Origin of the sequence: Gordonia hirsuta DSM 44140 = NBRC 16056 (genome assembly GCF_000333015.1) — a bacterium.
Taxonomy (GTDB): domain Bacteria; phylum Actinomycetota; class Actinomycetes; order Mycobacteriales; family Mycobacteriaceae; genus Gordonia; species Gordonia hirsuta.
Genome location: NZ_BANT01000016.1, coordinates 113,063 through 165,103, shown reverse-complemented (window position 1 = coordinate 165,103; position 52,041 = coordinate 113,063). Strand labels below are relative to the sequence as shown.

51 protein-coding genes and 1 pseudogene (1 of these 52 running past the window's edge) are annotated in these 52,041 nt (G+C 68.8%); 27 read left to right on the top strand and 25 right to left on the bottom strand.

Going from position 1 to position 52,041, the window contains the following annotated elements:
• Nucleotides 1–8: 8 nt before the first annotated feature.
• The 3 genes from GOHSU_RS06875 to GOHSU_RS06865 form a co-directional block, all read right to left on the bottom strand.
• Nucleotides 9–398, bottom strand: coding sequence for a DUF4189 domain-containing protein (locus GOHSU_RS06875; protein ID WP_005938852.1), 390 nt, complete (start codon nt 396–398; stop codon nt 9–11).
• Nucleotides 399–480: 82 nt separating this feature from the next.
• Complete coding sequence (locus GOHSU_RS06870; RefSeq protein WP_005938850.1) at nt 481–900, bottom strand: type II toxin-antitoxin system PemK/MazF family toxin; 420 nt, start codon at nt 898–900, stop codon at nt 481–483.
• The gene (locus tag GOHSU_RS06865) at nt 897–1,595 is read right to left on the bottom strand and encodes an alpha/beta hydrolase family protein (RefSeq protein WP_005938848.1); all 699 of its coding nucleotides are present in this window, start codon (nt 1,593–1,595) and stop codon (nt 897–899) included. The genes GOHSU_RS06870 and GOHSU_RS06865 overlap by 4 nt, the downstream gene beginning before the upstream one ends.
• Nucleotides 1,596–1,678: 83 nt before the next feature.
• On the opposite strand from GOHSU_RS06865, the gene lepA reads away from it, so the two are divergent.
• The 7 genes from lepA to GOHSU_RS06830 all read left to right on the top strand — a co-directional run bounded on the left by lepA (nt 1,679) and on the right by GOHSU_RS06830 (nt 9,940).
• Entirely contained in the window at nt 1,679–3,574 is a 1,896-nt protein-coding gene (gene lepA / locus GOHSU_RS06860) for a translation elongation factor 4 (RefSeq protein WP_005938845.1), read from the top strand.
• A 5-nt stretch (nt 3,575–3,579) separates the two neighbouring features.
• The gene (locus GOHSU_RS06855; RefSeq protein ID WP_005938842.1) at nt 3,580–5,697 is read left to right on the top strand and encodes a M3 family metallopeptidase; all 2,118 of its coding nucleotides are present in this window, start codon (nt 3,580–3,582) and stop codon (nt 5,695–5,697) included.
• Nucleotides 5,698–5,748: 51 nt separating this feature from the next.
• Entirely contained in the window at nt 5,749–5,949 is a 201-nt protein-coding gene (locus GOHSU_RS06850) for a hypothetical protein (protein WP_005938838.1), read from the top strand.
• A 168-nt stretch (nt 5,950–6,117) separates the two neighbouring features.
• The gene (locus GOHSU_RS06845; protein WP_005938835.1) at nt 6,118–7,185 is read left to right on the top strand and encodes a sulfate ABC transporter substrate-binding protein; all 1,068 of its coding nucleotides are present in this window, start codon (nt 6,118–6,120) and stop codon (nt 7,183–7,185) included.
• A complete protein-coding gene (cysT, locus tag GOHSU_RS06840) occupies nt 7,182–8,051 on the top strand; it encodes a sulfate ABC transporter permease subunit CysT (protein ID WP_005938832.1) in 870 nt (289 codons plus the stop codon). The genes GOHSU_RS06845 and cysT overlap by 4 nt, the downstream gene beginning before the upstream one ends.
• Nucleotides 8,048–8,944: a sulfate ABC transporter permease subunit CysW gene (cysW, locus tag GOHSU_RS06835; protein ID WP_005938829.1), complete on the top strand. Its 897-nt coding sequence runs from the start codon at nt 8,048–8,050 to the stop codon at nt 8,942–8,944. Before cysT ends, cysW begins: the two co-directional genes overlap by 4 nt.
• Nucleotides 8,945–9,940 carry a sulfate/molybdate ABC transporter ATP-binding protein gene (locus GOHSU_RS06830; protein ID WP_005938827.1) on the top strand — a complete coding sequence of 332 codons (996 nt, stop codon included), beginning with the start codon at nt 8,945–8,947 and terminating at the stop codon, nt 9,938–9,940.
• Between the two features lie 4 nt (nt 9,941–9,944).
• Here GOHSU_RS06830 and GOHSU_RS16250 read toward each other — a convergent pair whose 3' ends face one another.
• On the bottom strand, nt 9,945–11,402 hold the full coding sequence (locus tag GOHSU_RS16250) for a protein kinase domain-containing protein (RefSeq protein ID WP_005938825.1): 1,458 nt from the start codon (nt 11,400–11,402) through the stop codon (nt 9,945–9,947).
• A 199-nt stretch (nt 11,403–11,601) separates the two neighbouring features.
• On the opposite strand from GOHSU_RS16250, the gene GOHSU_RS06820 reads away from it, so the two are divergent.
• Entirely contained in the window at nt 11,602–13,236 is a 1,635-nt protein-coding gene (locus GOHSU_RS06820; RefSeq protein WP_005938822.1) for an AMP-binding protein, read from the top strand.
• A gap of 58 nt (nt 13,237–13,294) precedes the next feature.
• On the opposite strand, the gene GOHSU_RS06815 is transcribed toward GOHSU_RS06820, so the two are convergent.
• The 3 genes from GOHSU_RS06815 to GOHSU_RS06805 form a co-directional block, all read right to left on the bottom strand.
• A complete protein-coding gene (locus GOHSU_RS06815) occupies nt 13,295–13,918 on the bottom strand; it encodes a type 1 glutamine amidotransferase domain-containing protein (protein ID WP_005938819.1) in 624 nt (207 codons plus the stop codon).
• On the bottom strand, nt 13,905–14,474 hold the full coding sequence (locus GOHSU_RS06810) for a Dps family protein (RefSeq protein WP_005938816.1): 570 nt from the start codon (nt 14,472–14,474) through the stop codon (nt 13,905–13,907). The genes GOHSU_RS06815 and GOHSU_RS06810 overlap by 14 nt, the downstream gene beginning before the upstream one ends.
• Nucleotides 14,475–14,570: 96 nt before the next feature.
• The gene (locus GOHSU_RS06805; RefSeq protein ID WP_005938813.1) at nt 14,571–14,807 is read right to left on the bottom strand and encodes a hypothetical protein; all 237 of its coding nucleotides are present in this window, start codon (nt 14,805–14,807) and stop codon (nt 14,571–14,573) included.
• 297 nt (nt 14,808–15,104) lie between these two features.
• On the opposite strand from GOHSU_RS06805, the gene GOHSU_RS06800 reads away from it, so the two are divergent.
• Nucleotides 15,105–15,383 carry a hypothetical protein gene (locus GOHSU_RS06800; protein ID WP_155820999.1) on the top strand — a complete coding sequence of 93 codons (279 nt, stop codon included), beginning with the start codon at nt 15,105–15,107 and terminating at the stop codon, nt 15,381–15,383.
• Nucleotides 15,384–15,393: 10 nt separating this feature from the next.
• On the opposite strand, the gene GOHSU_RS06795 is transcribed toward GOHSU_RS06800, so the two are convergent.
• From GOHSU_RS06795 to GOHSU_RS06775, 5 genes are read right to left on the bottom strand one after another with little or no spacing between them, the layout of a single operon-like run.
• Nucleotides 15,394–16,206 (bottom strand): sirohydrochlorin chelatase, encoded by an 813-nt coding sequence (locus GOHSU_RS06795; protein WP_051139546.1) that lies wholly within the window; start codon nt 16,204–16,206, stop codon nt 15,394–15,396.
• Nucleotides 16,206–17,540, bottom strand: coding sequence for a sulfate adenylyltransferase subunit 1 (locus GOHSU_RS06790; protein WP_005938804.1), 1,335 nt, complete (start codon nt 17,538–17,540; stop codon nt 16,206–16,208). The genes GOHSU_RS06795 and GOHSU_RS06790 overlap by 1 nt, the downstream gene beginning before the upstream one ends.
• Complete coding sequence (cysD, locus tag GOHSU_RS06785) at nt 17,540–18,496, bottom strand: sulfate adenylyltransferase subunit CysD (protein WP_005938801.1); 957 nt, start codon at nt 18,494–18,496, stop codon at nt 17,540–17,542. The genes GOHSU_RS06790 and cysD overlap by 1 nt, the downstream gene beginning before the upstream one ends.
• Complete coding sequence (locus GOHSU_RS06780) at nt 18,493–19,221, bottom strand: phosphoadenylyl-sulfate reductase (protein ID WP_005938799.1); 729 nt, start codon at nt 19,219–19,221, stop codon at nt 18,493–18,495. Before GOHSU_RS06780 ends, cysD begins: the two co-directional genes overlap by 4 nt.
• A gap of 12 nt (nt 19,222–19,233) precedes the next feature.
• Complete coding sequence (locus tag GOHSU_RS06775) at nt 19,234–20,991, bottom strand: nitrite/sulfite reductase (RefSeq protein ID WP_005938797.1); 1,758 nt, start codon at nt 20,989–20,991, stop codon at nt 19,234–19,236.
• Between the two features lie 334 nt (nt 20,992–21,325).
• On the opposite strand from GOHSU_RS06775, the gene hemW reads away from it, so the two are divergent.
• Nucleotides 21,326–22,525 (top strand): radical SAM family heme chaperone HemW, encoded by a 1,200-nt coding sequence (gene hemW / locus GOHSU_RS06770; RefSeq protein ID WP_005938795.1) that lies wholly within the window; start codon nt 21,326–21,328, stop codon nt 22,523–22,525.
• Nucleotides 22,526–22,776: 251 nt separating this feature from the next.
• Here the strand turns inward: hemW and GOHSU_RS06765 are convergent, their stop codons facing one another.
• Nucleotides 22,777–23,232 (bottom strand): type II toxin-antitoxin system VapB family antitoxin, encoded by a 456-nt coding sequence (locus tag GOHSU_RS06765; protein WP_005938793.1) that lies wholly within the window; start codon nt 23,230–23,232, stop codon nt 22,777–22,779.
• Nucleotides 23,233–23,314: 82 nt separating this feature from the next.
• Between GOHSU_RS06765 and hrcA the strand changes: the two genes are divergently transcribed.
• The 10 genes from hrcA to recO all read left to right on the top strand — a co-directional run bounded on the left by hrcA (nt 23,315) and on the right by recO (nt 32,507).
• Nucleotides 23,315–24,352 carry a heat-inducible transcriptional repressor HrcA gene (gene hrcA, locus GOHSU_RS06760; protein ID WP_005938789.1) on the top strand — a complete coding sequence of 346 codons (1,038 nt, stop codon included), beginning with the start codon at nt 23,315–23,317 and terminating at the stop codon, nt 24,350–24,352.
• 26 nt (nt 24,353–24,378) lie between these two features.
• Nucleotides 24,379–25,527: a molecular chaperone DnaJ gene (gene dnaJ, locus GOHSU_RS06755; protein WP_005938785.1), complete on the top strand. Its 1,149-nt coding sequence runs from the start codon at nt 24,379–24,381 to the stop codon at nt 25,525–25,527.
• Nucleotides 25,524–26,276, top strand: a complete 753-nt coding sequence (locus GOHSU_RS06750; protein ID WP_005938782.1) for a 16S rRNA (uracil(1498)-N(3))-methyltransferase — start codon at nt 25,524–25,526, stop codon at nt 26,274–26,276. The genes dnaJ and GOHSU_RS06750 overlap by 4 nt, the downstream gene beginning before the upstream one ends.
• A gap of 5 nt (nt 26,277–26,281) precedes the next feature.
• On the top strand, nt 26,282–27,091 hold the full coding sequence (locus GOHSU_RS06745) for an alpha/beta hydrolase (RefSeq protein ID WP_005938779.1): 810 nt from the start codon (nt 26,282–26,284) through the stop codon (nt 27,089–27,091).
• A 116-nt stretch (nt 27,092–27,207) separates the two neighbouring features.
• Nucleotides 27,208–28,212 carry a PhoH family protein gene (locus GOHSU_RS06740; protein WP_081597737.1) on the top strand — a complete coding sequence of 335 codons (1,005 nt, stop codon included), beginning with the start codon at nt 27,208–27,210 and terminating at the stop codon, nt 28,210–28,212.
• Complete coding sequence (gene ybeY / locus GOHSU_RS06735; RefSeq protein WP_005938773.1) at nt 28,209–28,754, top strand: rRNA maturation RNase YbeY; 546 nt, start codon at nt 28,209–28,211, stop codon at nt 28,752–28,754. Before GOHSU_RS06740 ends, ybeY begins: the two co-directional genes overlap by 4 nt.
• A 4-nt stretch (nt 28,755–28,758) precedes the next feature.
• Nucleotides 28,759–30,204, top strand: coding sequence for a hemolysin family protein (locus tag GOHSU_RS06730; protein ID WP_005938771.1), 1,446 nt, complete (start codon nt 28,759–28,761; stop codon nt 30,202–30,204).
• Complete coding sequence (gene era / locus GOHSU_RS06725) at nt 30,197–31,150, top strand: GTPase Era (protein ID WP_005938767.1); 954 nt, start codon at nt 30,197–30,199, stop codon at nt 31,148–31,150. The genes GOHSU_RS06730 and era overlap by 8 nt, the downstream gene beginning before the upstream one ends.
• Nucleotides 31,151–31,255: 105 nt before the next feature.
• Nucleotides 31,256–31,702 carry a phage holin family protein gene (locus GOHSU_RS06720; protein WP_005938764.1) on the top strand — a complete coding sequence of 149 codons (447 nt, stop codon included), beginning with the start codon at nt 31,256–31,258 and terminating at the stop codon, nt 31,700–31,702.
• A gap of 58 nt (nt 31,703–31,760) precedes the next feature.
• Nucleotides 31,761–32,507 carry a DNA repair protein RecO gene (recO, locus tag GOHSU_RS06715; protein ID WP_005938762.1) on the top strand — a complete coding sequence of 249 codons (747 nt, stop codon included), beginning with the start codon at nt 31,761–31,763 and terminating at the stop codon, nt 32,505–32,507.
• Between the two features lie 100 nt (nt 32,508–32,607).
• Here recO and GOHSU_RS06710 read toward each other — a convergent pair whose 3' ends face one another.
• Entirely contained in the window at nt 32,608–33,384 is a 777-nt protein-coding gene (locus GOHSU_RS06710; RefSeq protein ID WP_005938759.1) for an enoyl-CoA hydratase, read from the bottom strand.
• A gap of 69 nt (nt 33,385–33,453) precedes the next feature.
• Complete coding sequence (locus GOHSU_RS06705; RefSeq protein WP_005938756.1) at nt 33,454–34,539, bottom strand: enoyl-CoA hydratase/isomerase family protein; 1,086 nt, start codon at nt 34,537–34,539, stop codon at nt 33,454–33,456.
• 232 nt (nt 34,540–34,771) lie between these two features.
• Between GOHSU_RS06705 and GOHSU_RS06700 the strand changes: the two genes are divergently transcribed.
• Nucleotides 34,772–35,575: an isoprenyl transferase gene (locus GOHSU_RS06700; protein ID WP_005938753.1), complete on the top strand. Its 804-nt coding sequence runs from the start codon at nt 34,772–34,774 to the stop codon at nt 35,573–35,575.
• Between the two features lie 58 nt (nt 35,576–35,633).
• Complete coding sequence (locus tag GOHSU_RS06695) at nt 35,634–36,032, top strand: hypothetical protein (RefSeq protein ID WP_005938750.1); 399 nt, start codon at nt 35,634–35,636, stop codon at nt 36,030–36,032.
• Nucleotides 36,033–37,275: 1,243 nt separating this feature from the next.
• Here GOHSU_RS06695 and yidC read toward each other — a convergent pair.
• From yidC to GOHSU_RS06680, 3 genes and pseudogenes are all read right to left on the bottom strand, one after another.
• Nucleotides 37,276–38,193, bottom strand: a pseudogene (gene yidC / locus GOHSU_RS17200) (membrane protein insertase YidC); the annotation flags it as partial.
• Between the two features lie 108 nt (nt 38,194–38,301).
• Complete coding sequence (locus tag GOHSU_RS06685) at nt 38,302–38,706, bottom strand: Fur family transcriptional regulator (RefSeq protein WP_005938742.1); 405 nt, start codon at nt 38,704–38,706, stop codon at nt 38,302–38,304.
• Nucleotides 38,703–39,035, bottom strand: coding sequence for an ArsR/SmtB family transcription factor (locus GOHSU_RS06680; RefSeq protein WP_005938739.1), 333 nt, complete (start codon nt 39,033–39,035; stop codon nt 38,703–38,705). The genes GOHSU_RS06685 and GOHSU_RS06680 overlap by 4 nt, the downstream gene beginning before the upstream one ends.
• Nucleotides 39,036–39,243: 208 nt before the next feature.
• On the opposite strand from GOHSU_RS06680, the gene GOHSU_RS06675 reads away from it, so the two are divergent.
• Both GOHSU_RS06675 and GOHSU_RS17015 read left to right on the top strand, forming a co-directional pair.
• Nucleotides 39,244–40,635, top strand: coding sequence for a glycine--tRNA ligase (locus GOHSU_RS06675; RefSeq protein WP_005938736.1), 1,392 nt, complete (start codon nt 39,244–39,246; stop codon nt 40,633–40,635).
• Between the two features lie 85 nt (nt 40,636–40,720).
• Nucleotides 40,721–40,876 carry a hypothetical protein gene (locus tag GOHSU_RS17015; protein WP_005938734.1) on the top strand — a complete coding sequence of 52 codons (156 nt, stop codon included), beginning with the start codon at nt 40,721–40,723 and terminating at the stop codon, nt 40,874–40,876.
• A gap of 286 nt (nt 40,877–41,162) precedes the next feature.
• Here the strand turns inward: GOHSU_RS17015 and GOHSU_RS06670 are convergent, their stop codons facing one another.
• The 7 genes from GOHSU_RS06670 to GOHSU_RS16240 form a co-directional block, all read right to left on the bottom strand.
• Complete coding sequence (locus tag GOHSU_RS06670; RefSeq protein ID WP_005938731.1) at nt 41,163–42,566, bottom strand: HNH endonuclease signature motif containing protein; 1,404 nt, start codon at nt 42,564–42,566, stop codon at nt 41,163–41,165.
• Nucleotides 42,567–42,730: 164 nt separating this feature from the next.
• Nucleotides 42,731–43,276, bottom strand: a complete 546-nt coding sequence (locus GOHSU_RS06665; protein ID WP_005938727.1) for an OsmC family protein — start codon at nt 43,274–43,276, stop codon at nt 42,731–42,733.
• Between the two features lie 87 nt (nt 43,277–43,363).
• Nucleotides 43,364–45,112, bottom strand: a complete 1,749-nt coding sequence (poxB, locus tag GOHSU_RS06660; protein WP_005938725.1) for a ubiquinone-dependent pyruvate dehydrogenase — start codon at nt 45,110–45,112, stop codon at nt 43,364–43,366.
• Between the two features lie 75 nt (nt 45,113–45,187).
• The gene (locus GOHSU_RS06655) at nt 45,188–45,805 is read right to left on the bottom strand and encodes a Fic/DOC family protein (RefSeq protein WP_005938721.1); all 618 of its coding nucleotides are present in this window, start codon (nt 45,803–45,805) and stop codon (nt 45,188–45,190) included.
• Between the two features lie 80 nt (nt 45,806–45,885).
• Nucleotides 45,886–46,119 (bottom strand): antitoxin VbhA family protein, encoded by a 234-nt coding sequence (locus GOHSU_RS16880; protein WP_005938718.1) that lies wholly within the window; start codon nt 46,117–46,119, stop codon nt 45,886–45,888.
• Between the two features lie 156 nt (nt 46,120–46,275).
• Entirely contained in the window at nt 46,276–46,893 is a 618-nt protein-coding gene (locus GOHSU_RS06645) for a pyridoxamine 5'-phosphate oxidase family protein (protein ID WP_005938714.1), read from the bottom strand.
• A gap of 262 nt (nt 46,894–47,155) precedes the next feature.
• Entirely contained in the window at nt 47,156–48,790 is a 1,635-nt protein-coding gene (locus GOHSU_RS16240) for a vWA domain-containing protein (RefSeq protein WP_005938711.1), read from the bottom strand.
• A 101-nt stretch (nt 48,791–48,891) separates the two neighbouring features.
• Here GOHSU_RS16240 and GOHSU_RS06635 point away from each other — a divergent pair, with 101 nt between their 5' ends.
• The 3 genes from GOHSU_RS06635 to GOHSU_RS06625 all read left to right on the top strand — a co-directional run.
• On the top strand, nt 48,892–50,232 hold the full coding sequence (locus tag GOHSU_RS06635) for an MGMT family protein (RefSeq protein WP_005938709.1): 1,341 nt from the start codon (nt 48,892–48,894) through the stop codon (nt 50,230–50,232).
• Nucleotides 50,233–50,359: 127 nt separating this feature from the next.
• Nucleotides 50,360–50,902, top strand: a complete 543-nt coding sequence (locus GOHSU_RS06630; RefSeq protein ID WP_024332848.1) for a cold-shock protein — start codon at nt 50,360–50,362, stop codon at nt 50,900–50,902.
• Nucleotides 50,903–51,001: 99 nt separating this feature from the next.
• Nucleotides 51,002–52,041, top strand: the 5' portion of a protein-coding gene (locus GOHSU_RS06625) for a deoxyguanosinetriphosphate triphosphohydrolase (protein WP_005938705.1). It continues 250 nt past the right edge of the window; only the first 1,040 of its 1,290 coding nucleotides appear in the window; the start codon lies at nt 51,002–51,004; its stop codon lies off the right edge, out of view.

Here is a 52,041-nt window from a genome sequence, read left to right as displayed (position 1 = left end):
CCGGCGGGTCAGCGCGTGGTGCAGGCCCAGGCGCGTACCCGCGAGCCGGGTCCGGCCTTCTTGCGGGCCGCCGACTTAGCGGCCGCCGCAGTGGCGTAGCCGCGGGCGGTGCCCACGCGGGTGCGGCTGCTGGTGAACTTGTAGGCCACCGCACCGCACGAGTTGTAGAAGGTGAAGTAGCCGCAGTTCGCACCGCACAGCCGCTTGGCCTTGTTGCGGGCGGCGGCCTGGCTCGGATAGTCCACGGCGTAGGCGGTGCGGCCCTGGTAGTTCCAGGCGATGGCGCCCCAGTTGTAACCGGCGGCCTCGGCCGGCGCGGTGGCGGCCGGGAGCAGGGTGCCCGTGGTCGCCAGGGAGGCGGCGATGCCCAGGCCGGTGAGGAATCGACGTGCTTTCATGGACGAATCTTAACGGAACCTAAGAGTCGCGGACCTCTTGTCGTTCGAACAGCGGACAGCGGCCAGTCGAACAGGCGGCAGATCAGGACCAGCCGTACTGCGCGCGCAGCTGGTCGGCGATCCGGTCGAAGCTGCGCCGATTCAGGATCGACCCCTCCCGCCGGATCCCGTGCTCGGCCACCACGATGACCCGGTCGAGCCGCACATAGCTGACCCGCCCGTTGTAGTCCCAGGCGCCGGTGCCTAGACGCAGCCAGTTCTCCTCGTCGCGGTGGTACTCCTTCGACGAGAGCATCAGGCCCAGCAGCGTCGCTCGATCGCGTCCGACCACCAGGACCGGACGGTCCTTGCCCTGTGCGGGATCGTCCTCGAACGGCACCCACATCCAGACCACCTCGCCGGGGTCGGCGGCCCCGTCCAGCTCGGGGGAGTAGGCCAGCTGCCGGGCGAGGCTGCGGCTGGGCTGGGTGGCGAAACGAGGCCGGCGGTAGTCCTGACTCATCGCGTGCCGCCCAGAAAGAACTCGTCGACGGCGGCGGCGGTGAGCGCGCCGACCCCGCTGCGTTCGGGCCGCAGACCGTGATCGGCCCGGTCGATGTGGATCACCTCGACCGGGCCGGCGAACAGGGTGGCGGCCTCGGCGATCTCGTCGACGGTGGCGAAGGCATCGCTGCGGCCGTGGATGATCAGGGTGGGCGTGACGACCTGTCCCAGATGCGCCACCCGCAGCTTCTCGGGTTTCCCCGGCGGATGCAGCGGATACGACGTGAGCAGCAGACCGTCGGCCAGGCCGGGATCCTGTGCCAGGAGCATCGAGGCCTGTCGGCCGCCGTAGGACTGGCCGCCGACGATCAGCGGGCCGCCCGGCGCCAGGGGTGCCAGCACGGCGATCGCCGCGGCGATGCCCGCGCGGTCGGCGTCCGCCTTCGACGGTGACGGCGGCCCCGTGGGCCGCTGCTGCCGGTAGGGCAGATCGATGCGGGCCACGGTCAGTCCGCGGGCGGTCATCCCGGCCGACAGGGTGCGCAGCAGCACCGAGTTCCGGTCGCTGCCGGCGCCGTGGGCCAGAAGCACCAGTGCGCGCGAGGCGCCGACGGCGGGACGGTCCAACTGCGCGACGACTCCGTCGGCGCGGATCGATTCGGTATGGACCGGTGCGGGGGCGTCGTCGTTCGTCGCGGGGACATCGTCGTTCATGATGGGTGAAGCCTAATCGGGCTTGTGTGGCCGCCGCTGAATCGTGCTTGTACCCCGGTTCGTGAGAAAGTAGAGACTGACCTGTGGCCGGGACCGCCGCCACCGTGCAAGGAGCAGTAGAGATTTCCACCTTCGCTGACAAGACGTTCACCGATCCCTCCCGGATCCGGAACTTCTGCATCATCGCCCACATCGACCACGGCAAGTCGACGCTGGCCGACCGGATGCTGCAGCTCACCGGCGTGGTCGAGGATCGCGATATGCGCGCCCAGTACCTGGACCGCATGGACATCGAACGCGAGCGCGGCATCACCATCAAGGCCCAGAACGTGCGGTTGCCGTGGAGGGCGCCCGACGAGAACGGTGTGGAACAGGACTATGTGATCCACCTGATCGACACCCCCGGGCACGTCGACTTCACCTACGAGGTCTCCCGCGCGTTGGAGGCCTGCGAGGGGGCGATCCTGCTGGTCGACGCCGCCCAGGGCATCGAGGCGCAGACGCTGGCGAACCTGTACCTGGCCATGGACAACGATCTGACCATCATTCCGGTGCTCAACAAGATCGACCTGCCGGCCGCCGATCCTGAGCGCTACGCCGCCGAGATCGCCCACATCATCGGCTGCGAACCCGAGGACGTGCTGCGGGTATCGGGCAAAACCGGCGAGGGCGTCCCGGAGCTGCTGAACGAGGCGATCGCGCAGATCCCGGCGCCGGTCGGGGATTCCGACGCCCCGCCGCGGGCGATGATCTTCGACTCGGTGTACGACACCTACCGCGGCGTGGTGACCTACGTGCGCGTGGTCGACGGCCGGATCACCCCGCGCGAGAAGATCGTGATGATGTCGACCGGAGCGACCCACGAGCTGCTCGAGGTCGGCATCGTCTCACCCGAATCCAAACCCTCCGCGGGACTGGGCGTCGGCGAGGTCGGCTACCTGATCACCGGCGTCAAGGACGTGCGCCAGTCGAAGGTCGGTGACACCGTCACCACCGCGAAGAACGGTGCCCCCGAACCGCTCACCGGTTACCGCGAACCGCAGCCGATGGTCTACTCGGGCCTGTACCCGGTCGACGGCTCGGACTATCCGGTGCTGCGCGAGGCGCTGGAGAAACTCCAGCTCAACGACGCCGCCCTGACCTACGAGCCGGAGACCTCGGTTGCCCTGGGCTTCGGTTTCCGGTGCGGCTTCCTGGGTCTGCTGCACATGGAGATCACCCGCGAACGCCTCGAGCGCGAATTCGATCTGGACCTGATCTCCACCGCACCCAACGTCGTCTACCGGGTGGTGATGGACGACGACACCGAGCACATCGTCACCAACCCGTCGGACTGGCCCGAGGGCAAGACCGCGCACATCTACGAGCCGGTGGTCAAGACGACGATCATCGCCCCCAGCGAGTTCATCGGCGCGATCATGGAACTGTGCCAGAGCCGGCGCGGGGAACTGGGCGGCATGGACTATCTGTCGGAGACCCGCGTGGAGATGCGGTACACCCTGCCGATGGCCGAGATCATCTTCGACTTCTTCGACGCCCTCAAATCGCGCACCCGCGGATACGCCTCCCTGGACTACGAGGAGGCCGGCGAGCAGGAAGCCGAACTGGTCAAGGTCGACATCCTGCTGCAGGGCGAGGCCGTCGACGCCTTCAGCGCGATCGTGCACAAGGACGCGGCCTACGCCTACGGCAACCGGATGGCCCTCAAACTCAAGGACCTGATTCCGCGTCAGCAGTTCGAGGTGCCCATCCAGGCCGCCATCGGCTCGCGCATCATCGCCCGCGAGAACATCCGCGCCATCCGCAAGGACGTGCTGGCCAAATGCTACGGCGGCGACATCAGCCGTAAGCGCAAGCTGCTGGAGAAGCAGAAGGAAGGCAAGAAGCGGATGAAGACGATCGGCCGCGTCGACGTCCCGCAGGAGGCCTTCGTGGCCGCCCTGAGTACCGAGGCCGGCGACAAGCCGAAGGGCAAGTGAGTCCCGTGGCCGACAATCCCGTGGCCGACAATCCGGTGCTCGCCGATTCCGGTCTCCCGTACGACCTGCCGGACTTCGCCGCGATCGGCGACGACGACTTCCTGCCCGCCTACGAGCTCGCGCTGACCGCGCACCTGGCCGAGGTCGAGGCGATCGCCACCGACCCGGCCGAGCCCACCTTCGCCAACACCGTGGCGGCACTGGAGGCCTCCGGCCGGCTGCTGGCCCGGGCCAACGGCATCTTCTTCAACCTGGAGGGTGCCGACACCAACCCGCAGCGGGCCGCCATCGCCCAGGAGCTGGCGGTGCGGCTGACCGAACACCGCAACACCATCGCGCTGGATCCGCGGCTGTTCGCCCGGATCGAAAGCGTCTACGAGCGCCGCGACGACCTGGCACTGGCGCCGCCGCAGCGCCGGCTCACCGAACGCCGCTACCGCGATGCGGTGCGCGCCGGAGCCGGACTGGACGCCGACGGACAGGAACAGATGCGGCAGATCTCGGCGCGGCTGGCCACGCTGACCACCGAGTTCTCCCAGAAGCTGCTCGAGGACACCAACGCCTCGGCGGTGCAGGTACTCGACGCCGCCGACCTCGACGGGCTCTCGGCCGGGGAGATCGCCGCCGCGGCGCGCGCCGCCCAGGACCGGGGACTGCCGGGCTACCTGATCACCCTGGAACTGCCGACCAGCCAGGCGTCGGTGGCCGCACTGACCGAGCCGGCCGTGCGGCAGCGGGTCTTCCAGGCGTCGGTGCAGCGCTGTGCGCGCGGCGGCGCGAACGACACCCGGGCGATGATCCTGGAGATCGTGACGCTGCGGGCCCGCCGGGCCCGGCTGCTGGGATACCGCGACCACGCCGACTACGTGATCGCCGAGGAGACCGCCCCGGATCCGGAGGCGGTCGCCGAGCTGCTGCGCGAACTGGGGCAGGCCGCGATGGCCGCCGTCGACCGGGACCTGGCCGCCGCGGAAGCGGCCTACGGCACGCCACTGAACCCGTCCGATGTCACCTATGCCCTGGCCCTGGCGCAGGCCGGTGCCGACGACGAGGCGTCCGGCCAGGCAGATCCGCCGGGCCAGAAAGAACGCTCGCCGCGGTCACCGGTCGAGGAGTTCACGGCGTACTGCGAACTGGACAATGTGCTCAACGACGGTGTCTTCGCCGCCGCCGGCGCACTGTACGGGCTCACCTTCACCCCGCGACCAGACCTGCGCGGCTACCACCCCGACGTGCGGATCTGGGAGGTCAAGACCGAGGCCGGTGAGGGGATCGGACTGTTCCTCGGAGACTTCTACGCCCGCCCCTCCAAACGCGGCGGCGCCTGGATGAACAGCATCGTCGACCAGTCCCGTCAGCTCGGGTCCCGCCCGGTGATCGTCAATGTGCTGAACCTGACCGAGCCCGAACCGGGGCAGCCCTGCCTGCTGACCCAGGACCAGCTGGTCACCGTGTTCCACGAGTTCGGCCACGCCGTCCACGGGCTGCTCTCGGCGGTGGACTACGTCTCCCAGTCCGGGACCAGCGTGCCGCGCGACTTCGTCGAGTTCCCGTCCCAGGTCAACGAGATGTGGGCGCTGCACCCGCAGGTGGTCTCGGGCTACGCCCGGCACTGGCGCACCGGAGAGCCGGCCCCGGCCGAACTGATCGAGGCCGTCCGGGCCGCCGGCGACGTCGAACCGGCCCACGCCACGGTCGAATACCTGGCCGCAGCCGCCCTGGATCTGGCCTGGCATCGGCTCGGGCCCGATGAGATCCCCGACGATGTGCTCGAGTTCGAGGCCCAGGCGCTGGCCGCGGCCGGGCTGGCGCATCCGCTGATCCCGCCGCGCTACCGCAGCACCTACTTCAACCACGTCTTCGGGGGTGGCTACTCATCGGCCTACTACAGCTACATCTGGTCGGAGATCCTCGACGCCGAAACGCAGCAGTGGTTCCTGGCCGGGGGAGGCCTGCAGCGCGCGCTGGGCGCGGCCTTCGCCGAGGCGGTGCTCTCGGTCGGCGACAGTGTCGATCCGGTCGCCGCGCACGCCGGAATGCTCGGCCGGACGGCCCGGATCGAGCCGCTGCTGCGCCGCCGGGGCCTGGTCACCGCCGGGCAGCAGCGCCCGGCAGCCGAGTAGCCTGGTTTAAGTCAGCGTGGGATTAACAGTGCGGCGCAAAGGAGGCCGGCGGTGAACGCGTTCCTATCGTGGTGGGACGGGATCGAAGAATGGCTCACCGGCCTTCCGTTTGTGCCGCAGCTGCTGGTGACCATCGTGGTGCTGATCCCGCTGGCCACCGGAATCGCCTGGTTGGTGAATTTCCTGGTGGTGTGGGTTTTTTCGCTGTTCGATCGCCGTGATGTCTCCGACGAACACGGAGTAGGGGTGTAGAGGAATGTTCCGTTCGAAGGTCACCTGGGCGCTGGCCGCGCTGCTGATTCTGGTGCTCGTTGTCTGGCTCATCAGCGGCTAGCACACGCTGGCGGCGATTCCCGACCGAGCGCCGACGCGCGGGCCGGGTGCGTTGAGCCGCTGGCCGCGGTGTAGTTAGCTTTCTGCGTGCTGACCAACCGCTCCCTGCCGCGACTGCGCCGGACACTGACGGCGATCCTCGTCGCCGGTGTGACCGCCACCGTCGCGGCATGCGGCGCCGGATCCACCGACACCCCCGGCGGCATCGACATCTCCAGCGGCGACCGGCACCTGAATCTGGTGGCCTACGCGGTACCCAAGACCGGTTTCGATCTGGTGATCCCGGCATTCCGGGCGACCCCGGCCGGCCACGGCATCGGTTTCTCGCAGTCGTTCGGGGCGTCGGGGGATCAGGCCCGCAAGGTGGCCCGCGGGCTGCCGGCCGATGTGGTCAACTTCTCCCTGGCCCCGGATGTGACGCGCCTGGTCGACGCCGGTGTGGTGGACCGTCACTGGCGGTCCCAGGCGCCCAACGGTTCGGTCGCCTTCGGCTCGGTGGTCGCACTGGTGGTGCGCGCGGGCAACCCGAAGAACATCCGCGACTGGAACGATCTGCTGCGCCCCGGTGTCAGCGTCGTCACCCCGAATCCGGGCAGTTCCGGTTCGGCGAAGTGGAATCTGCTGGCCCCGTACGCCGCAGCCAGCCGCGGCGGCGCCGACCCGCGCGCCGGGCAGGAGTATGTGCGGGCACTGGTGCGCGATCATGTGCAGGTGCTGCCCAAATCGAGCCGGGAGGCCACCACGGCCTTCGAACAGGGCCAGGGCGATGTGCTGATCAGCTACGAGAACGAGGCGATCATGCTGTCCCGGCACAACGCCGCCGCCCGGCCCGAACAGCGGGTGGACTATGTGATCCCGCCGCAGACGATCAAGATCGCCAATCCGGTCGCGGTGGTGCGCACCGGCGGCGACCAGGCCGCCGCCCGCGCCTTCGTCGACTACCTGTTCACCCCGCCGGCGCAGCGGCTGTGGGCCCGCGCCGGGTTCCGCCCGGTCGACCCGGCGGTGCTGGCGGAGACCGCCGCCGACTTCCCGGGCCGCATCGACGCGCTGTGGACCGTGGAGGACCTGGGCGGCTGGGAACGCATCGACACCGAACTGTTCGGCCCCGACGGGACGATCACCGCGATCTACGATGCCGAGGCGGGCCGATGACGCGGACGCAAGAACCGGCCGTCGTGCGCGGCGCCGGTGCCGCCGAGAAGCTGCCGGCCGCCATCAGCCGCCGTTGGCGCACCGACAATCCACTGACCCTGGGGGTGGCGGCGCTGTGGCTGACGGTGATCGTGCTGCTGCCGCTGGCGGCCATCACCACCGGCGCCTTCGAACAGGGCTGGTCCGGTTTCTGGAACGGAGTCACCGCCCCGGCCGCCCTCGACACCCTGCGGATCACCGCGCTGATGTCGGTGGGAGTGGCGCTGATCAACGTCGCCTTCGGCACCGTCATCGCCTGGGTGCTGGTGCGCGACCAGTTCTGGGGCAAGGGCTTCGTCAACGCGATCATCGATCTGCCGTTCGCGCTGCCCACGATCGTGGCCTCGCTGGTGCTGCTGTCGCTGTACGGGCCCAACAGCCCGATCGACATCCACCTGGCGGCCACCGAGCCGGGAGTGATGCTGGCGCTGACCTTCGTGACCCTGCCGTTCGTGGTGCGGCAGGTGCAGCCGGTGCTGATGGAACTGGACCGCGATGTGGAGGAGGCCGCCGCGGTGCTGGGCGCCGGCAACGCCGTGATCTTCCGGCGCATCGTGCTGCCGGCGCTGGTTCCGTCGATCCTGACCGGGATGGGGCTGGCGTTCACCCGGGCGATCGGCGAATTCGGTTCGGTGGTGCTGATCGGCGGCAATATCCCGGGTAAGACGCAGGTGGCCTCGCAGTACATTCAGCAGCAGATCGAAGTGGACCAGCCGGTCAACGCCTCGGCGGTCTCGGTGGTGCTGCTGCTGATCGCCTTCGCCGTGCTGTTGCTGCTGCGGGTGGCCGGCCGGTTCCAGCAGCGCCGGGAGGAGGCCGCCGAATGATCCTGTCACGCTGGACCCGCTACGGCCTGCGCGCCGTGGCGCTGGTGTACCTGACGATCCTGCTGATCATTCCGGTCGGCCTGATCTTCTGGCGAGCCCTGGAGCCGGGGCTGGGCCAATTCTGGGAGTGGATCACCACCCCGGCGGCCATCGCCGCACTGCAGCTGTCGCTGCTGATCGTGGTGATCGTCGTGCCCCTCAACGTGGTCTTCGGCGTGCTCACCGCCCTGGCACTGGCCCGCGGGCGATTCCGCGGCAAAGGCATCATGCAGGCGGTGGTGGATCTGCCGTTCGCGGTGTCGCCGGTGGTCGCCGGTGTGGCGCTGATCGCCCTGTGGGGCAGCCACGGCTGGTTCGGCGGGATCGAATCGCTGGGCTTCAAAGTGATCTTCGGGGTGCCCGGCATGGTGCTGGCCACCATCTTCGTGACGCTGCCGTTCGTGGTGCGCGAGGTGGAGCCGGTGCTGCACGAGATCGGCACCGAACAGGAAGAGGCCGCGGCCACGCTGGGCGCCAACGCCTGGCAGATCTTCTGGCGGATCACCCTGCCGGCGATCCGGTGGGGCCTGACCTACGGCATCGTGCTGACCGTCGCCCGCGCGCTGGGCGAGTACGGCGCGGTGACGATGGTGTCGTCGAACATGCCGGGCGTCTCCCAGACGCTGACGCTGCTGGTGCATTCGCGCTACACCGACGACCACAACGAATACGGGGCCTATGCCGCCGCGACGCTACTGATGCTGGTGGCGATCAGTGTGCTGGCGGTGATGACCGTGATCGAACGACGATCCCGCGGCCAGGTCGACGATGCGGCGGCACTGACACCGCTGAGCGCTCGGCCCGACAGTGCACCTGAAGGCCCCGACCACGCCCGCGCAGACCAGGAGAAGTAGATGTCCATCTCGGTGATCGGTGCCAACAAGCACTACGGCGACTTCGCGGCCCTCGACGATGTCTCCATCGACATTCCCGCCGGTTCGCTCACCTCCCTGCTGGGCCCGTCCGGCAGCGGCAAGTCGACGCTGCTGCGCGCCATCGCCGGCCTGGACAGCCTTGATTCGGGGGTGATCGAGATCAACGGCCGCGATGTCTCGCAGGCCTCGCCGCAGCAGCGCGATATCGGCTTCGTCTTCCAGCACTACGCCGCGTTCAAACAGATGACGGTGCGCGAGAACATCGGCTTCGGCCTCAAGATCCGCAAGCGGCCCAAGGCCGAGGTCCGCAAGAAGGTCGACGAGCTGCTGGAGGTGGTGGGCTTGGAGTTCGTACAGAAGCGCTATCCCTCCCAGCTCTCGGGCGGGCAGCGGCAGCGGATGGCGCTGGCCCGCGCGCTGGCGGTGGACCCGCAGGTGCTGCTGCTCGACGAGCCCTTCGGGGCCCTGGATGCCAAGGTGCGCGACGATCTGCGGCGCTGGCTGCGGCAGCTGCACGAGGAGGTCCACGTGACCACCGTGCTGGTCACCCACGACCAGCAGGAGGCCCTGGACGTCTCCGACCGGATCGCGATCCTGAACAAGGGCCGCATCGAGCAGGTCGGCACCCCCGACGACCTGTACGACCGCCCCGACAACGTCTTCGTGGCCTCGTTCCTGGGGTCGGTCTCCCGGCTCAACGGGCAGCTGGTGCGTCCGCACGACATCCGGATCGGCCGCACCCCGGAGATGACCTATCCGCCCGAGGACCCGTCCCTGGACACCGGCGTGGTCCGGGCGACCGTCAACCGGGTGGTGAACCTGGGCTTCGAGACCCGGGTGGAGCTGACCGCCGCGGCCACCGGCGAGGAGTTCATCGCCCAGATCACCCGCGGCGACCAGAACGCGCTGGAACTGGCGGCCGGGCAGACCGTCTACGCCCGCGCCACCGTCGTTCCCAAACTCGCCTCGGGTTAGCCGATCAGTCGTCGGTCACCATGATCACCGCGAGCCCGTCTGGGCATCGGGTGAAGGCGGCCGGCTTCGGCTCGGTCACCGCGCCGCCGGGGACCAGACCGGCGAGTCGACCGGCGGCCTGTTCGTCGCCGATTTCGTAGAAGACGACGTTCTCGGTGATGGAGCCGGTCACCAGGTTGCCGGAGCCGACGACGGTGTAGCCGGCGGCGCTGAGTTGCTCGGCGGTGGTCGTGCCCAGACCGGAGACCGGGCCGGCGTTGAATACGCACACCGACGGCACAGCAGATTCGGACGGGATAGACGGGGCGGACGGGCCAGCCGAGGAGGCGGCGGGAGGTGCGGAGGCGCCGGGGGCCGGTGAGACGGACGAAACCCGGGAGACGTCCTGGGCGGCGGCCGCCGAGGACGCCGCGGACGTGCTGCCGGGATCGTCGCTTCCCGGCAGGAGCGCGTAGATGAGGACCGCGGCGGCCCCGACCGCGACGACGACGCCTGCGGCCACGACGGCGATCGGTGTGCGCTGATTCGTGGTGCGGGCAACGTTGTGCGTTCGGGCCTCCACCGCCCCGGCCGGCGGATAGACGCCGGCATGGTGCGCCTGAGCGGCCGGGAGCGTCTGCTGCGCGGCGGCATCCGGCCGCGGCGCGGCCAGTGCGCGGCCGATCGCGTCGGCGAAAGTCGTGCAGTCCGGATACCGCTGAGCGGGGTGTTTGGCCAGAGCGCGCGCGAAGACCGCATCCAGCGCGCCCAGTTCGGGCCGGTGCCCGCTCACGGCGGGCACGTCGGCCGCGGCGTGGGCGCCCATGACCGATACCGGGGAGCCGGTGTAGGGAGGTTGCCCGGTGAACAACTGATACAGCGTGCAGGCCAGCGAGTACTGATCGGCGGCGGGCGTGGGCTCCCGGCCGTCGATCGTCTCGGGAGCGCTGTAGGAGAGGGTCCCGATGAACGAGCCGGTGCCGGTCAGGCCCTGACCATCGGCCAGGCGGGCGATGCCGAAATCGAGCACGGTGACGGTATCGAGCCGGCCGGTGCGTTCGTCGCGGGTGACCATGAGATTGGCGGGTTTGATATCGCGGTGAATCACGCCGGACCGGTGTGCGGTGTCCAGTGCGGACGCGACGCGGCGGCCGACCTCGGCGATCTCGGGGTCCGGTAATGCCGCGCCGCTCAGATCGTGCCCGTCGAGGTAGGCCATGGTGAACCACGGCACGCCGTTCTCGACACCGTACTGATGGACGGTGATGATCGACGGATGCCGCAGATTCGCCGCGGTGCGTGCCTCGCGGGCGAAGCGTTCGGCGAACTCCGGGGTTCCGTTGCCGGCTTGGGAGACCACCTTGAGCGCTTCCCGGCGCGAGAGATTCGTATTCTCCACCAGGTACACCTGGCCCATACCGCCCTGGCCGAGCCGAGCGAGAACGCGGTAGCCGGCGAAGATCGATCCGGGGGACAGGTCCACGCTGCGTCCTCCTTCCCATTCGTCACCGGTGTCACGGTCGTCGACCGATCCGGCTGATCATATGCCGACCGGTGACCGCCGGTCGCAGGACGGCAGCCGTTCGTCGCACAGTCACCGGAAGCGACATGGCACGCAGTGCCATGCGGGGTAGAGTGAGGTGGACCACTGAATCCGTATGGCTGCAAGGAAGATCACTGCGATGACCATGTCCGATGGACTCGACACCCCGCTCTCCCCGCTGCACTTTCTGTACCGATCGGCGCAGGTGCACCCGACCAAGCTCGCGGTGATCGACGGCGGCCGCCGCCTCAGCTATGCCGAACTGGCCGCCGATGTGCAGCTGCTGGCCGATGCGCTGGCCGCCTCGGGGGTGCAGCCCGGCGACAAGGTGGCGTATCTGGCCACCAACTCCCTGGAACTGCTGGCCGCGCACTTCGCGGTGCCGCTGGCCGGCGGGGTGCTGGTGGCCATCAATACCCGGCTGGCACCCGATGAGGTCCGCTACATCTGCGATCACTCGGGCGCGGTGCTGCTGATCGGCGACGGTCCGCTGCTGGCCGGTCTGGGCGAGGTCGAGTTCGCGACCGTGCGCGAGATCGTCGAGACGCCCAGTCAGGAGGGGGAGTACCTGGGTGCCCAGGGCCGTGAAGGCGTCGTTCGGTACGACGCGCTGATGGCACGGGGCGACGGCGGCGCCCAGCGCGCCTGGGAGGTCGCCGACGAGAACACGGTGATCTCGCTGAACTACACCTCCGGCACCACCGGCCGTCCCAAGGGCGTCATGTACACCCATCGCGGCGCCTACCTGGCCTCGCTGGGCAACGTGGTCACCCAGGGCTTCTCCATCGACACCAACTACCTGTGGACGCTGCCGATGTTCCACTGCAACGGCTGGTGCGGTCCGTGGGCGCTGACGGCGGTCGCCGGAACCCACGTCTGCCTGCGGGCGGTGCGCGGGGACGATATGTGGCGGCTGATCGACGGGGAGAACATCAACCAGATGTCGGGAGCCCCCACCGTGCTGACCACTCTGGCCACCGCGCCGGAAGCCCATCCGATGCGCACGCCGATGGCCATCGCCACCGCCGGGGCTCCGCCGAGCCCGACGATCATCAAGGCCATCCATCACCTCGGCATCGAGATCGTGCACGTCTACGGTCTGACCGAGACGTACGGTCCGTATGCGGTCTGCGAACCCGATCCGAGCTGGTCGGAGCTCTCGGCCGATGAGCTGTCGGTGCGGATGGCCCGCCAGGGCGTGGGCATGCTCACCGCCGACCGGCTGCGCGTGGTGCTGCCGGATCTGGTCGACGGCCAGCTGGTCGACGTGGCCGCCGACGGCGCCCAGATGGGCGAGATCGTGATGCGCGGCAACGTGGTGATGAAGGGGTACTACGAGGACCCCGAACGCACCGCCGAGGCCTTCGCCGGCGGCTGGTTCCACTCCGGCGATCTGGGGGTGATGCACCCGGACGGCTATGTGCAGCTGCTCGACCGCGCCAAAGACGTGGTGATCTCCGGCGGCGAGAACATCTCCACGATCGAGGTGGAACAGGCCGTCGTGAGCCACCCCGAGGTAGCCGATGTGGCAGTCATCGGCGTGCCCGACGACAAGTGGGGCGAGCGGCCCAAAGCCTATGTGGTGCTCACCGAGGGCTCGACGCTGAGCCAGGACGAGGTGATCGCGCACGTCAAGAGCAAGATCGCCTCCTACAAGGCGCCGCGCGAGATCGAGTTCGTCGCCGAACTGCCCAAGACCTCCACCGGGAAGATCCGCAAAAACGAGCTGCGCGACGCCGCCTGGGGTGACACCCGCACCCGCATCCAGGGCTGATGCGGGTGCGGGGCCGGACCTGACGGCCTCGGGATGAGGCGGCCTCAGGAACGCGAGCTCACGCGGGTACCGGGTGTTCGCGCCGCAGGACGTCGACCAGGTTCGCGCAGAACGCCGGCAGGTCGTCGGGGTTGCGGCTGGAGACCAGGGTGTTGGGTCCCTTGCGGCACACCACGACCTCCTGGTCGACCCAGTCGGCGCCGGCGTTCTTCAGGTCCGTCGCCAGGCTCGGCCACGAGGTGATGTCGCGGCCGCGGACCACTCCGGCGTCGATCAGGGTCCACGGGCCGTGGCAGATCACCGCCACCGGCAGACCCCGGTTGAAGAAGTCCTGCACCAGCGCGACCGCTCCCGGAACGGTTCGCAGGTAATCGGGGTTGGCGACGCCGCCGGGCAGGACCAGGGCATCGAACTCGGTGGTATCGAGTTGATCGACGGTCTGGTCCACCGGGAAGCTGTCGCCGCGGTCGAGGTGGTTGAACGCCTGGATCTTGCCGGACACCGTCGACACCAGGACCGGCTCGGCCCCGGCATCGCTCACGGCCCGCCACGGCTGGACCAGCTCGACCTGCTCGACACCCTCGGGAGCGACCAGGAAGGCGACCTTGCGCGCGCCGGTCAGTGGCGCGTCCGGGTCGGGAGTCGCGGTGATGTCTTCTCGGCGGCCGTCATCGCTGAGCATGGGTGGCTCCCTGCTGCTCGGTGTGGGCAGCGGCGGTGTTCAGCTCACCGCCCGGTGTCTCCAGGTGGGCGCGGACCATCCAGTGGATCTGCTCCAGGTCGCGGGTGTGGCCGACGAGCAGGTCCTGGGTCACCTCGTCCAAGTCGCCGGTCGCATCCAGTGCCCGGCGGTAGCTGTCTAAGATCCCGTCGTAGACCACGTCGAGTGCGCCCAGGTGAGCGATCGCATCGGCGCGGCCCAGTTCGTAGTCGTCCCAGGAACGCTCGGCGACCAGCGCGCCGGGGGTGCCCACCGGTGATCCGCCCAGGGCGGCGATGCGTTCAGCGGTCTGGTCGACCATGGCGCGCACCGTCTCGACCTGTGGGTCGAGCATGGTGTGCACCGCGATGAAGTGCGGACCGACCACGTTCCAGTGCACGTGCTTGAGCGTCAGTGCCAGATCATTGAGCGCGTTGAGCCGGTCCTGCAGGACGGTGATCACCGCAGTGGCATCGCGCCGGGCTACACCGGGAAGAGTGAAATCGATCGAATCGGTATGGGTGGTACTTAAAGTCATTGTGCTGCTCCTTAGATCGTGGTGGCCGCCGCCACGACGGCCGGCCGGAAGGGGCCGGCCGCCGCAGGGGGGTCTACCTACCGCGGATCGGCCGGGTCAGCGTTCCTCGCGCAGATCGGCTTCGGTGTGCTTCGCATCGGCCTGCGCCTGGTGCTTGTCGGCTTCGGCGGCATGCCTGGCGCTGTCACGCTTGGCAGCCGCGGCCTTCTGCTCTTCGAGGCCCTGGCCGGTGACCTCTTCGTCGCCCATGACCTTGCCGGTCATCTCCTTGGCTTTACCCTTGACGCCCTCGACGACGCCGGCCAGACCTGTCTTTGCCTCGTCCTTATCCATGGCGAGTCTCCTTTCTGCTCCCGGAAAACGGGATGTGTCGGTCTTGCTCGGGTTTTCCGATCGTGCTCGTTCATTCAGCAAGAGGCACTGAGGACCTCTCGTGCACAGGGCTACCCGTCGCCGGTGGTCGCTAAACGCGGTGTCGTCGATGGTGTGCGGTGAGCCGTCGACGGTGTGCGGGCGACGGCCCCCGGACGGAAGGGCCCGGCCGGGAGGGCATGAAAAAGAGTCGTTCGGGGTATCCGGTGGACGTACCAGGCACGTTCACCACCACCGGCCGAGAGGCAGGAAGGAACGATGAGGATGCTGACCACGATGCGAAACCGGCCCGGAATGCTGCGCGGGGGCCTCGTGCTGCTGCCGGGGGCGACCGGCGCAGGACCCGATCGTCCGGCTCCGCCGCCGCCCGACCCAGAACCGGGCGCGCCGATGCCCGAACCCGAGCCGGTACCTGATCCGATGCCGCCCATCGCGCCGCCGGGTGCGCCGATCCCGCCGACCGAGCCGCCGGGCAAGCCCGGTGCTCCGCCCGCAGGCCCGGAGATCGATCCGCAGCCGCGCCCGGACCTGGTGTAAGCCGCCGGCGTCAGCCGAGTCCGGCCGGGGCCGGTGCTCCGACCTGCATTGCGCGCGGCACCGCGTCCCGGTAGAGCCGGGCGATCGCGGCGATCAGTGAGGGGTGCTCGCCGATGGGGCCGGCCACCGTGGCGCCGGGCCATACCGCATCCAGTTCCCGTTCGACCCGCTCGGTGAGCAGCCCCGCCGACAGGAACAGCGGGGAGGCGACGAGCTGGCGGGCCCCGCAGGCGCGCAGGTAGTCCGTGGCCGCGGCCATCACCGCGCCGTCGCGGCCCAGGCGGGTGGCGAAGACGGTGTGCACCGGCACCCCCAGCACCGCCGCCAGTTCCCGGCCGCGCTCGTGGATCGAGGCGTCGCTGGCCGGATCGGAGGAGCCGACCGCGTACAGCAGGACACCGTCGCCGGTGTGCGCCGACGGTGTCCGGCCCAGCGCCTGCTCGAGGCGCTCGATCAGCGCCGGCACCGGGGAATACCGCCCGACGATAGGGGTCTGGACCGGACGCAGCCGCGGGTTGCGCAGCCTGGCGGCCTCGAGCATCGCCGGCAGGTCGGTCTTGGAGTGGAAGCCGTCGCCGAACAGCAACGGAACCACCACCACCTCGCCGTCGAGGGCATCGAGCACATCGTCCAGGAGCGGGACGTTCAGGTCCAGGTAGGCCAGTTCCACCCGTACCCCGGGCAGGGCGCGCCGCACCGCATCGGTCACCCGCTCGGAGGTGGCCGCGAAGCGGACGTCACGGCTGCCGTGGGCCGCGAGCACCAGCACCGGGGAGTCCGTCGTCGGCAGACCAGGGCGCGTCGGCAGACCGGGGCGTGCCATCAGAGCAGGGCGGGCTCGAGCGGAGCCAGGTCCAGTGGGCCGAGGGCATCGCCGATCAGTCCGGCGCCCAGGGTGTTGCCGCCCTGCGGATCGATCAGCAGGAAGCTGCCGGTCTCCCGGTTCACCTGGTAGTCGTCGGCCGGGATGGGCTCGGCGGTCATCAGCGCGATACGGCCGATCTGGTTGAGCTCCACGGTCTCGGGGGCCTCGATCAGCGCCAGGTTCTGTTCGTCGAACAGCGCCTGCAGCTCGCCGATGATCACCTGGGTGGTCTTGGTGCCGTGCTTGAGCAGCAGCCGGGCACCCGTGCGCAGCGGCTTATCGCCCAGCCAGCAGACGGTGGCGGTGAACTGCTGAGCCGCCTCGGGAGCGTCGGCGGCCGCCGCGATCAGATCCCCGCGCGAGATGTCGATGTCGTCGCTCAGCAGCAGGGTGACGCTGCGGCCGGCGTGCGCGCTGGCCAGTTCACCGTCGGGAGTGTCGATCTTGGCGATCCGGGACCGCTGCCCGGAGGATGCCACCACGATCTCGTCGCCCACGCTGACGGTGCCGGCAGCCACCTGACCGGCGTACCCGCGGTAATCGGGGTAGTCGGCGGTGCGCGGCCGGATCACGTACTGCACCGGGAACCGCAGCCCCATGTCCCCGCGGCGGGCGGCGGCGCCCTGCTCGTTGGGCACCGACTCCAGATGCTCGATCAGCGTCGGCCCGGTGTAGAACGGGGTGCGCGCCGAGCGGTGGGCGATGTTGTCCCCGTGCAGCGCCGAGACCGGGATCTCCAGCACCTGCTCGTCGGCGTAGCCCAGCGACCGCGTGATGGCGGCGAACTCGGTCGAGATCTCGGCGAACACCGCGGCCGGATCGTCGACCAGATCGATCTTGTTGACCGCCAGCACCAGCTGCGGAACCCCCAGCAGGGCCATCACCGCGGCATGGCGGCGGGTCTGCGCGACGACGCCGTTGCGCGCATCGACCAGCAGGATCACCAGCTGGGCGGTGGAGGCACCGGAGACGGTGTTGCGGGTGTACTGCACGTGCCCGGGGGTGTCGGCGAGTACGAAGCTGCGCGCCGGGGTGGCGAAGTAGCGGTAGGCCACATCGATGGTGATGCCCTGTTCGCGTTCGGCGCGTAGGCCGTCGACCAGCAGCGACAGATCCGGGGTGTCCATCCCGCGGTCGACCGAGGCCTTGGTGACCGCGTCGATCTGGTCGGCCAGCACCGACTTGGTGTCGTACAGCAGGCGGCCGACCAGGGTCGATTTGCCGTCGTCGACGCTGCCGGCGGTCGCGATGCGCAGCAGGTCGCCGCCATCTGTCAGGGTGGGAGCGGTCATCAGAAGTATCCTTCGCGTTTGCGGTCTTCCATGGCGGCCTCGGAGACGCGGTCGTCGCCGCGGGTGGCGCCGCGTTCGGTCAGTCGGGAGGCGGCGACCTCGGCCAGGACGGCCTCGTTGTCGGCGGCCTCCGAGAGCACCGCACCGGTGGTGGAGCCGTCGCCGACGGTGCGGTAGCGCACCGTGCGGGTCTGCACCGCCTCGTCCTCGCGGGGGCCGCCCCACGGGCCGGCGGTCATCCACATGCCGTCGCGCTGGTACACCTGGCGTTCGTGGGCGTAGTACAGCGGCGCCAGCAGCACCTGTTCGCGGGCGATGTAGCGCCACACGTCCAGTTCGGTCCAGTTGCTCAGCGGGAACACCCGCACATGCTCGCCCGGGGCGTGCCGGCCGTTGTACAGGTTCCACAGCTCCGGGCGCTGCCGCTTGGGATCCCACTGCCCGAAGGCGTTGCGCAGGGAGAAGATCCGCTCCTTGGCGCGGGCGCGCTCCTCATCGCGGCGGGCCCCGCCGAAGACCGCGTCGAACCGGTTCTCGCCGATCGCATCCAGCAGCGGGATGGTCTGCAGCGGATTGCGGATGCCGTCGGGCCGCTCGGACAGCCGGCCGTCGCCCAGGTACTCCTCGACACTGGCCACATGCAGCCGCAGATTGTGGCGCTCGACGATCTCGTCGCGAAAGCGCAGGATCTCCGGCAGGTTGTGCCCGGTGTCCACGTGCAGCAGCGAGAACGGCAGCGGCGCCGGCCAGAAGGCTTTGAGCGCCAGATGCAACAGCAGAGTGGAGTCCTTGCCGCCGGAGAACAGGATCACCGGCCGCTCGAATTCGCCGGCCACCTCGCGGAAGATGTGGATGGCCTCGGACTCCAGGGCGTCGAGGGTGGTGAAGCCGCCGGCCGGGTGCGCGGCGGCGTCGTTCCCGATGGTCAGGTCCAGGGATTCGGTGGTGATACTCATGAGGCGTGCAACCCGCATTCTGTCTTGGTGCGCCCGGCCCAACGGCCACTGCGCGGATCGGCTCCGGGAGCTGGTTTGGCGGTGCAGGGGGCGCACCCGATCGACGGATAGCCGTCATCGACCAGCGGATTGACCAGGACACCGTGGGTGTCGATGTAGTGCTGGAACTGCTCATCGGTCCAGGCGGCCAGGGGATTGATCTTGACCAGACCGAACCCCTCGTCGAAGGAGATGAGCGGGGCGTCGGCGCGGGTGGGCGATTCGGCCCGGCGGATCCCGGTCACCCACGCGCGGTAGGGGGCCAGGGCGGCCTGCAGCGGCACCACTTTGCGCAGCCGGCAGCATTCGGCGGGGTCGCGGGCGAACAGATCCTTGCCCAGCAGCCGGTCCTGCTCGGCGACGGTGTGCTCGGGTGTGACGTTGATCAGGTCCAGGTCGTAGACGTCGACGACGGCGTCGCGGGTGCCCAGCGTCTCGGCGAAGTGGTAGCCGGTGTCCAGGAACAGCACCTTGAGGCGTTCGTGGTGGACGGTGGCCGGGTCGATGGCCTTGCTGGCGACGTCGATCAGCACGGCGTCCTGCATATTGGCCGCGATCACGAAGTCGCTGCCGAAGATCTCGGCGGTCCAGCGCAGCAGCTCGTCGGCCGAGGCGTCCGGCCCCAGGAGGCGGGCGCCGGCGGCGGCGATCTCGCGCAGGTGGGCGGTTTCCAACGTGGTGGGCATATCAGTCACCTCTCACTGGAGTTCGGCGTCGTCGGCGCGCACGGCCCACTGGGCGAAGCGTTCGCCCGGGTGGCGGCCGGCGATGAAATTGCGGACCAGGCGCTCGATGTAGTCGATCGAGTCGTCGGCGTAGATCTTGTGCTGGCGCAGCTTGCGGCCGAAGCCGCTGTCGAAGCCCAGCGCCCCGCCCAGGTGAACCTGGAAGCCCTCGACGGCGTTGCCCTCGCCGTCGTCGATCAGCTGGCCCTTGAGGCCGATATCGGCCACCTGCACGCGGGCGCAGGAGTTGGGGCAGCCGTTGAAGTTGATGGTGATCGGGACGTCGAGCTGCTCGTTGAGCTCGGCCAGCCGCGATTCCATCTCCGGTACCAGCGCCTGGCTGCGGCTGCGGGTCTCGGTGAAGCTGAGCTTGCAGAACTCCAGGCCGGTGCAGGCGATCAGGTTCCGGCGCCAGCGCGAGGGCCGGGCGGTCAGGCCCACGGCCTCCAGATCCGCCTCGAGCCCGGCGATGGCGTCCTCGGGCACGTTGATCACGACCAGCTTCTGATACGGGGTCAGCCGCACCGCGTCGGCGCCGGCCCGCTCGACGGCGTCGGCCACGGCCAGCAGCGCCGTATCCGACAGCCGCCCGGACACCGCCGAGAAACCGACCGCGAAGCGGCCGTTGGTCTGGGCGGTGATGCCCACGTGGTCGATCGGCTGGGTGGGGGCCTCCGGCGCCGGGCCGTCCAGGAGCGGACGCTTGAGGTATTCGGTCTCCAGGACCTCGCGGAACTTCTCGGTGCCCCAGTCCTTGATCAGGAACTTCAGCCGCGCCTTGGACCGCAGGCGGCGGTAGCCGTAGTCGCGGAACGCCGCCACGACGGCCTCCCAGACGTCGGGGACCTCCTCCAGCGGCACCCAGGCGCCCAGGCGCTGGGCCAGCATCGGGTTGGTCGACAGACCGCCGCCGACCCACAGGTCGAAGCCGGGACCGTGTTCGGGATGGACCACGCCGACGAAGGAGACGTCGTTGATCTCGTGGCACACGTCCTGCTGGCCGGAGACGGCCGTCTTGAACTTGCGGGGCAGGTTGGCATAGCTCGGATCGCCGATGTAGCGGCGTTTGATCTCGGCGATCGCCGGGGTCGCGTCGATCACCTCGTTGGGCGAGAGCCCGGCCAGCGGGGAGCCGAGCATGCCGCGGGGGCAGTCGCCGCAGGCTTCGGTGGTGTCCAGGCCCACCTCGTCCAGGCGCCGCCAGATCTCCGGGACGTCGCCGATCTGGATCCAGTGGTACTGGATGTTCTGCCGGTCGGAGACATCGGCGGTGCCGCGGGCGAAATCGCGGGAGATCCCGCCCAGTGCGCGCAGCTGGCGCACATCCAGGTGCCCGCCGTCGGTGCGCACCCGCATCATGAAGTAGGGGGCCTCGAGCATGTCGATGTTGTCGTCGCCGGTGAAGGTGCCGTCGTAGCCTTCGGCGCGCTGGGTGTACAGGCCCATCCAGCGGAAGCGGCCGCGCAGATCGGTCTTGTCGATCTGGTCGAAGGTGCCGTGGGAGTACAGGTCGATGATCCGGCGGCGGACGTTGAGCGGGTTGTCGTCCTTCTTGACCTGCTCGTTGGGGTTGAGCGGCTCGCGGTAGCCCAGGGCCCACTGGCCTTCGGTGCGGCGCTTGGCCGGGCGGGCCCGTGTGCGGGCCGGGGCGGGGGTGTGCGCTGCCGGAGGCGGGGGTGTCTGGGTCGCCGCGGCGGTGCCGCCGAGCTCGTCGGGGGTGGTGAGGGTCATGGGTGTCTCCTCGCGTGCGGTGCGATCACCGGCACGCGTCGTGGGGGCTGGCCAACTCGGGGAACGGGGTTCGGCGGCGGCATCGGTCGATCACACGTGCCGGCGGGGGCCGGGACGGGGAGATCGGGAGCCTGAGGGGGAGCCGAACGGACTAGGGCAGACACGATGCGCTGTCGCAGCGCATGAGGTCGATGTGCCGCCGTGCGATGAGGCGGACGCCCGTAGTAGTCACGCAAGCCATGCTGCCACGGGGCCGGGGCGCGGGCCTAACCTGGACGCATTTATATGCAGCCTGATTTTAACTGCGGTCGTGCGCATCGGACACAATGGAGGCATGTCCCTGCGCGCGCCGTCGATCCCGTTGTCCGAGGAGGCCGCGGCGCGGCTGGGCCAGACCGACCCGCAGCGCCCGTTCGGGCTGTACCTGCACGTCCCGTTCTGTGCCACCCGCTGCGGATACTGCGATTTCAACACCTATACCGCCGGGGAACTGGGCAGCTCGTCGTCGCCGGAGAGCTGGGCGCAGGCGGTGCGCCGGGAACTGGAGGCGGCTGCGGCCCGGCTCGCCCCGGCCCGTCCGGTGGAGACGATCTTCGTCGGCGGCGGCACCCCGTCGCTGCTGGGGGCGCCCGGACTGGCGCAGCTGCTGGACGCGGTGCGCGCCTCGTTCGACCTGGCGCCGGATGCGGAGATCACCACCGAATCCAATCCGGAGTCCACCTCGCCGGAGTTCTTCGCCGGGCTGCGCGAGGCCGGCTACACCCGGATCTCCCTGGGCATGCAGTCGGCGGCCCCGCATGTGCTGGCGGTGCTTCAGCGCCGCCACACCCCCGGCCGGGCGCTGGCCGCGGCCCGCGAGGCCGCCGCCGCCGGATTCGAGCACCTGAACCTGGACCTGATCTACGGGACGCCGGGGGAGACCGACGAGGACCTGGCCGCTTCCCTGGACGCGGTGCTCTCGGTGCCCGTCGACCACGTCTCGGCGTACGCCCTGATCGTGGAGGACGGCACCGCCTTCGCCCGCAAGGTGCGCCGCGGCGAGGTCCCGATGCCCGACGATGATGTCCTGGCGGCCCGCTACGAACAGATCGATGCGCGGCTGCGCGCGGCCGGACTGGACTGGTACGAGGTGTCCAACTGGGCTCGCCCGGGCGGACAGTGCAGGCACAACGAGGCCTACTGGCGCAGCGACGACTGGTGGGGCATCGGGCCGGGCGCGCACTCGCACATCAACGGTGTGCGTTTCTGGAACCAGAAGCATCCGGCCACCTATGCCGCGTCCGTGGAGGGCGGCGGCCTGGCGATCGGCGGCTTCGAGATCCTCGACGCGGAGGACGCGCACACCGAGTCGGTGATGCTGGCGCTGCGGATGCGCGACGGACTGCCGGCGGAGGAACTGTCCGGCGGCGAGCGCCGGCGCGCACAGCGGGCCGTCGACGACGGGCTGCTGACCGTGGACGGCGGCGCCTATGTGCTCACCGATCGGGGGCGGCTGCTGGCCGACGGGGTCATTCGCGACATCTTGGTGGACTGAGCTCGCGGTGGGGTCAGATCGCGGTGGGCTGAGCAGGCGCGGCGCTTGCTTGACCTGTCAACGCGGCGCTCGATTCGCAGACGCGGCGTTCCGGGCGCGGACGCGGCGCTCGGCTGCAGACGCGGCCTTCGCGGGGGCCGCGTCCGGATCCGGCGCCGCGTCTACCCGACGAGGGCCGCGTTCAGGTACCCAGGGCCGCGTCCGTGCAACCAGCGCCGCGTCCGAGCAGCGAGCGCCGCGGCCGAGCGGGATCAGTCGGCGCGGTGGCGGGCGGGGCGGGCGCGCCGGGGGTTCACCGGGCGCGGCGGCGGACCGCCGGCGGTGGGGTAGAGCGGGCCGGTGACGGCGATGTCGGGGACCTCGTCGTCGTCGACGGGCCGGGCCACCGGGATGGTGCCCCCGCTGCCGATGATCTCGTCGAGGTCGAGCAGCCGGGCGTGCACGAGGGTGCGGTTACGCAACGCCGAGCGCACCGCCCGATGCAGTCCGTTTTCCAGATACAGCTCGCCGCGGTAGTGGACCACATGGGCGAACAGATCGCCGTAGAAGGTCGAATCCTCCGACAGCAGCTTGTCCAGCGCCAGCACCGAGGTGACGGTGATCAGCTGATCGAGGCGGAACTGGCGCGGCGGGATCTGGGCCCAATCGCGGGCGGTCAGGCCCAGGGCCGGGTACGGCCGGCCGTCCTGAACGCCTTTGAAGATCATCGCGACTCGGGTCCTTTGCATCGATTCACTAGAATTGTGTCGACTCACTGTAAGCACAAGGCCCGATAGGAGGTGTCCAAGAGTGTCCAGCACCGACGATCGCCGCTTCGAAATCCTGCGCGCGATCGTGACCGACTTCGTCGCCACCCACGAGCCGATCGCGTCGAAAGCGCTGGTAGACCGGCACAATCTCGGTGTCTCCAGTGCCACGGTTCGCAACGATATGGCGGTTCTCGAGGCCGAGGGGCTCATCATCCAGCCGCACACCAGCTCCGGCCGGGTGCCCACCGACAAGGGGTACCGCCTGTTCGTCGACCGCATCCACGAGGTCAAACCGCTGTCGGCGCCCGAGCGCCGCGCGATCCTGAGCTTCCTGGACACCGGCGTCGACCTCGACGATGTGCTGCGCCGCAGCGTCCGGCTGCTGTCGGAACTGACCAATCAGGTCGCGGTGATCCAGTACCCGGTGCTCTCCTCGGCGCGGGTACGGCACCTGGAGGTGGTCGCGCTGGGCGCGACCCGCCTGCTGCTGGTGGTCATCACCGACACCGGCCGGGTCGAACAGCGGATGGTCTCCCTGAGCGATCCGCTCAACGACGACGAGCTGTCTCGCGTGCGCCATCTGTTCGGGGCCGCCCTGGACGGCAAACGCCTGGCTGAGGCCAGCGCCGCCGTGGCCGTCCTCACCGATGATGCGCCGCCGGAGGTGCAGCGGCCGATCCTGGAGATCGCGACCGTGCTGATCGAGACTCTCGTCGAACGTCCCGAGGACCGGCTGGTGCTGGGCGGGACGTCGAACCTGGCGCGCAGCGCCGGTGACTTCGCTCCGGCGACCGGCGGAATGGACTCGGTCCTGGAGGCGTTGGAAGAGCAGGTGGTGATTCTGAAGCTGCTCACGCATGCGCGCGAGAGTGACAGTGTCATCGTGCAGATCGGCGAGGAGACGCTGGTGGAGAACCTGCGCAGTACCTCGGTGGTCTCGACCGGGTACGGTGCTTCGGGCACCGTCTTCGGCGGTGTCGGCGTTGTCGGGCCGACCCGGATGGATTACCCGGGCACCATGGCCGCGGTGGCCGCGGTGGCCCGATACGTCGGCGAAGTACTCGCCGACCGCAGTTGAAGTGTTGAGCAAAGGAAGTCTTTCGCGTGGCGCGTGACTACTACGGAATCCTCGGGGTCGCCCGGGGTGCCTCCGACCAGGACATCAAGCGGGCCTACCGGCGGCTCGCCCGGGAGTTGCATCCCGACGTCAATCCGACGCAAGAGGATCGCTTCAAAGAGATCACCACCGCCTACGAGGTGCTGTCGGATCCGAACAAGCGCCGCATCGTCGACGCTGGCGGCGATCCGCTGGCGGGCCCGGGCGGAATGGGCGGTTTCGGCGGCGGCGACTTCGGCGGCCTCGGCGACATCTTCAACACCTTCTTCGGCGGGGGCGGCGGTGGTTTCGGCGGCCGCGGCCCCCGCGGGCGGGTGCGTCCGGGAGAACGCGGCTACGCCAAGGTGACCCTGGATCTGGACGAGATCGCCGCCGGTGCCGAACGCGAGATCACCATCAACACCGCGGTCCTGTGCGAGATCTGCGACGGCGACGGCACCCGCGGCGACTCCACGCCCACCAGCTGCCCCACCTGCAAGGGGCACGGTGAGATCCAGACGGTGCAGCGTTCGATCCTGGGCAATGTGATGTCGGTGCGCGAATGCCCCGAATGCCGCGGCGCCGGTGAGGTGATCACCGATCCGTGCCTGAACTGCGGTGGCGACGGCCGGGTCCGCGCCCAGCGCAGCCTGACCGTGCAGATCCCCGCCGGGGTGGAGCACGGGATGAACGTGCGCCTGGCCGGCCAGGGCGAGGTGGGTCCGGGCGGCGGCCCGGCCGGCGATCTGTTCGTCGAGATCCACGAGCGCCCCAACGATGTCTTCGTCCGCGATAAGGACGATCTGCACTGCACCGTGCGCGTGCCGATGACCGACGCCGCCCTGGGCGCGCAGATCGAGATCGACACCGTCCTGGACAGCACCGCGACCGTGCACATCGATCCGGGCACCCAGCCCGGTGAGGTGATCACCGTCAAGGGCAAGGGCCTGCCGCACCTGAACACCGGTCTGCGCGGGCACCTGCACGCCCACCTGGAGGTGGTGGTCCCGGCCAAGCTGGACTCGACGCAGAGCGATCTGCTGCGCCGGCTCAAGGAGTCCGGGAACGACGAGGTCGAACTGGTCACCGCCTCCTCCAAGGGCGATGCGAAAAAGGGCGTCTTCAGCAAACTCCGCAACGTCTTCGCCGGCCGATGACACCGCCGGTCTTCTGGGTCGACGAGGTCCCGCGCGCCGGTGAGAGCGTGACGGTGACCGGCCCGGAAGGCCGCCACGCGGTCACCGTCACCCGGATCAAAGCCGGTGCGCCGGTGATCCTGGGGGACGGCCGCGGCACCCGCGCCGACGGCACCGTCACTGGGATCGACGGCAAGGACCGGTTCACCGTCCGGGCCGGACGGGTGGAATTCCAGGCGCGCCCCACCCCGCTGGTGACGGTGGTGCAGGCGCTGCCCAAATCCGACCGCGCCGACCTGGCCGTGGACCTGATGACCGAGGCCGGTGTCGACGAGATCGTGCCCTGGCAGGCCGCGCGCAGTATCGCCCGCTGGTCGGGCAGCCGTGCGGCCAAGGGCGTCGACAAGTGGCGCACCGTCGCGGCCACCGCAGCCAAACAGGCCCGCCGGCCGTGGATCCCGCAGGTGCACGAGCTGTCCACCACCATCGGCGTGCGGGACCTGTGCGCGCGGGTGCACGCCGACGGCGGCGTGGTGGCCCTGCTGCACGAAGAGGGGGCCGTGCCCTTTCGCAGTATCGATTTCACCGAGGCCGCCGAGGTGGTGCTGGTGATCGGCCCCGAAGGCGGCCTCACCGACGAAGAGATCGCCGACCTGACCGCCCTGGGTGGGCGTTCGGTGGTGCTCGGACCGGAAGTGCTGCGCACCGCCGCGGCCGGAGCGGTCGCGCTGGGCGCCCTGGGCGCGGTGACCGACCGCTGGAGCCGGTGACGCCGATGCCCGTGCGCCGCGTCAAGATCGCCTACGGCCCGAACCCGGACCAGTTCGGGCACCTCTACCTGCCCGACCGGCCGCTGACCGAGGCGCCGGGCACGCCGCTGGTGGTGATGATCCACGGCGGCTCCTGGTCCACCGAGTTCTCCCTGACCATCAACACCGCGGTGGCCCGCGACCTGGCCGGCCGCGGCGCGGTGGTCTGGAACATCGAGTACCGGCGCGCCGATCCGGCCACCGGCGCCCCGGCCGCCGGTGACGCCGCGGCAGCGTCGTCGAGCGTGTGGCCCCGGTGCGGCAACGATGTGATCGCCGCGCTGGAGGCGCTGGACGGTCCGGTCGCCGACGCGCTGGCCACCGCCGGAATCGGCGTCGACCGCCGCGAGGTGGCCGCCGTCGGGCATTCGGCGGGCGGTCACCTGGCGGTGTGGGCGGTGGCGCAGCTGGGCGGACGCACGGCGCGTCACCGGATCGGCACCGTCGTTCCGCAATCGGCGGTGCTGGACTTCACCTTCCCGGGTGTGCGGGACAAACCCTCGGTGCGCCGGCTGCTGGGGGCGACCTACGAGGCCGCCCCGGGCCGCTATGCACAGGCGTCGGCGGCGCAGGCGCCGGTGGTCGATGCGCTGATCGCGCTGGTGCACACCGGCCAGGACGAGTCGGTGCCGGTCGAGCTGAGCCGGCACTATGCGCAGCAGGCCGCCGGCCGCGGTCAGCGCGCCACGCTGGTGGAGGTTCCCGGCGATCACGCCGCCTTCCTCGACACCGGCAGCCCCGCGTACCGGGCGACGCTGCGGACCCTCGGCCTGTGACCGGCGGCCGGGATAGAATCAACGCAATCGCCCCGCGGCACGCGCCCGCGGAGAACAAGGAGCTGAACGCCTTCGTGAGTGACGACAATCCCGCGGTCCGCGAGGTGACCTCGACCATGGAGATCCCCCAGGAACTGGTGGTGGGGCTGCTGGGGACGGTCGATGTGAACCTGCGGACCCTCGAGTCACAACTGCCGGCGCAGGTGCATGTGCGCGGAAACCGGCTCTCGCTGACCGGTACGCCGCCGGAGGTCGCCTCCGCCGAACGGGTGATTGCCGAGCTGGTGAAGCTGGTGCGCACCGGCACCCCGCTGACCCCGGACCTGATCCGCGAATCGATGACGATCCTGCAGGACGAGGCCGTCGCCGATTCGCCCGCGCAGGTGCTGAGCCTGGACATCATCAGCCGCCGCGGCAAATCGATCCGCCCCAAGACGCTCAACCAGAAGCGCTATGTCGACGCCATCGACGCCAACACCATCGTCTTCGGGCTCGGCCCGGCCGGCACCGGCAAGACCTATCTGGCGATGGCCAAGGCCGTGCAGGCGCTGCAGCACAAAGACGTCTCCCGCATCATCTTGACCCGGCCCGCGGTGGAGGCCGGCGAGCGCCTGGGCTTTCTGCCCGGCTCGCTCAGCGAGAAGATCGACCCCTATCTGCGGCCGCTGTACGACGCGCTGCACGACATGATGGAACCGGAGACCATCCCCAAACTGATGGAAGCCGGCGTGATCGAGGTGGCGCCGCTGGCGTATATGCGCGGGCGCACCCTCTCCGATGCGTTCATCATCCTCGACGAGGCGCAGAACACCACCGGCGAGCAGATGAAGATGTTCCTGACCCGCCTGGGTTTCGACTCCAAGATGGTCGTCACCGGCGATGCCACCCAGGTGGATCTGCCCGGCGGCGCCCAGAGTGGACTGCGGACGGCCACCCGCATCCTCGAGGGCATCGACGACATCCACTTCTCCCATCTGACCAGCGCCGATGTGGTCCGGCACCGGCTGGTCGCCGATATCGTCGACGCTTACGGGCGTGATGAGGAGAGCGGCGGTGGCAACCGGGCCCAGCGCCGCGCCGGCGGCGAACGCCGCCTCGGCCACGGAGGCCACCGGCGATGACCATCGAACTGTTCAACGAATCAGGTGTGGACGCCCCCGACGACCAGATCATCGAGGTGGCCCGCTTCGCCCTGGGCGCCATGGACGTGCACCGGGGTGCCGAGCTGTCGATCCAGCTGGTGGATCTGGACACGATGGCCGATCTGCACGTGCAGTGGATGGACCTGCCCGGGCCCACCGATGTGATGAGTTTCCCGATGGACGAGCTGACCCCGGGCGGACGCCCGGATGCGGCCGAACCGGGCCCGGCGATGCTCGGCGACATCGTGCTGTGCCCCGAATTCGCGGCCGATCAGGCCAAGAAGCAGCGGCACTCCTACGAACACGAGCTGGCGGTGCTGACCGTGCACGGCGTGCTGCATCTGCTGGGTTTCGATCACGCCGAGCCTGCCGAAGAGGCCGAGATGTTCGGGCTGCAGAACCAGATCCTGCGGGACTGGTACGACGCCCGCGAAGCGCGGCTGCAGGCCCGCAAACAGGCGGAGAAGGACCGTCGCCTGATGCGGGACCTGGGCTTCGACGCCGACGCCGGCCGCGACTGAGCCGATGCTGCGCGACCTCGTCCTGCTGCTGCTGGCGGTCCTGTTCACCTTCATGGCCGGGCTGCTGGCGGCGATCGATACGGCGTTGAGCACCGTGTCGGTGGCCCGCATCGAAGACCTGGTGCGCACCGATCGCGGCGGCGCCAAGCGGCTGGCCACCATCGTGGAGCAGCGGCCCACCTACGTCGGTCTCACGGTGCTGCTGCGGATCGGTTTCGAGACCGCCTCGACGGTGCTGGTGGCGATCATCGCCGTCGAACACCTGGGACTGACCTGGGGTGTGGTGACCGCGGTGCTGGTGATGATGGTGGTCACCTTCGTGGCGGTCGGGGTCGGACCGCGCACCCTGGGCCGGCAGAACGCGTACACCATCTCGCTGATCGCCGGACCGTTCCTGACCGCGACCGGGGTGCTGCTGCGGCCGGTCACCCGCCTGCTGATCCTGCTGGGTAATGCGCTCACCCCCGGCGGCGGCTTCCGGAACGGCCCGTTCGCCACCGAAATGGAGGTGCGCGAGGTGGTGGACCTGGCGCAGTCGCAGGGCGTGGTCGACGACGACGAACGGCGGATGATCCAGTCGGTCTTCGAGCTCGACGAGACCAATGCCCGCGAGGTGATGGTGCCGCGGCCGGAGATCGTGTGGATCGAGTCGGACAAGTCGGCCACCCAGGCGCTGAGTCTGGCGGTGCGGTCGGGGCATTCGCGGATTCCGGTGATCGGCGAGAACCCCGACGACATGCTCGGGGTGGTGTACCTGAAGGACATCGTGCAGCGCATGCTGCCGCAGGGCACCGTCCAGACCGGTATGACGGTGGCCGAACTGATGCGTGAGCCGTGGTTCGTCCCCGACTCCAAACGGCTCGACGACCTGCTCGAGGCGATGCAGGCCGAACACAACCACATGGCGCTGCTGGTCGACGAGTACGGCGGTATCGCCGGGCTGGTGACGATCGAGGATGTGCTCGAGGAGATCGTCGGGGAGATCGCCGACGAGTACGACGTCGATGAGCGCGCCCCCATCGAGCAGATCGAGGAGGACGTCTACCGGGTCTCCTCGCGGCTGCCGGTGGAGGATCTGGGTGAGCTGTTCGGGATCGAGATCGACGACGACGAGGTCGAGACCGTCGGCGGCCTGATGGCGCTGAAACTCGGACGCGTGCCGCTGCCGGGCACCCGGGTCAAGACGGAGGGACTGCTGCTGACCGGTGAAGGCGGCCCCAACCGGGTCGGCCGCCAGCGCATCACCTCGGTGCTGGTGCGCCGCACACGCGAGGACGCCGGTGCCGAGCAGCCCGAGAAGTCTGCCAAGCCCGAGAAGCCGGACGGCTCCGGCAGGGGCGCGGAGGCGAACCGAGATAAGACCGGAACCGGGCAGGGCGACGCCAGGGAACGGAAGAAACGCGGAGCGGACGAATCCGCGGAGCGGACGAAGGAGACCAGCGGTGAGTGACGAACGACGGGGAGAAGACGTGCCGGGGGAAGACCTGCCGGGTGAGGACGAGTTCCGGTCGGGGTTCGTCTGCTTTGTCGGCCGGCCCAACACCGGCAAGTCGACGCTGACCAATGCGCTCGTCGGCGACAAGATCGCGATCACCTCCAACCGTCCGCAGACCACCCGCCACACCATCCGCGGCATCGTGAACCTGCCGGCGGCCCAACTGGTGCTGGTCGACACCCCCGGTCTGCACCGCCCGCGCACCCTGCTGGGCAAGCGCCTGAACGAACTGGTCCTGGACACCTTGTCCGAGGTCGACATCATCTGCCTGTGCATACCGGCTGATGAGGCGATCGGGCCCGGCGACAAGTGGATCATCGAGCAGATCCGGCCGCTGGAGAAGCGCACCAAGGTGGTCGGCATCGTCACCAAACTCGACAAGGTGGGACCCGGGAAGGTCGCGCAGCAGCTGATGGCGCTGTCGGAGCTGCTCGGCCCGGCCGCCGAGGTGATCCCGGTATCGGCCAAGTCCGGTAAGCAGCTCGACGTGCTGACCGATCTGCTGGTCTCGGCGTGCGAGCCGGGACCAGCATTCTACCCGGACGGGGAGCTGACCGATGAGCCCGAAGAGGTGCTGATGGCCGAGTTCATCCGCGAAGCCGCCCTGGAGGGTGTACGCGATGAACTGCCGCATTCGCTGGCGGTCACCATCGAAGAGGTGATCGAACGCGAGGACTCCGATCCGCCGATGGTCGACGTGCACGCGCTGCTCTACGTCGAACGGGACAGCCAGAAGGGGATCATCATCGGGCACCGCGGTGCGCGCCTGAAGGAGGTCGGCACCGTCGCCCGCCAGCAGATCGAGAAGCTGCTGGGATGCCGGGTGTACCTGGATCTGCACGTCAAGGTGGCCAAGGACTGGCAGCGCGATCCGAAGCAACTGGGCCGCCTGGGTTTCTAACGGGGACCGGTGCCCGTTTCCTGCCCACCGAAACGGCGACGGCGGGGCAGAATGAGACGACAAGGTGCGCGCCGAAGGTGCGTGCACCGATGAGGAGAGCAGGTCATGGTGCGGTTTCTGCTGAGTGTGTTGGTCAATCTGGTGGCCGCGGCGCTGGCCTTCCTGTTCACGTCGTGGCTGGTGTCCGGTTTCAACCTGTCGGTGGGCGGCTTCTTCCTCGCCGTGGTGATCTTCGCCGCGCTGCAGTCGGTGCTGAGTCCGCTGATCTTCAACGTCGCCCGCAAATACGCCTCCACGGTGCTCGGCGGCGTCGGCCTGATCGCGACCCTGCTGGCGCTGTGGATCACCACGCTGGTCAGCGGGGCGCTGAGCATCAACGGGGTGTCGGCGTGGATCTCGTCGATGGTGGTGGTCTGGCTGGTCAGCGTGCTGGTCACCTGGCTGCTTGATTTCGTGGTGCTGCGCAGCTGGTGGGATCGTCGCCAGTCCGCCCACGCCGAGAACGCGGCCGCCGATGCGGCGCTGGCGCGACGTGAGGCCAAGAAGAAGTAGTGACCCGCCCGGTGGGTCGAGGCACCGTGATGTCGCCGGTCGGTGAGAGAATGTCGCGGTGAGGAATTACCAGGACGAGGCGGTGGTGATCCGTCAGCACAAGCTGGGCGAGGCCGACCGCATCATCACCTTCCTCACCGCCGAACACGGCCTGGTCCGGGCCGTGGCCAAGGGGATCCGCCGCACCCGCTCCAAGTTCGGGGCGCGGCTGGAACCGTTCGCGCACGTGGACGTGACCTTTTATCCCGGACGCAATCTGGACATCGTGACCGGAGTGCACACCCTCAACGCCTTCAGTGAGGCGATGGCGCAGGACTATTCGCGGTACACCACCGCCTGCGCGGTGCTGGAGACCGCCGAACGGCTGGCCGGTGAGGAACGCGCTCCGGCGCTGCAGCTGTACCGGCTGACCGTCGGTGCGCTCACCGCCCTGGCCGAGGATCGTCGCGACCGGCAGTTGATCCTGGACGCCTTCCTGCTGCGGGCGATGAGTTCGGCCGGCTGGGCGCCGGCGCTGAACATCTGTGCGCGCTGCGCCAATTCCGGTCCGCACAAGGCTTTTCATGCCGCCGCCGGCGGGGCGGTGTGCGTGTACTGCCGTCCGGCCGGCTCGGCGACCCCGTCGGTGGGGGTGCTGGAGGTGATGGAGGCGCTGGCGTACGGGCATTGGGACCATGTCGCCGAGGCCACCGAATCGCAGCAGCGTCAGGCCACCGGGCTGATCGCCAACCACCTGCAGTGGCATCTGGAGCGGCGGCTGCGGACGCTGCCGCTGATCGAACGTCAGGCAGCCGTCTCGCAGTGACGCCGGCGGGGCCGTCGGCCCGCCTGGACCGTCGGCCCCGGCCGGACCGTCGGACCGGTCTGGAGGCGACAGGTCCGACGGGGCCGGTGATCTCGGTCGATCAGCGGTGCTGGAAGTCCGGGTCGCGCTTCTCGACGAAAGCGGCCATGCCCTCGGTCTGATCCTGGGTGGCGAAGGTCGAGTAGAACAGGCTGCGTTCGGTGCGCACGCCCTCGGTGAGTCCGGATTCGAAGGCGCGGTTGACGGCCTCCTTGGCCAGCGCCGAGGCGATCGCCGACTTGCCGGCGATGGTGCCGGCGACCTCCAGGGCCGCGGGCAGCACATCGTCGTCGGCGACCATCCGGGAGATCAGCCCGAGGCGGTCGGCCTCGTCGGCCTTCATATTGCGGCCGGTCAGGATCATGTCCATCGCCTTGGCCTTACCGATGGCGCGGGTCAGCCGCTGTGAGCCGCCGATGCCGGGGATCACACCGAGGTTGATCTCCGGCTGACCGAAGGTGGCCGATTCGCCGGCGATGATCAGGTCGCACAGCATCGCCAGTTCGCAGCCGCCGCCGAGCGCGTAGCCGCTGACCGCGGCGATGGTCGGGGTGCGCAGGCTCGCCAGGCGGTCCCACCGGCTGAAGAACTGCTCGGTGCTCATCTCGCTGAAGTCCTTGACCGACATCTCCTTGATGTCGGCGCCGGCGGCGAAGGCCCGCTGCGAGCCGGTGATCACGATCGCGCCGATCGCGGGATCGGCGTCGAAGGCCTCGGCGGCGTCGACCACCTCGTTCATCAGCTCGGTGTTGAGTGCGTTGAGGGCCTTGGGCCGGTTGAGGGTGATCAGGCCGGTGCGGTCGCGGACCTCCACCAGAATCGTGTTGTAGTCAGTCATGCGATCTCCTTGGTTCGGTGCGTTCAGCACGTGCGAGTGGTCTCGGACGTTCGGGTGCTCTGGGGGCGGTCAGTCGGTCAGGTCGAGTTCGAGGCCGTCGGGCAGCGCCCGGGTGAACGACTCGACGTCGGCCGGGCTGATCTGGTCGGCGGTCCGTGCCCACTGCGGTTGACCGTCCTTATCGATCACCTTGGCACGGATCCCCTCGGCCAGGTCGGGGTACTGCAGGCAGCGCAGGGACGTCCGGTACTCGCGGTGCAGAGACTCGCGCAGGGAGCGGTCGCTGCGGGCGGCACGCAGGGCGTGCAGAGTCACCGCCAGCGCCATCGGGGAGCCGCCCGCGATCGCGGTGGCGGCCTTGTCCAGCTCGGGCACATCCGAGCCGGTGAGCCGGTCGACGATCTGGGCGATGTCGTCGCCGGCGAAGGCGTGGGCGATCTGCGGTGCCAGTCCGGCCAGCGCGGACTCGGGGGCCGCTTCGGCGTGGGCGGTCAGTGCCTCGTCGACGGGCTGCTGCGCCAGTGCGGACAGCAGCCCGGGCAGCGACTGGGTGGGCACATAGGCGGTGGCCAGACCCAGCGCGAGGACATCGGCACCGGACAGGTTCTTCGAGGTCAGTGCCGCGTAGGTGCCCAGCTCGTCGTCCAGGCGGGAGAGCAGCCAGGTGCCGCCGACGTCGGGGACCAGGCCGATACCGACCTCGGGCATGGCCAGCCGGGTGCGCTCGGTGGCGATGCGGTGGGAGACGTGGCCGGAGATGCCCACGCCGCCGCCCATCACGATGCCGTCCATCACCGCCAGGATCGGCTTGGGGTAGTCGGCCAGCCGGGCGTTGAGCCGGTACTCGTCGCGCCAGAACTCGGCCGAGGCGGTGGCGGCTGCGGCGGCATCGTCGTCGTTGCCGGCCAGTGCGGCGGCATCCCGGTGGATGGCGACGATATCGCCGCCGGCGCACAGACCGCGCTCGCCGGCACCGGTGATGACGACGGTCTGCACCTGCGGGTCGTGCTCCCACTCGTCGAGGGCGCGCGCCATCACCTGAACCATCTGGTGATCGAGCGCGTTGATCGCCCGCGGCCGGTTCAGCGTGAGCCGTCCCGCCCGCCCGTCGACCTCGACGATCACCGATGCATCCTGGCCTGGATCCGCACTCATCTACCGCTCCTTTTCACGCCGCTGTCGTACCGACGGGCGTCCGCCGGTGGACACGGTTGTGGTCAAGTCTGATCTGTGCCCATCGTGGTGCGTGCGGCGCCGGGGGTCAACGTGCACATTCGCACCGGCGGGGAGCGCAAATGCCCCGCGGGGTGTAGGGAGGCTCGGCGGGCGGCCGGCAGGCTTGGCGCAACACGCGGTCGGCGGGCGGCGAACTGTTACCGTCATACCGATGGCACGACTGACTCGCCGACCGCGCCCGGTGACCACCACCGCGCGCCCGATCCGGCCTCCCGACCCGCACCCGTCCGGCGCGACGCCGCCGGCGATTCCGCCGGAGTTCGTGCCCAACCATGTCGCCTTGGTGATGGACGGCAACGGCCGCTGGGCGCAGGAGCGCGGTCTGCCGCGCACCGAAGGCCACAAGCGCGGGGAAGCGGTGCTGATGGACACCGTGTGCGGTTCCATCGAGCTGGGCGTCAAGTGGCTGTCGGCGTACGCGTTCTCCACCGAGAACTGGTCGCGCAGTCCCGAAGAGGTGAAGTTCCTGATGGGCTTCAACCGGGATGTGATCCGGCGGCGACGCGATGAGATGAACGAGATGGGTGTGCGCGTGCGGTGGGCGGGGCGCCGGCCGCGACTGTGGCGCAGCGTCATCACCGAACTCGAAGTGGCCGAGGAACTGACCAAAGACAACGATGTGCTCACCCTGGTGATGTGCGTCAACTACGGCGGGCGCGCCGAGATCGCCGACGCCGCCCGGGAGATCGCCCGGCGGGCCGCCCGCGGCGAGATCGATCCCGAACGGGTCAGCGAAGCCAGTTTCGCCCGGTATCTGGACGAGCCGGACATGCCCGATGTGGACCTGTTCCTGCGTCCGTCGGGGGAACAGCGCCTCTCCAACTTCCTGCTGTGGCAGTCGGCGTACGCCGAGATGGTCTACCAGGAGAAGCTGTTCCCCGACTTCGATCGCCGCGACCTGTGGGACGCCTGCCTGGAGTACGCCAAACGCGACCGCCGGTTCGGCAGCGCCTGACCCGCGCGGACCGAGAGTGAGAAACGATCCCGTGCCGAGCAGGACAGGGTGGGCGGCTGTGGCCGTGCTGGTCCTGGTGTTCGGGTTGAGTGCGTGCGGTGAGTCGGCCGAACCGTCCCCATCGGCGGGCGGCACGGCGGCGGCATCGTCGTCGGACCCACAGGTGATCGCGCCGGTGACGGTCAGTGTCGATGATCTGTCGGGTGCGACGGTGCAGCTGCTGGTCGGGCAGGTGCTCAACATCAATACCGGTTCGGTGCCTGTGGACGGTTATCGCGGCCAGATCGAGAACGGTGCCGTCGCGACGTTCTCTCCCGGGCACGACGACGGAAGCGCCCGGTTCAATCCCGGTGTGGTCGGTGTGACGCCGGGGAGCACTTCGGTGACGATGACCGACGACCAGGGCGGCGGCTCGCCGGTGACGTTCACCGTGGTGGTATCGCCGCGGGGCGACTGAGCCCGGATCCCGCCGGTTCTCGTTCGGATCCCGGCGTTCAGTGCTGCGGTGGGCGCTTTACTTTCTCCGGCCGGAAGGCCGGTCGAGGAACCGGAGGTGACACGTTCCGGTCTGGCGAACGCTGTGGAGAGGAGTGACCGTCGGTCCGAGTGTGCAGGTCGATCTGGGCTCTGGTGTTCACCGGTTGCATCCGGCCGGCATCGTCGATGGCTTCGTGGACATCGTCCGGCAGAGCGATAAGGCTGAGTGTGGTCTCCTGCGCCTGCTCTTGGAGTAGCTCGAATGCCTGCGCCCGAAGAAACCGCTTGGCCAGAGCTGCGGCGACCGAATCGTGCCAATGCTCGGCCTGCCGCAGCTTTTCGATCAGGTTCTGGGTGGTGCGATGGTCCGCACCCAGATCCGATTTCGCGTGCCGAACCGCAACCGAGAGCGAGCGGATCGACTCCTGTGCCTCTGCTCGGCGACGAACGCGTTCGCGCTGCGGGAGAGTGAGACGGTCCCACCACGTGTCGGCGGGCATCGAGGCGATCAAATTGGAGACTGCGTGTTGCCACTCCCAATTGTGAAATCGCGTTACGGCGCCATCACTGGTGGTCGCAAAGCCCTTTTCGTGCGCTGTGGCCAGGCTCTGCGACATCTCGGAAAAAAGGTCGGCGGCTTCACGTGCATGTCCGCGGGCTTGGTCATGTCTGTTGAGCCGGTGGTGCGCCAGAGCGATCTGGCTGGCGCGGTAGGCGCGGGGGTAGGGCGCCAGGATTCTTGGGAACACCATGGCGTCGCCGCTGGCCGGCAGCGGTACCAAGGTGAGTGCTCCTTCACCCCAGTAGACGATGGCGCTCTGGCGCGCACACGCGGCCTCGAATGCGCGCAGGATCGCACGATCGGATACGGGGTCGTCGACCACCCAGCGATGCTTCTTCTCGGAGAGCCAGTGCTCGATTTGCCATGCACGTAGATTCAGATAGCGGTTCAGGGTTTCGATGCCGGCGACCGGACTCTCGGCGTCGCGTCTGGCCGGGGTGACGGCTGCGGCGATCAACGGTCCGCGGACATCGGGACTCACCAGCTGGCCGATCTCGTGGGCCGCCTGAGCCAAGCCGGAGTCGCCGCGGTACTGCCAGTCGTGTTGCCGCGCGGAGTAGCGGTAGGCGTCCAGGAACTCGCGGTGTGCGGTGGCTGGGTTGCCGGGCAATGCCGCGTAACCCCGATCCATCGCTGCGGCCGGATCGAAGTTCTGCGGCAGCGGTGGTAGTCCCGGCGTCGACACGACGGCCTGCCGGCGAGTCGCGCGACGGATTCGGTGTGCAGCCGCGTCGTCGACCGCCATCTGTCCGAAGACCCGGCGTTGCTGTCCGAATGTCCAGATGTTGTTGCTGAGCCAGTACAAGAGGATGGCGATGGGAAGAAACACCCCGGTGACGATGATTCCGAGCGGGAACACGTAGAGCGCGAGGCGGTTCATCACTCGAGTCTGCGGATCGTCCATGGCGGCGCTGTTCTGGCGTGCCACAGCCGCCCGCGAGTTCAGGTGGGTTGCGATCGCCGCCAGGATCATCAGGATGGTGGCGACAGTGATGATCTGGGCTCTGGTGAAGTCGATGGCTTCGCCAGGTTCGACGAAGGCTGCGAACTGGGCCGTAGGCTCGGTCACATACGCGGAGAGCGGAACACCGAACAGCCTGGCGTCGAGAAAGTTCTGCACCTGCTCGGCGCTGAAGGCGTAATTACCGGTGTTGCGTGTCTCAACGACGGACATGCCCGTCCCACCCAAGCGGGTTCGTGTTCGGTTGAAGCTGTGCAACACATGGAACAGGCCGATGAACAGCGGGACCTGCAGGAGCAGCGGCAGACAACCGAGAATCGGACTGAAACCGTGCTCCTTCTGCAGCTTCTGCATCTCTTCGGTCATCCGCACACGATCGTTGGCGTACTTCTTCCGGAGGGTCTGTATCTGCGGATTGAGCTCCTGCATCTTCTTGGTGGTGCGGACTTGGGCGACGAAAGGCTTGTACAGGACGGCGCGAACGGTGAAGACGAGGCAGGCGACCGAAAGTGCCCAGGCGATACCGGACCCGTTGGGTGTGTCGGGCAGGAGGTGAGCGAACAGCCAGTGCCACGCCGACATGACCCAGGAAACGGGGTAGTAGATGAAGTCCAGCACGGTGTCCCTCGGCTCTTGTCTGTCCGTTCCTCGGACACCCTTACGTTGTTTCGAGCTGCATCAAAGTATCGCGTTCGTCTGCTGGTGTCGCGGAAAGGGGCACGGTGCTCAGGCGGCGCAGGCGGGGCAGAGGCCGAAGATCTCGACGGTGTGCGCGATGTCCTGGAAGCCGTGGGTTTCGGCGACCGTGGCGGCCCAGGTGTCGACGGTCTCGGCCTGGATCTCGACGGTGGAACCGCATTTCCGGCAGACCAGGTGGTGATGGTGGCCGTCGGAGCAGTGCCGGTAGCGCGTCTCGCCGGAACCGTCCCAGATCGCGTCGACCTGGCCGGCGTCGACCAGAGCCTGCAGGTTGCGGTAGACGGTGGTCAGGCCGATGGAGTCGCCGCGCTCGACGAGTAGGTCGTGCAGTTGCTGGGCGGAGAGGAACTCGTCGCTGCGGGTCAGCAGATCGGCGATCGCGGCGCGCTGGCGCGTGGTCCGCTGGCCGGTCAGCGGTTTGCCTCGGGTCATGCCGAAGCCTGTGGCCAGCCCTCGGTGGCGTGGGTGAGGGCGTCGGTGACGATGTGGGCGATGTGGTCGTCGACCAGGGTGTATTCGACCTCGCGGCCGCGGCGGTTGCCGGTGACCACGCCGGAGTTCTTGAGTACTTTCAGGTGCTGGCTGACTTGTGGCTGGTTCAGGTGCAGGGCATCGACCAGCTCGTGCACGCACATGGCGCGCTCCCGCAGGGACAGCACGATCGCGACCCGGGCCGGGGCGGCCAGGGCCCGCAGCAGGTCACCGGCGGCGGCGATATCGGCCGTACTGGGGCGCGTGGGTGCGGTGTGGGCGTGATCCATGCGGGGAGCCTTTCGGTCGAACTCCTCGCTATCTTATTAGCAATCGTTCCCAATCGGCCAGTGGTGCATCTCCGTTCGGGGCCGTCGAGTGATCCCGAAACCACGTGTGGGCGCGGGCCGGGCTACCCTGTAAGCGATGTGTCGCGCGCCGCGCAGGTGTGCGTGTGACCAGTCAGTCCCACCCCTCAAGCCTGGAGAGCAGTCAGTCGTGGCCGTGCAGTCCAATGTCGAAGCCGTCGTCAACCTCGCGAAGCGTCGCGGTCTGGTGTTCCCTTGCGGTGAGATCTACGGCGGTACGCGTTCGGCGTGGGACTACGGCCCGCTGGGCGTGGAGATGAAGAACAACATCAAGGATCAGTGGTGGCGGAGCATGGTCACCTCGCGTGACGATGTGGTCGGGCTGGATTCTTCGGTGATCCTGCCGCGTCAGGTGTGGGTCGCCTCCGGTCACGTCGAGGTCTTCACCGACCCGCTGATCGAGTGCACCAACTGTCATCACCGGTTCCGGCAGGACCACCTGCAGGAGGCCTACGCGCTGAAGAAGGGGCTGGACAATCCCGACGATGCGCCGATGGCCGAGATCGTCTGCCCGAACTGTGGGGTCAAGGGGTCGTGGACCGAGCCCAAGAGCTTCTCGGGTCTGCTCAAGACCTTCCTGGGGCCCGTCGACGACGAAGAGGGGCTGCACTACCTGCGTCCGGAGACCGCCCAGGGCATCTTCGTGAACTTCAAGAACGTGATGACCACCTCGCGCAAGAAGCCCCCGTTCGGCATCGCTCAGATCGGCAAGAGCTTCCGTAACGAAATCACCCCGGGCAACTTCATCTTCCGCACCCGAGAGTTCGAGCAGATGGAGATGGAGTTCTTCGTCAAGCCGGGCGAGGACGAGCAGTGGCACCAGTACTGGATCGACGCTCGCATGGACTGGTACACCGACCTGGGGATCGCCCGGGAGAACCTGCGCCTGTTCGAGCACCCGCTGGAGAAGCTGTCGCACTACTCCAAGGGCACCACCGACATCGAGTACAATTTCGGGTTCTCCGGCAACCCGTGGGGTGAGCTCGAGGGCATCGCCAATCGGACCGACTTCGACCTGTCGACGCACAGCAGGGAGTCCGGCGAGGACCTGAGCTACTACGATCAGGCGACCGGCGAGCGGTACACCCCGTTCGTGATCGAACCGGCAGCCGGCCTGGGCCGCTCGCTGATGGCCTTCCTGTGCGATGCGTACACCGAGGAAGAGGTGCCCAACGCCAAGGGCGGCACCGATGTGCGCACCGTGCTCAAGCTGGATCGCCGGCTCGCCCCGGTCAAGGCCGCGGTGCTGCCGCTGTCGAAGAAGGAAGAGCTCGCACCGACCGCCCGCAACCTCGCCGACGAGCTGCGCAAGCACTGGGCGATCGAGTACGACGACGCCCAGAGCATCGGCAAGCGGTACCGCCGCCAGGACGAGATCGGCACGCCGTTCTGCGTCACCGTCGACTTCGACACCCTCGACGACCAGGCCGTCACCATCCGCGAGCGCGACAGCATGACCCAGGAGCGGGTGGCACTGGACAAGGTCAGCGAGTACCTGGGCGGCAAGCTGCTGGGCGCCTGAGCCCCGCCGTGATCGTCGCAGTGCTCGCCGGGCCTGTGCCCGTGCCCGGGACGGTCGGAGCCGTGCCGATGGCGATCGAGCCGTCGTGAGCCCGAGCTTCGTGGCGATCTTCAGCAGTGTGCTGATGGTGATCGCCGCCGCGATGATGATCGGGCAGCGGCAGTGGACGATGCTGGCCATCGTGCTGCCGCTGTGGCTGGTGGTCCTCGGTATCTGGTGGTACCGGCGGCAGACGCGATAGCTGCGGCGGATCGATGGCCGGGGCAGAGCGATAGCCGGTGCGCGCCGGGCGACCCGGCGTGGACGGCCCGCACCGGACTGCCGCCGGGCAGTCGGGTCCGTCACGCGGCCGGTCACCGGACCGGGCGTGAGGGGGGCGGGCCATCCGTGCCCGCGATCTTCTGTGTGGAATTCTCAAACAACGCATCGCACCGGACGACTGCTCCGGCACTGGACTGAAAGTTCTTGCTCGGCTGAAAGTTCTTGCTGGGCGGGAAGTGCTTGTTGGACTGAAAGTTCTTGGTCGGTCAGGCGGCCGTGGGCAGGCTGGTCAAGGTTCTTCGGTTGTCGGCGCACATCGGTTCGCGGCGGCGGTCCGGATGGTCCGGGTCGGCGGGCGGGATGAACCAGGGATGACGGTCGTGGCCGATGAACACCTCCCAGCCGCCGTGGTGGATCAGCGTGTGGTGCCGGCGGCAGAGCAGGACGCCGTTGTCCAGACAGGTCTTTCCGCCGTGCTGCCAGTGCTCGACATGGTGGGCGTCGCACCAGCTCGGCGGCAGTCCGCACCCGGGGAATGCGCAGCCGCCGTCGCGGATCGCCAGGGCCTTGCGCAGCCCGGGCGGGAAGAGTCGATGCTCGTCGTGGACGTCCAGGGGCACGCCCTCCTTATCGAGCAGCGCCAGGGCGACGGCGACGTCGCACATGATCAGTTCGGTGGTGCGCGCCGAGATGGGACCGGTGAAGCCGAGCGACGGGACCTGGCCGGCGAGCCGCTCCAGGTCGGCCAGCGGCACTTCGACGGATTGTCCGGCATCGGCGGGAACCGGGCCGTCGATCTGGCGGCCGTTGATCGAGACCGTCGCCGGTACCAGCAGTGTCACGTGGGGCAGGACCCCGCCTGATTCGGGGCGGTCGGACCGGGAAAGGTAGGTCCGCACCAGCTGGGTGAAGCCGTCGGCGCGACGTCGTCCCACCGACCGGGTGTCTTCGGAGCCGTCGGGCTCGGGCCGGGGGCGGGTCAGCGGGTCGAGGGCAGCATAGAGCTGTTCCCCGGCGACCACGTCCAGATCCATCGTGACCTGCACGCGGCCGTCGTCGGTGCGGACCACCTCGACGTCGTTGAGATCGTCGCGTTCGGCGATGGGTACCGCGTCCTCCCCGGCCTGGTCGGCGGCGGGAGCCAGGGCGATGGCGAAGGAGCGCGCCTTGTCCTTCACGCGGCTGGGCGTGGTCTGCACCAGCAGCGAGGTGACCAGCCGGGCCTTCGCCTCGTCGGTCAGCTCGACGCGGCCCGTGACATGGTGCAGCCCGCGCACCACGGCGTCGCCGAGTTCGGCAGAGACGGCACCGTCGCGCATACCGCGGGTGACCGGACCGGCGGCCGGCTCGTTAGTCGCGGTTCCCAGGCGCACGGCCCGGTGTGCCACCGCGGGTGCAGCGCCCAGAGCAGCCAGGAGCGACGACGCGGAGCGTACGCGTTTGCGGCCGGGCAGTCCGACGCGGGCGATGACGTCGGCGGTCCGGGCAAGAGCGTGGTCGGTGATCGTGCGAATGCGCAGCAGGGAAGCGGTCAGAGCCAGGAGTTCGCGATCGTCGTCGACCGGTCTGGCGCTGGTCAGGAAAGCGGCGAGCGTGCGCTCGTCACCGGGTCTGTCGGTCAGGTCGTCGGCCATTCGGTCGGCGAGCTCGGTCAGGGTCGATGCGTCCATCACGTGCTCCTTCGCTCGGCGGATCGAACGGTTCGAGGAGGCGGAGGACCGGCGCTGCGGAAGCGCCGGATCCTACCGCTATCTCGAATGTTTGTTCGATGACTCCAGTGTACGCGAAGGGTGTGACATGTGCCATAGTTGATCGGGATGGCGCCCCGGTCGGCTCAGTCGGTGATGCGAAGCTCGCTGACGACGGGTGTCTGGTTGACGGTCAGGTCCAGGACCGGGCAGTGCGCCTCGACGAACTCCTGCAGCGCCTCGTAGCGGTCGGCCGGCTCGGGACCGGAAAGCTCGGCCACCACGCGCACCTGGGTGAAGCCCGGGCGCACCGAGCTGTCCAGGCCGAAGAAGCCGCGCACATCCAGATCGCCCTCGGCATGGAGTCTGATCGAGTCGACCTGGATTCCCAGGCGCTGGGCCCAGAAGCGGTAGGTGACCACCTGGCACGACAGCAGTGCGGCCAGGTAGTACTCGACGGGATTCGCGGCGGTGTCGGCGCCGCCGAGGGTGGCCGGCTCGTCGACGGTGACGCTGAACTGGCGGGCCGAGACCTGTGAGGCCACCCCGGAGGTGGCGACCGCCTCGGCGGCGAAGACCACGGAGGCGTTCTTCGGGTCGGCGCGGACGGCGTCGTCGGTGGCCGCGGTGATCGCGTTGAGCGGGGTGGTGGCGGTGGGGGCGGGGATGTCGATGAGATCAGCAGTCGTCATGGGATCCGACGGTAGAGCGGCCCCGTCGTTCAGACGAGGGTTAGACCCGCCGCGGGTCGAACCCTACCGACAGCGAGGGGTCGGTGGTCAGTCGCGGCGCTTCGGGCGGCGCAGGCGGCTGAGCAGGTTGACCTCGGCCAGGTCGAGCAGCTCGTCGCCGCGGCCGGACAGGACGGTGCGCAGACCCCAGAGGGTGAAGCCCTTGACCTGCGCGGCGGTGATGGCCGGCGGGATCGTCAGCTCCTGACGGGCGACGGTCACATCGAGCAGGGCCGGGCCGTCGTGGGCGAGGAACTCGGTGACCGCCTGGCGCAGCTGCGAGGAATCGGTGACCTTCCAGCCGGCGATACCGACAGCTTCGGCGACGGCGGCGAAGTCCGGATTCTCCAGGTCGGTACCGAAGTTGACGAAGCCGTCGGCCTTCATCTCCAGTTCGACGAAGTTCAGCGACGAGTTGTTGTAGACGACGATCTTGACCGGCAGCTTGTTCTGCACCAGGGTCAGCAGCTCGCCCATCAGCATGGCCAGGCCGCCGTCGCCGGACAGGGACACCACCTGCCGGCCGGGTGTGGCCGCGGCGATACCGGTGGACATGGTCAGCGCATTGGCCATCGAGCCGTGGCTGAACGAGCCGAGCAGGCGTCGTCGTCCATTCATGGTGAGATAGCGCGCGGCCCAGATGATGGGGGAGCCGACATCGGGGACGAAGACGGCGTCGTCGTCGGCGAGCTGGTCGAGCAGCCGCGTCAGATATTCGGGACGGATGGGGATGTCGTCGTTTTGCACCGCCCACTCGTCCAGGAGCGTGCGGGTGCGGGCGTAGTCCTCGCGCGCGGTGTCCAGGTGTTCGGGGTCGCGGCCGTCGTCGATCAGCTCGGTCAGGGCGGGCACGGTGTCGGCGACGGAGCCGACCAGCGGCAGGTCGACGGCGGTGCGGCGGCCGATCTGACTGCCGCGGATATCGAGCTGGATCACGCGGGCGTGGGCGGGCAGGAACTGGTTGTAGGGGAAGTCGGTGCCCAGCATGAGCAGGGTGTCGCAGCTCTCCATGGCGTGGTAGCCGGAGGCGAAACCGACCAGGCCGGTCATGCCGACATCGCAGGGGTTGTTGTACTCGATGTGTTCCTTGCCGCGGTAGGCGTGCACGACGGGGGCCTTGAGCTTCTGGGCCAGGGCGACGACGTCGTCGTGCGCTCCGGCACAGCCAGCTCCGGCCAGGATCGTGACCTTCTGCGAGTCGTTGAGCATTGCGGCGGCCAGATGAACCTCCTCGTCGGACGGGCGTACGACGGGGCTGGCGGCACGGATCCGCGGAACCCGCTGCGGCTCATCGACTTTGGCGACGAACAGTTCGCCGGGGATCACCAGGACGGACACGCCGCGGTCTTCGACGGCGGTGCGGATCGCGATGTTGAGGATGCGCGCGAGCTGCTCGGGTGTGCGAGCCACCTCGCAGTAGCTGCTGCACTCGCGGTACAGGTTCTCCGGGTGCGTCTCCTGGAAGTAGTTGGTGCCGATCTGCTCGCCGGGGATCTGGGAGGCGATCGCCAGTACCGGCACGCGCGAACGATGCGCGTCGTACAGGCCGTTGATGAAGTGCAGGTTGCCGGGGCCGCAGCTGCCGGCGACCGCGGCTAGCTCCCCGGTCATCGCGGCCTCGGCGCTGGCGGCGAAGGCGCCGCCCTCCTCGTGCCGCACGTGCATCCAGGCCAGTTCGGGCCGGGTACGCAGCGCGTCGGTGAAACCGTTGAGCGAGTCGCCCGGAATGCCCCAGATGCGCTTGACCCCCGCCGCGGCGATGGTGTCGACGATCAGATCGGCGGCGGTGTAGCTCATGGTTCCTCCTGTGCGACGGGGTGCGTCTTCCACGCTAGCGCCGAACGGTTGCGCGGGGTGGGGTGTCGTGCGGCTCTAGTCATCGGTCAGCGGAACGAGGATTCGCCGGAACACCGGGTACAGGGTGTCGGGCACCGGTTCGAAGGAGCCGAGGTCCGGGCCGGAGAAGGCCGAGGCGTTGTTCCACTGATCGGGTGTGACGGCGAGGAAGTCGAGATCCCAGCCGTACTGGCGAGCCAGTTGCTGCACGAAGAGTTTCGAGGTGCGGCCGTTTCCTTCGCGGAATGGATGGGCGGTGTTCAGGTAGGCGCAGACGTGCGCGAGCCGTGTCGCGAACTCGCCGTGGTCGAGGTGATCCCAGTCGGTGCGGTCGACGACGCTCTTCGCAGCCGTGAGGTAGTCGGCGATCTCCGCAGGTGCGGCGAAGGTCGTCATCCCTTTGGAGGTCGGGTACGTACGGACGACGCCTGCCCATGGGTACAGGTCGCCGAAGAGATGACGATGGATGGCTTGCAGGTGTTCCGAATCGTAGTCGAGGGGCAGCTCCACGGTTCCGCGGATGATCTCGCGCTGACGCGCATACACGAGGTCCTGCTCGACCGCGTCGAGCGCAGCTGAGTCGGTGATGCCGAGCCTGTTCTTCAGGACACGTGTCCCCGGGATGAAGGTCGCTTCCCACGCCTCATTCGCCATGATGTCGACCGATTCGGAGGACCTCTTTGACGGCAGCGCTCCGGCCGCTGAAACACGGAAGAACGAAGACGCCTTCTGCGTCAGCCGGCCTGGCGCGCAGCGCGGGTTCGATCGCGGAGTTCGCGGCTGCGATCCAGAAATTCCTCGGTGGTGATGTCGCCGCGGGTGAGCAGGATGCGGAGCTCGACCGATTCGCGGCTGGGAATCCATCCCTCGTGAAGAGCGCTCCCCATCGCGCTGCGAGCCTCAGCCCGCTGGGCGGGAGTGAGAGTGTCGAACAGATCCGCGTACGTGGTCTCGAAGTCGCTCGCCATGGGTGGTCCTTCCGTGAACGCTGCCCTGATTGTACGGGAAACGGGCTGGTCACCGTGGGTTCATGAGTGCTGTTCATAGCTGATCCCCGATCGATGACGCCGCGCCGGTAGCGGCGGCGAGTTCAGTACAGCACGGGGGTCCGACAAACCTGATCGTCAGGGAAGCTGCGCCTTGAGCTCGTCGATCTGCTGCTGCAGGGAGGTGATCTCGTCGATGTACGGCTGCACGCGTTCGCGAACCTGTTCGGCGGTGTACTGGGGGACCAGGGCGCGGCTGCAGTTCCAGTCGAAGGCCTCCACCTCGATCACGATGGAGCGTTCGGCCCGGGTCGACAGGCGGCCGTCGCGGACGGTGTGCAGCCACTCGAACAGCTCGGGATCGGCATCGGGTTCGACGACGACGGCGCGGCCGAACACCTTGAGCCGGCGGCGCCGCGGGTAGTCGGCGACGAACAGGGCCACCCGCGGATCCTCGGACAGGTTGCCGACCGAGACGTACTGCCGGTTGCCGGTCAGGTCGGCGAAGGCCACCGTGTTGCCGCCGAGATGGTGGACGAAGCCGGGCGGGCCGCTGCGGTATTGCAGGTAGGGCCAGCCCTGTGGGGTCACCGTGGCCATCTGGAACTGGAACGCCTCGGTCAGCATGCGCAGCTCGCGGTCGGACAGCTCCTGCGGGCCGTCGTCTGTGGGCGGCGCACCGACGTCGGCGGCGGTGCCGCGGGCCAGGATCTGGGCGGCGTGACTGTAGGTGAGGTGCTGGTAGCGGGTGGTCATGCCGCAGTCAGAACGCGTCGACGGCTCATGGTGGATCCTCCCATCGGTAGCCGACCCTACCGGCCGGCGTGCGCGGGGCGGATTTCCGCGGGCATAGCAGCGGGCATAACCGTCACGCACAACCATCACGACCGTGCACAGGTGTCACCGATCACCGGGTTCGGTGCCGGTTGGGTCCGCTGGTGACGGTTGTGCGTGACGGTTATGTCCGGCGAGACGGTGCGGCAGCCGCGGCTGCAGCGCCGGCAGCAGCGGTGGTAAGTCACTTCTTCACGTAGTCAGAACCATTCCACACGAAGGTCTCCTTGGTGATGGTGCCGCCGGCGCAGTCCGGTGTGCAGTCGTTGGCGCTCTGCTCGATCGCATAGCGCCCGTCGGCCCCTGGTCCGATCAACTCTGCGTAATAGAAGTTGCGGACACCGGTGGTCGGCTTCTTGTACTCCTGCGCGGTGAGCGGCTGGAAGCCTGTCTTGGTGGGAACCAGGATGTAGACGCCGTTGTAGCGGCCGGGGTTGTAGTTCACGAAAGCGTTGCCGGTCGAGTCGGAGACGGGGTCGGCGACGTCGAGTGAGTCCTCGTAGACGCTCATGCCCTTGAGCACGACCGGTGCGCCGTCGGCGGGGACGGCGACGATGCAGGCGTTGCCGTCGCTGCTGCCGGCGTTGCCGCGGGTCAGGGTGAACAGCCGCATGGGGCCCAGGTGCGGGTGCGTGTAGTCGGCCTTCGAAGTGACATGGGTTGCGCTGCACAGTCCGGTCGGCGGCGTCGCGGGCAGATCGGCCGCCTTCTTGGGCAGGCAGCGGCAGACGACGATGTGCTTGATGGTGGCGCCGCCGTCGGTACCGGTGGTGGTGACCTGGTAGGCGGCTTCGTTGCCGCCGGCGTCGAAGGTCAGCGTGTAGGTGCCGTCGCTGTTCTTGGTGGTGGCCAGCGGGTCACCGTAGAAGCGGATGGCGTCGTCGACGGTGCTGTCGCGGCCGACGCCGTCGATGGTGCGCACCGAATCGGCGGGACGGATGCTGGTCAGGGTTCCTTCGCTGGTGAAGCCCCAATCGCAGTCGTGCCAGTGGTAGATCACCAGGTCGCCGTCGCGTTTGCCGTCGGCGGGGAAGTCGCTGTGCTGGCGACGGATATCGGCGAGCGAGGTCCCCAAGTCGATGCCGTCCAGGCCGGCACCGTTGATCTTGCTGGCACCGGAATCGTCCTGGGTGGCCAGCAGCCGGGCGGCGAGCTGGGCCTCGTTGGCGGCTTCGACGAACAGTCCACCGGTCACGTCGGCGATGCACCGCAGCTGGTTGGACGCCTCGCCGTCGGTGCGGAAACCGACCGTCGAGATCTGCAGCTGGTCGTTGGCGCGCTTCAGGTCGCCGGCGACCTCGCAGGGCGGGGGCTGGCAGGTGTCCTCGCCGTCGGAGATCAGCACGATGGACGCCTTGCCGTTGGCCGGCAGTACTTCGGCGGCTGCCCGCAGTGAGACGGAGATCGGGGTGAAGCCGCGGGGCGTGATCTTGCCGATCGCGTCGTTGACGGTGGTGCGGTCGAGCGGGCCCAACGGGACCAGGGTGGTGACGTCCTGGCAGCCGGCGGCGTGCTCGGCCGGTGCCGTTCCGGTGCCCGTGCCGTAGGTGAGCAGCGCGACCTGCGAGCCGTCGGGCAGCGCGTTGACCAGCCCGGTCGCCGCGCGTTTGGCGGCGTCGATCCGCGGCCCGGGAGCGTCGTCGACCATCATCGAATCGGAGGCGTCGACGATCAGTGCGGTCGGCGCGATCTGAGTGATGGTCGGGGCGGTCGGCTGCGCTCGCGTGGCCCGACCGGTCTCCTCGGTGCAGGAAGCCACCAGCAGCATGGTGGACAGGAAGACCACGAGTAACAGGATCCGGCGCGGCAGACTCGTCATGGATAAAAGACTAAGGGGCGACGATGGGGCGGGCTTCGGCGCAGCGGCCGCCGACCGCAGGATCGTCCGAATGGGGGACAGGTGCGCGGTAGGTTCGCACCATGGGCGACGAGCGGGTCTTCAGCATCGACGACGACGGTGGGGCACAACCACTGACCGAGACGACCTTGGCCGAGGCTGGCTTGTGGGAGCGGCGGAACCTGCAGGAGGGGGTGATCGCGCACCCGCAGATCCTGGGGGAGAACATCAGGATCGTGGCCTTCGAGTTCGACCGTTGGCAGGCGGCCGGGGGAGACCGGCAGCTCGACCGGCTCGATGTCCTCGGCCTCGACAGCGACGGCTACCTGGTGGTCGCCGAACTCAAACGGGACCGCGCCCCGGACACCGTCCAGTTGCAGGCGATCAAATATGCCGCAATGGTCTCCCGATTCACCCTCGACGACCTCGCCGCTCACCACGCGCAGTACCTGCGGGAGCGGGGCAACGAGGTGACTGATGAGCAGGCACTCGAACTCCTCACCGAGCACGCACCGGAGATCGACGCCGAGTCGCTGCGTCGCCCGCGCATCGTGATCGTCGCCAGCGGATTCCGTGCGACGACCACGGCGACGGTCGTCTGGCTGACCGAGATGGGCCTGGACATCACACTGCAGCAGGTGCAGCTGTATCGCACGCCGGAGGCACGGCTGCTGCTGACCGTCTCGCAGCTGTATCCGGTGCCTGACGTCGAGGACTTCACCGTCGCCCCGCTCCAAAGCGAGAGTAAAGCGGGCAAGCGTGCCCGGCGGGAGAAGTCGACGGTGGTGCGACTGGCCGCCGCCGGCACCGTGAACGACGGCGAGCTGTTCCGGTTGCAGCCCACCAACGAGGTGACCGCCGAGGTGCGTGAGCAGATCCAGAACTGGCTCGGCCAGGACGAACGACGAGGCACCGCGATCTGGCACAACGATCCGGCCAAACCGCTGGAGTGGACCTACGACGGCGAACGCTACCGTCCGACGACGATCGTGCAGCAAGTGCTCGCCGAGGCCGCCGGCATTCAGCGCTCGGTGCGTGGTCCCGATTGGTGGGTGGACCAGAACGGGCAGAGTCTGTCGCAACTGGCCGGGCCGGCGCGTGGCGGCTTCGACTGGACGCTGCTGCACGAGGCACTGGAGGTGATCCCGCCGGGCAAGTGGACGGCGTATCAGGATCTGGCAGATCTGGTCGGCACGGCCTCCCAGCCGCTGGGGCAACACATCACCCGGTGCCCGGAGTGCGAGTTGGCCTATCGAGTGCTCTCGAGCAGCGGTGCACCGGCCGAGGGTTTCCGGTGGACGGATGTGGCGCGCACCGATTCTCCGCAGGAGGTTCTGGAGGCCGAGGGGGTGCGCTTCGTCAACGGCAAAGCTGATCCGGCGCAACGGATCTCGACTGCCGAGATCCGCGCGCTGATGTCCTGAAACACGGCTGCGCGCCGCGCGGCGGGAAACGTGTGTGAGCAGGTCCGATAGGGCATAGTGAGAACCAGCGTTTCTGCCGCACGGGCAAGGGGCCTGCAGGGACGGCGGCGCGGAGAGTGAGTTTGTGGTGAGTGTCAGCGGCAAGGTCGTGCATTACGACCCGAATCGTGGGTTCGGTTTCCTTTCGCCGGAGAGCGGGGGCGACGACGTCTTCTTGCACATCAACGACCTGCAGGGCATCGACGAGGGCCAGCTGCGTCCGGGCGCCAAGGTCGAGTTCGACGTCGAGGACACCGATCGTGGTGCCAAGGCCACCAACCTGAAGGTCACCGAGGAGGCCCCTCCGGGTGAGTCGCCGGCCGTCGAGCGTGCGCAGCGTCGCGAGGACAACCGGCGCAGCTTCGGCGATCGTGACGACCGTCGCGGGGGCCGGGATGATCGCCGGGGCGGGTTCGACCGCCGCGATGACCGTCGCGGTGGTTTCGACCGTCGCGATGACCGGGACCGTGACCGCGGACCGCGCCGTTCCCCGCACGCCGGGACGCCGCTGTTCAACGAGATCACCGAGTTGCTGCTCGATTCGGCGCCGGATCTCACCGCGCGCCAGATCACCTCGATCCGCAACAAGATGATGGACCTGGCCAGCACCCGCGGCTGGACCAACAACTGATCAGATTGTCGTCACGGGCGACCATCGGCGGCACTGTCCGCGGATGGTCGCCCGTCTCGTTCCGACTAAGTCGGACCCTCCCCGAACAGAACCGAAGTGATGACTGATCCGACCGACCCGCTGGTCGCCGCCTACGACGACCACGATCTGGAGCGCCGCGTCCCTGAAGCCCTCAAAGAGGTGGAACGCAGCGCACCGGCGACCGACCATCGCAGCGCGTTCGCCCGCGACCGGGCCCGGGTTCTGCACAGTGCCGCCTTGCGTCGCCTCGCCGATAAGACCCAGGTGGTCGGACCGCGTGAGGGCGACACTCCGCGCACTCGACTGACGCATTCGCTCGAGGTCGGGCAGATCGGCCGCGGAATCGCTGTCGGCCTGGGTGCCGATCCGGACCTGGTGGAGCTCGCCGGCCTGGCACACGACATCGGACATCCGCCCTACGGCCACAACGGGGAGCGGGCATTGGACGAGGTCGCCCACGACTACGGCGGCTTCGAGGGCAACGCTCAGAACCTGCGGATCCTCACCTCGCTTGAACCGAAGATCCTCGGCCCCGACGGGCAGAGTGCCGGCCTGAACCTGACCCGCGCCTCGCTCGATGCGACGCTCAAGTACCCGTGGAGCCGGAAGGCCCCGGGTACCAAGTACGGCGCCTACGTGGAGGACGAGTCGGCGCTTGAATGGATACGCCAGGGTGCACCCGAGGGACGACGCTGCCTGGAAGCGCAGATCATGGATTGGTCCGACGACGTCGCCTACTCCGTGCACGACCTCGAAGACGGTGTCGTCAGCGGGCGAATCGATCTGCGGCAGTTGGGATCTCGTAGCGACCAGGCCGAGCTGGCCGAGCTGGCGGTCCGCTACTTTGACGGCATCGACGCGAACTCGATGGTCGAGGCCGCGCAGCGACTGTCGGAGATGGAGATCTTCCGGTCGGTGGCCACGCACGATGGCTCCCTGCACGACCAGGTCGCACTCAAGCGGCTGACATCCGAGCTCATCGGGCGATTCGCCTCAGCGGCGATCACCGCGACGCGGGCTGCCGAAGGTGAACGGCCATTGCGGCGGTACGACGCCGACCTGTCGGTCCAGCCCGAGATCGCCGCCGAAGTGGCCATGCTCAAGACCGTTGCGCTGCG

Coding starts and splice junctions, on each gene's coding strand:
- GOHSU_RS06875 (WP_005938852.1), bottom strand. CDS start 398: ATGAAAGCACGTCGATTCCTCACCGGCCTGGGCATCGCCGCCTCCCTG.
- GOHSU_RS06870 (WP_005938850.1), bottom strand. CDS start 900: ATGAGTCAGGACTACCGCCGGCCTCGTTTCGCCACCCAGCCCAGCCGC.
- GOHSU_RS06865 (WP_005938848.1), bottom strand. CDS start 1,595: ATGAACGACGATGTCCCCGCGACGAACGACGACGCCCCCGCACCGGTC.
- cysT (WP_005938832.1), top strand. CDS start 7,182: ATGACGCGGACGCAAGAACCGGCCGTCGTGCGCGGCGCCGGTGCCGCC.
- cysW (WP_005938829.1), top strand. CDS start 8,048: ATGATCCTGTCACGCTGGACCCGCTACGGCCTGCGCGCCGTGGCGCTG.
- GOHSU_RS06830 (WP_005938827.1), top strand. CDS start 8,945: ATGTCCATCTCGGTGATCGGTGCCAACAAGCACTACGGCGACTTCGCG.
- GOHSU_RS06820 (WP_005938822.1), top strand. CDS start 11,602: ATGACCATGTCCGATGGACTCGACACCCCGCTCTCCCCGCTGCACTTT.
- GOHSU_RS06815 (WP_005938819.1), bottom strand. CDS start 13,918: ATGCTCAGCGATGACGGCCGCCGAGAAGACATCACCGCGACTCCCGAC.
- GOHSU_RS06810 (WP_005938816.1), bottom strand. CDS start 14,474: ATGACTTTAAGTACCACCCATACCGATTCGATCGATTTCACTCTTCCC.
- GOHSU_RS06805 (WP_005938813.1), bottom strand. CDS start 14,807: ATGGATAAGGACGAGGCAAAGACAGGTCTGGCCGGCGTCGTCGAGGGC.
- GOHSU_RS06800 (WP_155820999.1), top strand. CDS start 15,105: ATGAGGATGCTGACCACGATGCGAAACCGGCCCGGAATGCTGCGCGGG.
- GOHSU_RS06795 (WP_051139546.1), bottom strand. CDS start 16,206: ATGGCACGCCCCGGTCTGCCGACGCGCCCTGGTCTGCCGACGACGGAC.
- GOHSU_RS06790 (WP_005938804.1), bottom strand. CDS start 17,540: ATGACCGCTCCCACCCTGACAGATGGCGGCGACCTGCTGCGCATCGCG.
- cysD (WP_005938801.1), bottom strand. CDS start 18,496: ATGAGTATCACCACCGAATCCCTGGACCTGACCATCGGGAACGACGCC.
- GOHSU_RS06780 (WP_005938799.1), bottom strand. CDS start 19,221: ATGCCCACCACGTTGGAAACCGCCCACCTGCGCGAGATCGCCGCCGCC.
- GOHSU_RS06775 (WP_005938797.1), bottom strand. CDS start 20,991: ATGACCCTCACCACCCCCGACGAGCTCGGCGGCACCGCCGCGGCGACC.
- hemW (WP_005938795.1), top strand. CDS start 21,326: ATGTCCCTGCGCGCGCCGTCGATCCCGTTGTCCGAGGAGGCCGCGGCG.
- GOHSU_RS06765 (WP_005938793.1), bottom strand. CDS start 23,232: ATGATCTTCAAAGGCGTTCAGGACGGCCGGCCGTACCCGGCCCTGGGC.
- GOHSU_RS06750 (WP_005938782.1), top strand. CDS start 25,524: ATGACACCGCCGGTCTTCTGGGTCGACGAGGTCCCGCGCGCCGGTGAG.
- GOHSU_RS06745 (WP_005938779.1), top strand. CDS start 26,282: ATGCCCGTGCGCCGCGTCAAGATCGCCTACGGCCCGAACCCGGACCAG.
- GOHSU_RS06740 (WP_081597737.1), top strand. CDS start 27,208: ATGGAGATCCCCCAGGAACTGGTGGTGGGGCTGCTGGGGACGGTCGAT.
- ybeY (WP_005938773.1), top strand. CDS start 28,209: ATGACCATCGAACTGTTCAACGAATCAGGTGTGGACGCCCCCGACGAC.
- GOHSU_RS06730 (WP_005938771.1), top strand. CDS start 28,759: ATGCTGCGCGACCTCGTCCTGCTGCTGCTGGCGGTCCTGTTCACCTTC.
- GOHSU_RS06720 (WP_005938764.1), top strand. CDS start 31,256: ATGGTGCGGTTTCTGCTGAGTGTGTTGGTCAATCTGGTGGCCGCGGCG.
- GOHSU_RS06710 (WP_005938759.1), bottom strand. CDS start 33,384: ATGACTGACTACAACACGATTCTGGTGGAGGTCCGCGACCGCACCGGC.
- GOHSU_RS06705 (WP_005938756.1), bottom strand. CDS start 34,539: ATGAGTGCGGATCCAGGCCAGGATGCATCGGTGATCGTCGAGGTCGAC.
- GOHSU_RS06700 (WP_005938753.1), top strand. CDS start 34,772: ATGGCACGACTGACTCGCCGACCGCGCCCGGTGACCACCACCGCGCGC.
- GOHSU_RS06685 (WP_005938742.1), bottom strand. CDS start 38,706: ATGACCCGAGGCAAACCGCTGACCGGCCAGCGGACCACGCGCCAGCGC.
- GOHSU_RS06680 (WP_005938739.1), bottom strand. CDS start 39,035: ATGGATCACGCCCACACCGCACCCACGCGCCCCAGTACGGCCGATATC.
- GOHSU_RS06670 (WP_005938731.1), bottom strand. CDS start 42,566: ATGGACGCATCGACCCTGACCGAGCTCGCCGACCGAATGGCCGACGAC.
- GOHSU_RS06665 (WP_005938727.1), bottom strand. CDS start 43,276: ATGACGACTGCTGATCTCATCGACATCCCCGCCCCCACCGCCACCACC.
- poxB (WP_005938725.1), bottom strand. CDS start 45,112: ATGAGCTACACCGCCGCCGATCTGATCGTCGACACCATCGCCGCGGCG.
- GOHSU_RS06655 (WP_005938721.1), bottom strand. CDS start 45,805: ATGGCGAATGAGGCGTGGGAAGCGACCTTCATCCCGGGGACACGTGTC.
- GOHSU_RS16880 (WP_005938718.1), bottom strand. CDS start 46,119: ATGGCGAGCGACTTCGAGACCACGTACGCGGATCTGTTCGACACTCTC.
- GOHSU_RS06645 (WP_005938714.1), bottom strand. CDS start 46,893: ATGACCACCCGCTACCAGCACCTCACCTACAGTCACGCCGCCCAGATC.
- GOHSU_RS16240 (WP_005938711.1), bottom strand. CDS start 48,790: ATGACGAGTCTGCCGCGCCGGATCCTGTTACTCGTGGTCTTCCTGTCC.
- GOHSU_RS06635 (WP_005938709.1), top strand. CDS start 48,892: ATGGGCGACGAGCGGGTCTTCAGCATCGACGACGACGGTGGGGCACAA.